Raw genomic sequence first — 57,671 nt, forward strand, 5'->3', positions numbered from 1 at the left:
TCTTGTATTTGGAAGTTGCTTCTTAGATTTTCCCTTTGAGTTAGTAACTTTTACAGATTCTTGAGATATTTTATCATCTTTAATTTCTTCATTCTCAACCATTTCTTTTTTTGTTTTCTTCGCATCTACAATGTTTATGACTTTACCAATAGCATCAGTAACTTCTTTTTGTTCACCTCCTATGTTAAAAGAAATACCATATCAATATTTTTCAGTAAATTATTTTTTATCTTATTTAATACTTAAAGCTCTCTACTGCTTTTGATCTCTCAATTAGTTTTCTATACACCCTAGAATGTTCTAACAAGTAATTATGTGTTCCTTGGCACTCAACTATTCCATTATCTAAGACTATTATTTTATCTACATTCTCTATTGATTTAAGTCTATGAGAAATAACAATTACTGTTTTATTTTTTATAAGATTATTTAAACTATCTTGAATTTTTTTCTCATTTTCCACATCTAAAGCCGCAGATATTTCATCTAAAATAACAATTGGAGAATCTTTTAAAAATGCTCTAGCTATCGATAATCTTTGTCTTTCTCCTCCAGATAAGGTTGCACCATTTTCACCAACTATTGTATTGTAGCCATTTTCTAAATCATCTATAAAATCGCAACAAGCCATCTTAGCAGCTGCTATAACTTCTTCATCAGTAGCACTACTACGTCCTATTCTTATATTTTCCATAATAGACGTATTGAATAATACGACATCTTGGAAGACGATTGAAACATATTTATATAGCGTATCTGTAGAAATTTCTTTTATATCATGTCCATCAATAATTATCTGTCCATCATCATAATCATATAATCTAGATATTAATTTTAAAATACTAGTTTTACCACATCCTGAAACACCTACTAGTGCTGTAACTTCATTTTGTTTAGCTGTAAAACTGACATCTTTTAATACGGGACTTTCTTTATCATAACCAAATTTCACATTTTTTAATTCAATACCAAAATTATTCAATTTAATTTCTTTACCTTTTTGAATTTGAGTCTCTTTTATCTCTTTGATTCGTTTAATACGAGAATCTAGGTAAAATAGCTCTGTAGTATTAGCAGCCAATCCATCAACTATATCTTTCATTTTCATCGCAACGAATATATAACCAATTAAGTATAATATATTAATACTTCCACTCGCATAAAGTGCTGTACCAACTATTATTACGACTACTAAAGTTCCTTGAGCAACAACCCATGATAAAAATAAAGGTATAAATAGTACCATTTCCACTTTAAGTTTTAATTTTTCACTTATATCCATATCTTTATTTAATTTTTCTCTTATCTTATTACCTAAACCAAAACTTTTTATATCTTGTTGAAGTTCAATCGCTTCTTGGAAACTTTCAGAATTATAACGAAGTTGTTCAAAATTCTCATATTGTTTTTTTAATTGAATTTTTTTAGAAACTAGTATTAGAGAATAACTTAGAACTACAGGTATCATTATTGATAAACCTAAATATATATTTCCAACTAACATAAGTATAGACATAATTGGGAAAAATAGAATAAATCCTATAATTTTTGCCATTGCATGACTCATTGCATGCTCTATTGCTTCAACATCTTTCATAACAGTTTGACTTATATCTGATAAGTTGTGTTTTGAAAAATAAGCAAGTGGAAGTTTGCTTAACGTTGTAGCTATATCTATTCTTAAATTAGCACTTTCTTTATAGGTTGCACTATATAATGCATCGTACTCTTTAGCCAAAAGTACATATATAACAATCAGTACCACTATTGATATTACTATATATAGATATTTACTTTTAACATTTCCTAACAAAAGTTCATCTACTAATATCATAAGTAACATAGCAGGAAACATATTTGAAAAATATACTAGAAATGATAAAATACTAGCTCTTATTAAATCAGTCGCTCCTTGATTTGTTAAAGCAAACCAATTTTTAATTTTATTTTTCATAATTAACCCTCCACTCATTTGCTTTATTATATAAACTTTGGAGTTTTTTATACTCACCATCTAAAGCCATCAATTCTCTATCAGTTCCACGTTCAATAATATTCCCATTATCCATTACTAATATTTCATCAACATTTCTAATACTAGGTAATCTATGAGCAATCATAATAACTGTTTTATTTTTTATTAGATTTGAAAATGCGCGCTGTAATTCATATTCATTTTCTGGGTCTACTGCTGCACTAGCTTCATCCATAATAATAATTTTTGCATCTTTTAAAATAGCACGAGCTATAGCAATTCGTTGTTTTTCACCACCTGATAGATATACTCCTTTAGTACCTATTTGAGTTTGTTCTCTTTCTCTGAATTTATCAAGAATACTATCACATCCCGCTAAACTCATGGCATTCATAACTTCTTCATACGATGCATCAGCTTTACCAATTTTAACATTCTCATATATTGATGTTTTAAATAATTTAACATTTTGAAAAACAAAAGCAATATTATTAATTAAAGTCTCTTCAGTATATGAACTTATACTTTTATCTCCAATTTTGATAACTCCACCATCTACCTTATAAAAACCAGAAATTAGTTTTGCAATAGTAGATTTACCACTACCAGAAGACCCCACTAAAGCATAGCTCTTGTTTTCTTCTAGACTGAAACTCAAATCATTTATAATTTTTTTATCAGTATAACCAAAGCTAACATTTTCAAAGGTAATATTATAATTTTCAAACTCATTATTAGAACCAAATGTTAATTTATTACTATTCATTTCTTCAAAAATACTCTCTAGTTTTTCAATGACAGACTGTCCCATAAATGCATACATCGATACATACATTATTGCCATTAATGAAACAAACAGTGCACCGCTTAAAAACAGTACCATAATCAATTCAACAGCTAACATTTTTGGATCTTCAATATTGTAAAACAGTAAAAGAATTGGGATTACCATAGCTATAAAGCTAAAAAAGAACCATTGAAATCCAACAAAACCTCTTTTACATGACATAGCATATTCTAAAGAATATTTAGAATAATTTTTTATGGCTGTATTTAAGGCTTTAAATGATTCAACACTAATACCAAAAATTTTAATAACTTGAATTCCTCTAACATACTCTACTGTTTCACTACTTAAAGTTTCTAAAGATTCTTGATAAATCTTCATAAATTCTTTTTCACCAGTCATCATAGATAGAGATATTCCTCCAACAATACTCAGTATTATCAGAATAATCCCTACTTTTATACTAACTAAAAATCCAAGGATTAATAATAGAATTGGCATTAATATAGCTCCAGCATTATCAGGTATTAAATGTGCTACAATCATATGTGTATCCGTTGCATTATCATCTATTATTTTTCTAGTTTTTCCTGAAGGATGAGTATCAAAAAAACTAAAGCTCGCTTTTGATAATCCTTCAATTCCATATTTTCTAAGATTTGTTTCCAATCTAAATCCTAATACATGTGTTACTAATCCAGAAATTCCATATAATGTAATACCAATAATTAGTAAACCAACTATACAAAATCCATAATACTTAGCATTTTCTATATTATTATTAACAATTATTTCAATTAAAAACTTACTTAAATAATAATATCCCCATACTTTGAATACTACTGACAACATAGATAATAAAATCCCTATATATGCCAAGTATCGTTCTTTAGGAACATAAGATAAAATTTTTTTATATACTGTTAACATAATTTCCTCCTTATTTTTTTTATAAACTCCCATTTAAATTAATACTTTAACAATAATTTAAAACTCTTACATTAATTTTATCACTCTTATTTGTAATTGTAAATAATAACTATTATCAATTATATATAAAAAAGTAAAGAATTGTTAAAATTCAATTCTTTACTTTTTTATACTTATTTAGTTTTGTGAATATATCTAAGTCTATATATTCACCATTCAATACTTCGTGTTCTACTAGTGTAGCTTCTTTAAAATAACCTAAACGTTGAGGAACACTTGCACTCTTATAATTTTCAGGATGTACCCTAATTTGTAATTTATGTAGTTTTAATTCGTTAAAAGAATACTTTTCTATCATATCAACAGCTTGTGTCATTATGCCATAACCTTCGAATTTTTCACTTAGCCAATAGCCGACTTCAGCCCTTTTTGAACTTCTATTTATATTATGAAGGTCAATCATTCCTGCCACATTTTCATCTACTAGAATAATAAACATCATCATTTCTTCTTTATGAATTTTTTCTATACTATACTCAAGGAATTGTTCCTCATCCTGAACTGATTTCATATCCATTACCCAAGGTAAGTACTTTGCTAGTCTTAATCTTTCATCTACTATTACTTTATAAATATCTTCAGCATATTTTTTATCAGGTAATACTAGTTTACATTCACTACCATTGTTTAAAATAAACTTCTTTGTTTTATAAATAAACATTGTACACTCCCTATTCGTTTTCTAATTCATCTACAACTTCTTTTAATAATTCATATGAATGATGTTGAGCTTCTTCATCATAAATATATGAATTAATCATAAGCTCATCAAATCCTACTCTACGTTTTAAATCAGCAATTTGTTTTTTTACTGTTTCTTTACTGCCAATAAACGAAATTTTAGTCATTTGTTTAACTATAGATTTCTCATGATCTACTATTTCATCGTGTTCAAAAGCTATTGGTCCGAAATGTGGAACCTTCGTAGTCGCGATATAATTTTTCCAAACCGCTTCTTCTGATTGTACTGGAGGAACCATTCCTTGAGGATTACTTGTAATAATATTTAAAAATGATTGAATCTGAGTTGTTGATAATCTTTTTGCTTCTTCATCAGAATCTGCAACAACTGCATTAGCACCTATAATTACATACGGCTCGCTTAAAACTTCTGACGGTTTAAAGTAATGTCTATAAATAGCTACTGCATTTTCCATCATAGCTGGAGCAAAATGCGATGCAAATACATAAGGTAGTCCTAGTTCAGCAGCTACATATGCACTATCAGTACTAGATCCCAGAATATATAATGGAACATCAAGCCCGGCTGCTGGATATGCATGAACAGGTCGCTTATCTTTAAAATACTCTGACAGTTCTACAACTTCTTTTTTAAAATCCATCTCTCTATTAGTATTTCTTCTAATGGCACGCGCAGTATTATAATCTGTACCAGGTGCTCGACCTAAACCTAAATCAACTCTATCTGGATATAAAGTTTCCAAAGTTCCATATTGTTCTGCAACTATATATGGACTATGATTAGGTAACATCACACCACCCGAACCTACTCTAATATTACTAGTGTTGTCTAGTGTACGTTGGATTAATAACTGCGTTGCGCTACTAGCTACACTTTTCATATTATGATGTTCTGCAATCCAATATCTTTCATATCCTAATTCATCAGCCTTTTTAGCTAATCTAATCATTGCATCTATTGCATCTTTAAAATTTTCTCCTTGTCTTAATGGAGCTAAATTTAAAATTGAAATTTTCATAGTTTTTCACCTCTATTTATTTACCATTTTTAACAACTCATCTACAGCTACAATTCCTAGTTGATTTGCTGCAAGAGGACTGTCTCCAGTTATTAAGTTTCTATCTATATGAACCTGACCACTTATTGCTTCATTTACTATTTTCGCACCTAAACTTTCTAACTTTTCAGCTAATAACCATTTTAATTTTCCTGGCATATATCCAATTTCTTGGTTTGCTCCCTCATCTATACTATCAGGGAAAACAGTCATTTCATAATTTTTAAATAAGAACTCTGATTCATCAATATTTCCTGAAATTAGTGCAGCTGGGCCATGACATAGTGTTATGATTTTTTTATTCTCTTTAATTGCCCATTTAAGAACTTCTTTTACTTCACTACTTTCAGGTAAGTTAATCATTACTCCATGACCACCTGGTATGAAAACACCTGAATAAGGTGAATCTTCTGAAGTAATATTCTCCAAAATTCTATCTAATTTAACAGGATTCTCAAATTTTTCTATATATTTATTATAAAGCTTCATAACATTCTCATCTTTTTCTGGCATTGCCCACATCTCTAATTTTACAGAGTTTCCTGATAAAGTAACAATATCTATCTCAAATCCAGCAGCATCCATATGTAACATTGGTAACAATGTTTCTACAGGGTGATTACCTGTTGAAAAATACTTTCCATTAGACATTTGTAAGTATCTTTCATCTGACGCTATCATTAAAATTTTATTCTTTTCCCCTCTATACGTGTTTTCAAATTTAAAACCATCAAAATTTGTCACAGGACTCGTATATATACTCAAAGAATAGTCCGATGGGAAATACGCGTTATGTTCTGCTCTATCTTTTACTGGTTGATTTGTTAATTTTGTCATTTTAATTCTCCTAAACTTTTATAAAAATATATTTGCTTGCACAAACAAGTACATTAGTAAAATATAAAAATCAAAATAATAAATTCTGATTTTATATTTTATCACTATTTCTATTTAATACATCTGTAACTATACTCGTAGTGTTTTCTAGGTACTTTTTTCCTTTAGGTGTTAATTTTATACATACACCTCTCTTGTCCTCAGCAGAAGAAAATCTTTCTATTACACCACACGTATTCTCAAATTTAGCTAACATTCTTGATGTTGCACTTAAACTTAATGAAATCTTAGTACTTAAATCTGTCATTCTTAATATATTTCCTTCGGTTTCATTCAAGTAATGTAAGCTATAGTATTCATTTAAAGTTATTGGGTGCTCTCCTTTTGATAAGGCATCTTCTAATTCAGTACTTATTTGTTTCATATTACTATGAAATGCTATCCATTTATTTACTACTTCTTCATTATTCATTTGTCACCTCTTAATTTACTTGCGTTTGCAAGTAAATTAATATTACTACTTTTATTATTAATTGTCAATAAAACTATCTTTTCTTATTACTACTAGATAAAAATATCCTTTTGTGCTAAATTCTCAATACACTCATCATAGTATGCTGCATCATGTTCTTTATAAACCGGCTTATTTATTTTATACTCTTTTAGATCGTTATGAGGAGCACAAATTTTTCCTCTGTAATTTTTATCTAGCCATTCTTTACTAACATTATAGCCTCTATTCTTCATTTCCTGCATGATTAATTCATGATACTTGAAAAGGAAAAATGGCTTATGTTCAAATACATAATCTACCGTTGAATGTTTCTTACCCCAACCATTTCCTCTTAATGCGCAGCATTCTCTATGTTGACCTAAAAGTTGTTGCCTTGGTAATTTTGATATTAGTTCTTCATGCCAAAGTCTCATCTTGTCCTCCATTAATAAGAGTAGATTCTTCCAAATATTTATTTGGATATTTCTTTAGAAGTTGTTTTACTTCTTTTATCAAATCTTCTTTTTTGTATTTATTATTATGATATTCTTCAATCATTTCAAAAAAATTTTCTTTTTCTTCTTTTGTTGCATATTTTTTAAAATATCCCCAAACGTGATGCAATGCATTCGTTACTTGTCCTTTATCTTCAGGTAAACTTACAGCTTGTTTTATAAGCTCACTGACTTTATTTCGAGATACTTCTTCTTGCTTTAAATATGTTCTAATTTCTAAGTATATTTTACTTGAATGACTTAAAACAAGATATTTATTTTTTGCCCATAACTTTTGACATTGAACTCTTTCTTCTTTATTATTCATTTTATCCTTTCGAAAACAGTTTATTTTTAATATCCATATTATATTATATCTTATGTTTTTTTACTACATATTGATATCAAACTGTATAAAAAGTTCCTTATTAAATAATATCTTAATAAGGAACCTCTGTATTATATTTTTGTTGTATTAAATTTAACCATGTTCTTTTGGTTTGCTAAGTCCATTTTTATACGCAATAAATTTAATAGATTGTCATTGTCAATCGATACTTTTCCTGAGTCATCTACTTGAATTTCAAGGTATTGTTTTTCTTTTGCCAAATAATCCATACCTTGTAAATCCACGTATCCATCACCTTTGAAATCAACTGATGCTAAGTAAAAAATAAATTTAGAAAATCCTTTTTCTGCAATATTTTTACTTGTTGCATTCATTTGAGCTAACGGCTCAAAAAATGTTTTGTAGTTTGGTTTATAAGTAGCTTTAACCGTGTATTGATATGTATCGATAGTTGGGGCGATTAAAGATAAGTAAACAGTATTACCCTCAACTTTATAATCTAAAAAATCATAAGCTCCAGCCTTACCATAAGCATTACCATTAACTTTTAGAATCATAGGACCATATTCATCCATATCATAATTAATATTTTGATATTTAAAATTAACATTTTCTTCCGATGGAATCATAGATTGTTTTAAATCATTCCAAACCTTTTTATACATTTCTTTTTGATTATTAAAACCTGCTGCTTTCACAATAACATCGATATTTTCTTGGTTTACATAGAATGCATCAACAACTTTAAGTGCTTCTTGTACTTTTTTATCAGTTATGATTTTACGTTTTTCGGATAATTTACTCTGAGCTCGCTTTAATCCAGTTAACTCGTGATCAAAACTTTTCCCAGTATTTTGCTCAGTATAAGTACGTTTAGTACCAACAGGTGAAACTTTAGCATTCCAATCAAAATCTTTACCTGGACCCTCAATAGTTTTTTGTTTTTGCTCACTCTGCTTATTTTCAGTTGATTGTTTAACACCACACCCAACTGTACCAATAGATAACAGTGTTGCTACTGAAATTAATAAAATATTTTTCTTCATATACTTTCCTCCTAAATAACTATAATATTATAGTCACTATGATTATACCATAACAAAAAAAGAAGTGCTAATTTTAATATACACTTCTTTTTAATAATTTTTACTTTTAGAGTACCAATGAAATATTTCCATATAATATTATTCTAAATATACCTATAATAGCTAAATGTATTGGATAATAGTAGTAGAAGAACCACTTAGAACCAATATGTTTTCCTCTGGTACCATCATATCTCATTAATAATGGTAGAGAGAATAAAGTTGCAAACTGTAATACTCCATAGAATACATCTATAAAGATAATATAAATAGCAGCATAAACACTTATCCATATAACATAATCGAGTATTTGTTGTTTTTTACTATCTCTATGATTATATAGAAAGAATGGCATCATTAGGGCTATTGAAGACCAATCCGCTACAAAAGTTAATAAACAGAACACTATAATTGTTAAAATCTTTAATGTATTATTTATCTTCTCATTTTTAAAGATTGCGATCAATGCAACCGACATCGCCAATGGGAATAAGACACTTGTTTTATTAAATATACTTCCTGTAGTTATATCAAATGGTACACCTAGACCGAAGCAAAATGCAAAGTGACTGATAACAGCAAAGCTAATAATTCTAAAGAAATATTTTTTAATATCTTTTGTATAATAACATCCTTCTGCGATAAAATACCACATAATTGGCGCTGTTAAACGTCCTACTATGTGCATAAATACTGGTATCGGTTCTTTAACTAAACCTGGATATAATAGCCACGCTAAATGATCAATTGTCATAGCAATAATAGCTATATATTTTAACTGAGTTCCATCAAACTTTAAATTTTTCATTTTCTTCCTTTCTATACTATTTTGACTTTATTTAAAAATATTAGTTTATATATTACTCATAAATTTAGGGTAATGAGAATACTCTACACTAAGATATATTATCATATTAAAATACATTATACAATTATTTATCTAAACAATATATATAATTCAAAAATAAAAAAGACTTTCAAGAATAAAAGTCCTTCTTATCTAAACATGGCTATTTCTAGACTATCCATATATTGAGCTAATGACTTATTAAATTTTTCATAATCAGCTACTTGAAATTCCTCTGTAGCACAGGCTACTGAACATCTAGCAACTTGTAGTTGATTAAAAAATGTTATCATTAATGGTACACCTATTATTTTAGAAATACCACGTATTGTCATCCTTCCAGCTTCTTCTAATTCCATAACTTGTTCTTTTGAATTTATATTTACTATTTTATCATCAACTAAGACTTCAACATTATCATAGTAATCATAAGCTAATTCAACAGCTCTACAAATATGCTCCCAACCTACTCTATAAGTCAAGCTATATTCTGCAAATAACCATCCATTTTCTTTTTCTACACCTAGTAAAAGCATATTATTTATCTCCTATATATTTATGTATTAGTTTAATTATATTCTAACTTAAACTTATAAGCAATAAAAAATGCCTAAGTTATTTCACTTAGACACTTTATATATTATCTTTCTTTTGTTAAAATTCCATCTTTCATTCGATAAACATGATCACATTTTTCAATCATTCTATTATCATGAGTTACCATAATAATTGATTTATTTTTTTCTCTACATTCTTTTGAAAGTAAATCTACAACTTCAAACGCTCTATCTGAGTCAAGACTTGCTGTAGGTTCATCAGCTAAGATGATTGCCGGATTATTGTAAAGAGCTCTAGCAATAGCTAATCGTTGCCTTTCTCCACCTGATAAGTCTTTTGGTAATTTATTTTCTAAATGATCTATTCCTAATTCTTTAAATAGGGAGTTTTGATCTTGAAGTGTTTGTTTTTTTTTCTTATTTATTCTATCAACTAATTCTAACTGTTGTTTTGCAGTTAAAAATGGAACAAGATTAGATGCCTGCAGAACAAATCCTATATCATTAAATCGTAACTTTGACCTTTCTTTCTCAGATAGATTAGTATAATCTTTTCCATTAATAATTATTTGACCTTTTGATGGAGTTTGTAAACCACCAGCTAACGTTAAGAAAGTTGATTTTCCTGAACCTGATGGACCTATAATCGCAATAAATTGACCTTCTTCTATTTTAAAATTTGTTTCTTTCAAAGCTTCTATCTCTTTATTTCCATCTTGATATGATTTAGTAACATTTTTAAATTCTAATACATTCATATGACACCTACCCTATTGCTTTTAATGGATCAATTTTTCTAATAGCTAAAACAGAGAATAATGTTCCAACTAAAGAAAAAATAATCAAACTAACAAAGATAATACTGTAATAAAGTCCATTTCCTAAAAATGGTACTGCTGATGGTAATACAAGTGATGTTCCCCATGTTCCAACCAAACCTAGTATACTTCCAACTAATGAAAGTAAGAATGTTTGCGATAAGACAGAAATTCCAATCATTCCATTCGAGATTCCTTGTGCTTTCATTATACCAAAAATAGGTGTTTTCTGAATAGTAAGTACATACATGAAGATCCCTATAATAATAGCAGAAATCACTATTAGGAATCCTATCATTAGTCCAAATGTTAAAATTTGAGCACTATAACCAGGTAATTCATTAATAAAATCAGCTATACTAACTTTTTGGAAGATAGAACTGTCGTAATCCTTTAATTCTCCTTTTACTACGAAAGCATTAATCATAAGATTATCAGTTGATTTATTATTACCATATTTCAACACTTGAAAATCATTAATATTCATATATACTACAGGTGCAACATTAAACCTTGATTTTTCCGTGTAACCTACTATTTTTAATTCAATATCTGAGTTAGCTGTTTTAAAAGTATCCCCTATAGAATATCCTTCTTTTTCAGACAAACTTTTTTCAATAACAACTTCATTTTTAGATTCAAAAGTTCTACCTTGAATTATTGGAGGAATTAAAAAACTTCCATTATTTACTCCAAAAATACTGATTTTTTGTTTTACATCCTCATTTGAACTCTTCTCAGTTTTAGAAACTGTAACCATTTGACTAAAAGGTTCAACATTATCTGCAGATAAAGATTCTTTATCTGATAATTTCAGATTAGATAAACCAATAGTTTTATTTGCTTCTGAAGAAAGCAATACCGTATCCGCCTTCCAATGATCAATTGAAGATCTATTCTGATCTATCAATCCAAAAGCTAATCCGGATAAGAAAAACATCAAATATGAAACTAGTGTAAGTAATCCTACAATTAGACTATACCTTAACTTAGCATCCTTTATTTCATTAATAGCTAAAAACATTTTTTCTCCTTAAAATATAAAATTTTTATTCATAAATAATAAATTGCATTATACTAAGCATATAGAATAAAACTTGTAAAGTCAAGTTATTAAACTAAACCGAATATCTATTGTCGTTATTTATGATTAAATTATATTTTTCGATATAAAACTAAAAAGGCATTTAGAACCTTCCAAATACCTCTTTTGTTAATAGCAAATTATTAAAATTATTATTTATTAATCCAACTGTTTACTGTATGAGCAATTTCTAGAGGATGCTCCATATACATCTCATGACCACAATTTTTTAGTAACTCAACATCAAAATATTGTGGAAGTTTATCTAGTGATATCTTTCTCCATTCAGGTTCTTTATCATATGCTGGAGCTATAAATAATACGTTTTTTGATTTTAAATTTCTTTGATATGATCTAATAACTCGACGTAATTCAAGTAAATAAGAGACTTTTTCGAAATCTAAATCTAGCTCAAATTTTTCTAATGCACTATTATAACGATATGAATTTTTTAATGCTTCTTCCAGATTTTCTGACCAATAATAAGATTGAGATTTTTCATTGGCTATAACTTCTTCTAAATTTGTAAAAGTATGCTGGTCAAAATAAGCTTTTGCTGCTTCTAACTCATTTTCAAGAGGCATTATTTCATCTAAATTCAAATAGCCTCCATCTAATAAAATGAGTTTAGTTACTTTCGGACTACGTGATGATAAAAATCTAGCTAAATCACCACCTAATGAATGACCAATCAGATAAACCTCTTCATCATCTTTTATTGCATTATTAAACCAATTTTGTAATATTTTTTTATCTTGTATCATTTCTTTATAAGGATTTAGAAAAACAGTATCTACTTCAAGCTCTTGAAAGAAATCCTTTGCGAAATAATAATTACTGCCTAAACCACCTATAAAATATACTTTAATTTTTTGATTCATCAATTCTTCCTTCTCCTAAAATAAATTAATTTTCTAGAAAAATACTATAAACGATTATATACTAAAACTTGTTAATTATAATTTTTAAAAATAATAATTAGTAATATACTAATTATAAGTAAGATAAACTGAACTACGAAAATAACTAACGCAATCTTATAAATAGATATATACTTACGAACTTGAATAGTAGTATTAAAAATAAACTCTCGAAATCTCTCATCACTTTCAAATGAAATAATATACTCCCCTTCATCAGCTTGAAAACAATATATCTCTACTCTTCTCCAAATAACCCCTAAACCTTTAGATCTATAAAATACTTCTTCTAGAGATTTTTTTTCACCAGTATTTTTATTAGCAACAGTTATCCTTAAATCTCTAATGTTAGTAAAAGAATACCTCTTATCTTTTATCCAAATAGAGTATTTCCCACCTTTTCTGATAATAAATTCCTCTTTTTTAATCCCGGTAGATAATTCACAAATTGCTTTATTTCTAAAAAATTTTATAACAATTAAACTACAAATAAATAATAAGACTATTAATATCAAGGCTAATATATAAATTATAGTATTCACAATCTTCTCCTTTTCTTTACTAACTTATAACGATAAATTATATACTTATAATAATATTATAAGCTATTAATTTTATGAGAACAATAGTAAATTAATATGCTATGATATATAATAGAAATTTAATAAATAAATATTCAAAAAACTATTATTCTTATACCTATATATGATTATAAAAACTCTATTTAGAATAATTAATTAAAAAATCGAAGCTAATTTCTTAACTTCGACTTTTTACTATTACTCAATATCCCTAGAGTAATTAGATTTTATTTTAATAATATATAAATTATTTGAATTTATTATATTATTTCCCCTATACTACCTTTAAACATATTATACACCTCTTATAGTTTTTCTGCAAGGATTTACCAAAATTTGTACGTATTTTATAATAAAATTATAAAAAATAATTATTTTACACTGAAAATACTATATTAACACATATAATGTTCTAAAACTATCAAATACCTCTAATTAAATATGAACATTATGTAAATCTATATTAAGTATATAAAAAAAGCAAGGTGAAATTCACCTTGCTTTATGTATTTCAATACGAAATTATTTAACGATTGAAGTTACAACACCTGAACCTACAGTACGTCCACCTTCACGAATTGAGAAACGAGTTCCTTCTTCGATCGCGATTGGAGAAATAAGTTCTACGTTGATTGATACGTTATCCCCAGGCATTACCATTTCAGTACCTTCTGGTAAAGTAACTACACCAGTTACGTCAGTAGTACGGAAGTAGAATTGAGGACGGTAGTTTGTGAAGAATGGAGTGTGACGTCCACCTTCTTCTTTAGATAATACGTACACGTCAGCTACGAATTGAGTGTGTGGAGTGATTGTTTTAGGAGCTGCTAAAACTTGTCCACGTTCGATATCTTCACGAGCAACACCACGTAATAATGCACCGATGTTATCTCCTGCTTCAGCGTAATCTAATAATTTACGGAACATTTCAACACCTGTTACAGTAGTTGAAGCTGGTTCTTCAGTTAATCCAACGATTTCTACTACGTCTCCAACTTTAACTTGTCCACGTTCAACACGTCCAGTAGCAACTGTACCACGACCTGTGATTGAGAATACGTCCTCAACTGGCATCATGAATGGTTTAGCGTTATCACGTTCTGGAGTTGGGATGTACTCATCAACTGTTTCCATTAATTCGATGATAGCTTTTTCTGCATCAGCGTCTCCTTCAAGAGCTTTAAGAGCAGAACCTTTGATTACTGGTAGTTCATCTCCATCGAATCCGTATTCAGATAATAGTTCACGAACTTCCATTTCAACTAATTCTAATAACTCTTCGTCATCAACCATATCACATTTGTTTAAGAATACAACGATTTTTGGTACTCCAACGTTACGAGATAATAGGATGTGCTCACGAGTTTGAGCCATTGGTCCATCTGTAGCAGCGATTACTAAGATAGCTCCGTCCATTTGAGCAGCACCAGTGATCATGTTTTTAACATAGTCAGCGTGTCCTGGGCAGTCTACGTGTGCGTAGTGACGGTTTGGAGTTTCATACTCGATGTGAGAAGTGTTGATTGTGATACCACGTTCTCTTTCTTCTGGTGCGTTATCGATTGAAGCGTAGTCTTTAGCTTCTCCACCATAAGTTTTTGCTAATACAGTAGCGATAGCTGCTGTTAAAGTAGTTTTACCGTGGTCAACGTGACCAATTGTTCCAATGTTAGCATGTGTTTTACTACGGTCAAATTTTTCTTTTGCCATTTTAAAAATGTCTCCTTCAAGTTAATAAAATTTTAATTTTTTAAATTAGTCACATAGCATTCTATGATAACTATATTTTATAATGTTACAACGAAAATTGCAACTATAAAGAATATTTTTTATTATCCTTTATTTTTTTTGATAATTTCTTCAGAAATTGATTTAGGTACTTCTTCGTAGTGGTCGAATACCATTGAGTAAGTACCACGTCCTTGAGTTGCAGAACGTAGAGAAGTTGCATATCCGAACATTTCAGATAATGGTACTGAAGCACTTACTACTTGTGCGTTACCACGAGCTTCCATACCTTCAACTCGTCCACGACGTGAAGTGATATCACCCATGATATCTCCTAAGTATTCTTCAGGCATTACAACTTCAACTTTCATGATTGGTTCTAAGATTACTGGGTTACATTTTTTAGCAGCTTCTTTAAGAGCTAATGATGCAGCAACTTTGAACGCCATTTCAGATGAATCGACATCGTGGTATGATCCATCGAATAATTTAGCTTTAACGTCGATTAATTCGTATCCAGCTAATACCCCGTTTGCCATAGAGTCTTTTAATCCTGCTTCTACTGCTGGGATGTATTCACGTGGAACTACCCCACCAACGATAGCATTTTCGAATTCAAATCCTGCACCTGGCTCATTTGGAGTGAACTCAATCCATACGTCCCCGTATTGTCCACGTCCACCAGATTGACGAGTGAATTTACCTTGTACTTGTGCAGCTTGTTTGAATGTTTCACGGTAAGATACCATTGGAGCACCTACTGTACATTCAACTTTGAATTCACGACGCATACGGTCAACGATGATGTCTAAGTGAAGCTCACCCATACCTGCGATGATAACTTGCCCAGTTTCTTCGTCAGTTCCAGCACGGAATGTTGGGTCTTCTTCTTGTAATTTTTGTAAAGCTGTTGACATTTTATCTTGGTCAGCTTTTGATTTTGGTTCAACTGAAAGTTGGATAACTGGTTCTGGGAATTCCATTGATTCAAGAATAACTTCGTTTTTCTCGTCACAAAGTGTGTCCCCAGTAGTAGTATCTTTAAGACCAACAGCTGCAGCGATATCACCAGCGTAAACTTCAGCGATTTCGTTACGAGTGTTAGCGTGCATTTGCAGGATACGTCCTACACGTTCACGTTTACCTTTAGTTGAGTTTTTAACGTATGAACCAGATGATAAAATACCTGAGTACACACGGAAGAAAGTAAGTTTCCCTACGAATGGGTCAGTCATAACTTTGAAAGCTAATGCTGAGAATGGTTCTTCATCTGAAGAATGTCTTTCTACTTCTTCATCAGTATCTGGGTTAATCCCTTTAATAGCAGGTACGTCTAATGGAGATGGTAAGTATTCTACTACTGCATCTAGCATTGGTTGTACACCTTTATATTTGAAGGCTGATCCACATACTACAGGGAAGAATTCTACTGATAAAGTAGCTTTACGGATTGCAGCTTTAAGCTCATCAATTGTAATTTCTTCTCCACCTAAGTATTTTTCCATGAAGTCTTCATCGAATTCTGCAACAGCTTCGATAAGTTTTTCACGGTATTCTTCAGCTTGATCTTGGTATTCAGCTGGGATTTCTTTTTCAACAAGATTTTCCCCAACGCTACCTTCGTTGTAGATAGCTTTCATCTCAACAAGGTCGATTACACCTTCGAATAGATCTTCAGCTCCGATTGGAAGTTGAATTGGGTGTGCGTTAGCTTGTAATCTGTCGTGGATTGTTCCTACAGAGTATAGGAAGTCAGCTCCTGTTTTATCCATTTTGTTTACGAATACGATACGAGGAACTCCATAAGTTGTAGCTTGACGCCAAACTGTTTCTGTTTGTGGTTCAACACCTGATTGCGCATCTAATACTGCTACTGATCCATCAAGTACACGAAGTGAACGTTCAACCTCAACTGTGAAGTCTACGTGTCCCGGTGTATCGATGATGTTGATACGGTGGTTTTTCCATTGAGCAGTTGTTGCAGCAGATGTAATAGTGATACCACGTTCTTGTTCTTGTTCCATCCAGTCCATTTGTGAGTTACCATCGTGAGTATCTCCGATTTTGTGGATTTTCCCAGTATAGAACAGAATACGCTCTGTAGCAGTTGTTTTACCTGCGTCAATATGAGCCATGATACCGATATTACGAGTATCTTTTAAAGAAAATGCTCTAGTCATGAGTCAATTTTCTCCTTTCATAAATTTTTAAATGTTTTGAGTAATTTGTCTTTTATAGTGAAAAACTCAAGCTATAAAATAGCTTGATATTCACCCTATAATTACCAACGATAGTGAGCAAATGCTTTGTTTGCTTCAGCCATTTTGTGAGTATCTTCACGTTTCTTAACAGCTGAACCAGTGTTATTTGCTGCGTCTAAAATTTCATTAGCTAAACGTTGTTCCATAGTTTTTTCTCCTCTTAAACGAGAATAGTTAACTAACCAACGTAGACCTAATGTAGTTCTTCTTTCAGCACGTACTTCTACTGGTACTTGGTAGTTAGAACCACCAACACGACGAGCACGAACTTCAAGAACTGGCATAATGTTGTTTAATGCTTCTTCGAAAACTTCCATAGCATCACGTCCTGATTTTTCTTTAATTAAATCAAACGCAGAATATAAAATTCTTTGAGCTGTACCGCGTTTCCCATCTAGCATTAATTTGTTAATCAATTTTGTAACTAATTTTGAGTTATAAATTGGATCTGGCAAAACGTCACGTTTTGCAACTGGACCTTTACGTGGCATAGTGTCTGCCTCCTTTCACGAATTCTTTATCAAATTTTTATCTTATATTATTTTTTCTCTTTTGGTTTTTTAGCACCGTATAGTGAACGTCCTTGTTTACGGTCGTTAACTCCTGCAGTATCTAAAGCTCCACGGATGATGTGGTAACGTACCCCTGGTAAGTCTTTTACACGTCCTCCACGAATAAGTACAACACTGTGTTCTTGTAGGTTGTGTCCGATACCTGGGATATATGCTGTTACTTCGATTTGGTTTGATAAACGAACACGTGCATATTTACGTAAAGCTGAGTTAGGTTTTTTAGGTGTCATAGTCCCAACACGAGTACAAACTCCACGTTTTTGAGGTGAAGAAATGTTAGTTTCTTTCTTTCTTTGAGAGTTGTAACCTTTGTTAAGTGCTGGTGAATCTGATTTTGATACTTTTGATTTACGAGGTTTACGAACTAATTGGTTAATAGTTGGCATTTTCCTGATTTCCTCCTTCCCTGTTTATTTGTGAATCACCTAGCCAGGTGTATCACGTTTTTAAATTTTTTATAAGCCATAGTGGCTTTACACAGAGTGCCGTAACACTCACGTACTAAATAATACCACTTTTATTTTTTCTTGTCAACACTTTTTTAAAATTTTTTTATATCTTTTTTAACTTGCTATTATCACATTCTATTTTTACACTTAACCAGGTGTATCATAATCGAAATATAAATAAACACTTCCAGGTGTATCATAATAGTATTTTTAATAAACTATTCCAGGTGTTTCGCATATGTTATTTTGTGTCGCTTTTTCAAGTATTCCATATCACTACTTTTAAATTTTCAATTTATTATATTCTTATCAACCATTATTATAGAAATAATTTAACAATTCCCCTTGTTGATTAAAACGATTACAAGTATAATATAATTATATAAGGATATATGGAGGGATACTTATGATAAACATTAAAAATCTTATCGTAAAATTTGATACAAAGTGCGCTGTTGATGATTTAAGTTTTACAATCAATGACGGAGAGATATTCGGACTTATCGGGCATAACGGAGCTGGTAAGTCTACTACAATCAAATCTCTAGTTAGTATATTAGAACCTACTTCAGGAGAGATTTACTTTAATGACCTACTTTTAAAAAATAATAGATTAGCATGCAAAAAGCAAATTGGCTATGTACCTGATTCACCTGATATGTTTCTTACATTATCAGCATTCGAATATTGGTCATTAGTCGCTAGCATATATGAAATTGATAATAAAACAAGAGATGATATTCTCAATAGGTACTGCAAATTATTTAATATGATAGGTGTTGAACACCAAGAAATTAGCTCCTTCTCTCATGGTATGAGACAAAAAGTATTTGTTATTGGAGCATTATTATCAGAACCTAAGTTTTGGATTATGGATGAACCGATGACAGGATTAGATCCACAAGCTGCATTTGACTTGAAAAACTTAATGAAAGAACATGCCACTAAAGGAAATAGTGTTCTATTCTCTACCCATGTCTTAGAGGTCGCTGAACATCTATGCGATAGAATAGGCATCCTCAGCAAGGGAAAACTGATTTTTATCGGTACACTTAACGAGCTTAAAGAACAATTTCAGGGAGATAATTTAGAAGAAATTTATCTTAATATAGTAAAAAATTCAAATTCAAATATTTTAGGTGGTGATTAAACATGAGATTCAATGTAATAAAAGAATTATTCTTAACGAATCTTCTTTATAGTTTTTCACCTCAAAGAATAAAATACAGAAAAAAATTTAGTGAAAAGAACGATATAAGACATAATCTTTTAAAAAATGTATTAATGATGAATTTTTTCAATTTCTTAAATATTTTATTTGTATTTTCAATGTTTTCTCGTGGTTTTAACTTTTCTGGACCGGGATATCGAAATATACTTTTCTTTATTTTATTATTAGTGTTTATTCAGATTTTAAATAATTTTATCAATATGTTTTACGAAAGTGATGATACATTAGCAATTATTCACTTACCTGTTACAGGATCTGAAATATTTTTTAGTAAATTGTTCACTCTACTTTCACAAGTTATTAGTAATTTTACTCCTCTAATAGTTATAAACTTGGTTATTGGATTAAATACAGAGTTTTCAATTCAAAAATTTTTCTTCGTATTAGTATATAGTTTTGCATTTATGATTACTTTAATATGTTCTATTATGACACTACTTTCATTTATTACTTATATCCCAAATTTTAAGAAGAATAAAGGGAAAGTTAATGCAGTTACAATCTTTATTGGATTAATAGCTTTAATAGGATACATATTTAATTTTGCTCATACTTTTAAAAGTAGTGGTTCTGAATATAAAGGGGATTTATTTTTAAATATACTCGTGTTAGATATTTCTATGACCTATACTTATTTAATAATAACTATAATCCTAGCAATTATCTCTTTCTTTACTACTTATATATTCGTAGTAAAAAAATATATGAAAGACTTATATAGAATATCAGGTAATACATACACATCTAGTTCTAAAACTGTAAAAATTAAAGAAAATACTAATAGTACATCAACTACACTATTTTCTAAACTAATTAAGAGAAATGTAAAACTATTGTTAAACAGTACAATTTCGACAACTGTATTTACTAATCTTCTTATCACGCTTGGTATATTTGTAATTCCAATTATAGAAATTAGAAAGCACGGGGGTATTACACTACCACCTATATTCTATCCAGTAGCTATGACTATAGGATTTACGTTAGCATTGTACATCAATTCTAATCCTATGAATTTTACAAGTATAGCAATATCACTAGAAAAACAAGATTACTATTTTTTAAAATCTCTTCCATTAGATTTCAAAAAATACCTAAAAATCAAATTAGCAATCGCCACTTGTTTACAACTTAGCTTTGGATTATTTGCTCTGATTATGATGTTAATTATAACTAAAACACCAATCTTATTAGCAATTGTAACAATAATATCTTATATTATTTCAAGTATTATCTTTTCATTCTATAGTTATACAAACGACTATAAAAAATTATATCTAAACTGGAACACTATCACAGATTTAGCTAATCGTAGTTCGATAAATCAGGTACTATTAACTATTTTAGCTTTCGGAGCTATTTTATTATTAGTACTACTTAATGTCGTGACATTCTTCTTAATTGCTATGTTGCCATCATCAGCACATATATTAGGTATACTATATTCTCTAATATTAATAATACTATTAGTTTTTGCAACAAGAAAATTGAGAAAAAATGTATTTGACAAAATATATTCATAAAACAGAGTGAGTGACTCGAAAATCGATTTTGAGTCACTCACGTTTTTATATTTTATTCTATTCCCCTATAATAATCACTATCTATTTCTCTATAAGGAGCTATATCCTGAATATATTCTAATACTCCTTGAAATTCACCATTTTCGTCATAAACCCCAGCATAAGTGACATGAACAAATTTTCCTCTTGATTCTGATTTAAACCACATTTCGTACTTATCTTTTTTTCTATCTCGTAAGTTTTTCATTATAGTTTTAACTTTCTCTAGGTACTTAGGTGGATGACATAGTTCTACATTTCTACCTATTTGCCCTGATGTGCGTTTAAAAATCATCTCTTCCTCTGAACAATGATTATTATAATATTGAAAAACTTCGTCTTTATTAACAAAAGTAATTTCCATCGGTAAATGATTTAATATTAAATCAATTTGATTTAATGACAGATAACCATTTCCGACTTTCTGAGGTGTATCCCTATTGAAAGTTTCTTCTTTAACTTCTTTTGGTTTATAGGTAATAGTAAACTCTCCTTCAGGAGTTTGAATAATTTTTGTTAATTCCCCTTCGCTTACTTCTATGACCTCACTATTATCAATAGTCTGAGTTTCAAAATCTTCTCTGTGAGGTATCCACTCTTCTTGAGGTCGAATTATTGCATAACCATAAGCATCACTGTCTTTAGCTATACTCAACCAATCGTCTTGAGTAAATGTTTCTAATAATATCATCAGAAGAATCGACTCTTCTTTAAAGATCATTTCCTCAAATTCTTTAACAAAAACTTCAAATTTTTCTTTAACGACAACTATCTCTGCATTAGGTAGTTTTCCCGCTTCTTCTTTAGCAAGTTTGAACAAATCTCTTATTTCATCATCAACACCCCACATAACCTTAGGTGGTGCATCGTGACCATATTTTTCCATTATAGGAAACATTAATTCTTCTTTACGTTTGTAATGAATATCAAATTGTCCTAATAATTGCAACTGACGAAGCAATCCTTTTAGTACTGCTTCTTTTGTTTCTCCTTCATCGAGCTTAGCATAGTTATCTAGAATTCGACGAACTCTTATTATTGCAGCTCTTAAAGCTAAATTTTCTTGTTTAAAAACTTGAACTGGGTGTCCTGGATGCTCACTATCTTCGACTTCTACATTTTTTATCGCACCTTTAAATAAATTGGCATGTACATTACATAGCTTCATTACATCTTCAAAAGTTACACCAGAATCTGAATTCATAAGCTCATGCTCCATTAAAGATATCTCAATAGCAGATACTCCAGAAAAATGTTCATTGAATTCATCTTGAACAGATTCGGCAGACTCACCTTTATGAAGTCGTAATAATATATCGCGTAAAACTTCAATTCTCTTTGTAGCCATTAATCTAACCCTACTACTTCATATCCATTAGCTTCTAATGTAGCAACAATTGTTTCAAGTTTAATTCCTGCCAACTTCGAACCCATTTTTAGCGAAGTCTTTCTCCCTATAGTATTTCTCATAATTGGATTAGCTAGTGGTTTAAATCCAAGATCAACCAAAATATCCAACACTTCTGGATGTTTATCAACAACTTGCGCAACTGGTATACTCACATCAATAATATTATCCATTTCTCATTACCTCACTACCTTATATTATTAATATAATTATATCATAAGCCATTGATAATCGCTATCAAATTAAAATGATAATATAAAAAGATGTAACTTAAAAATTTTCTCTAAGTTACATCTTTAATATTACTTTATTTCATTGAAGCTAATCTCGATCTGATAAAGAGCTTTTACTATAAATTATTTCTCCACTCAAGAAGTTTTTCTACATCTTCTTGTTTGATATAATCACTCGCTACAGCTTCTTCGATTAAGTAATTATAGTTAGTTAAAGTGTGGTACTCTACTTTATCAGCTGCAAAGGCATCTTGTGCTTTCTTAAGTTCATAACTAAATATTGCTACAACACCAAGAACTATTGCACCAGCTTCTTCTAATGCTTTAGCTACTTTTAATGAAGATAATCCAGTTGAGATTAAGTCTTCAATAATAACAACTTTTTGACCTTCTAGTAATCTACCTTCGATCTGATTTGTTTTACCGTGTTTTTTTGCTGAATCTCTCACGTAAATCATAGGTAAGTCCAGTACTTCACTTACCCATGCAGCATGAGGAATACCTGCTGTCGCTGTCCCGGCAACCACTTCTACTTCTGGGAATTTATCTTTAATTACTTCACTCATACCAGCTGCTATTTCACGACGAATCGCAGGGTATGACATTGTAATCCTGTTATCACAGTAAATTGGTGATTTAATTCCAGATGTCCAAGTGAAAAAATCGTTTGGTCTTAATGCCACTGCTTCAATATCTAATAAGTGTTTTGCTATTTTTCTTTCTAATACCATATTCTTCTCCTGTATGTTATCTGTATTTTTTTATTTTACGAATTGACTTTTTATTACTTTATAAACTTCAAGTGGATTTTCTGATTTAGTTATAGAACGCCCAACTACGATGTGTGTACTTCCTTCTTCATTAGCAACAGTTGGAGTCGCTACACGTTTTTGATCTCCTACTTCATCTGTTTCTAATCTTATTCCTGGAGTTACTTTTAAGAAGTTATCTCCACAGTTTTCTCTAATTAATCTTGCTTCCCAAACTGATGAAACTACTCCATCAAGTCCTGCTCTTTTAGCTAGTTTAGCATAATTAATTACACTCTCTTCTAGAGATACAGCAATTAGTTGTTCTTCTTTCATCGCTTCTTCAGATGTTGAAGTTAATTGTGTTATTGCTATTACATTAGTATCTCCACTGCCACCTTCAACCATTCCTCTTTTTGCTGCTTTTAGCATTTCATAGCCACCTGCCGCATGAACAGTAAGAATATCAACTTTGAATTTTGCTAATCCTTTTGTCGCACCATAAACTGTATTAGGAATATCATGTAATTTAAGATCTAAGAATATCTTGTGCCCTAATTCTTTAATTTTTTCAATAACAACAGGTCCATTTTGTAGGTATAATTCCATCCCTACTTTTACAAATAATTTTTCTTCACCAAATTTTTCTAAAAAATTTAAAGTATCTTCCAAAGTTGGAAAGTCTAACGCTATTATTACATCTTTATTCATAATATGTCTCCTTTTTATTTATATGCACGACCACGAAGTTCCAGTATATGTTCTACTCCTAATTCATCAAGTGTCGCTTCTAATTTATCAATAATTTTTGGACAAGCATATGGATCTGCAAAATTCGCTGTGCCTACTGCTACTGCACTCGCTCCAGCAGAGATAAAGTCAATTACATCCCACTCATCCATAATTCCTCCCATACCTATAATAGGAATGTTTACAGCCTGGCTTACTTGATAAACCATTCTTATAGCTACAGGTTTTACCGCAGGTCCAGAAAGTCCTCCAGTTACATTCGCTATAATTGGTTTTCCAGTCTTTTTATCTAGCCTTACACCTACTAGAGTATTTATCATTGTAATACCATCAGCTCCACCTTCTTCTACAGCTTTTGCCATAGCTACAATATCTGTAACATTAGGTGAAAGTTTCACATAAACAGGTACACTCGATACTTCTTTGACTTTTCTAGTTAAGTTTTTAGCTGTTTCTGGATCTGTTCCGAACTGAATCCCTCCATGTTTTACATTAGGACAAGATATATTTAACTCTAATGCATGAACATTCGGTGCTTTGCTAATATGCTCTGCTACATAAACATAATCATCTATCTCACTTCCTGCCACATTAGCAATAATAGGAACATCATATTTTTCTAATTCTTTTAATTTAGTTTCCAATATCTCATGAACCCCAGGATTTTGTAGACCTATTGCATTCAACATTCCACTGGAAGTTTCAGCGACACGTGGTGTAGGATTTCCAAAACGTGGTTCTTTAGTGGCTGCCTTAATCATGATTGCCCCTAGTCTACTTAAATCATAAAAGTTAGCATATTCTAAACCAAATGCAAAGCAGCCTGATGCTGGCATTACAGGATTTTTCAAATCTAATCCTGGTAATTTTACTCGTAATCTTTCGCTCATAAATTCCTCCTATAATGCTATTTCTTTCGAATCATATACAGGTCCATCGTAACACACTCGTGAGATAGAACCATCAATTTTTTCACAAACACATGCGTAACATGCACCTACTCCACAAGCCATTCTCTCTTCTAGAGAAATATACCCCATTTTTTCTTCATCCATTTTAGTCAATGCTTTTAACATAGCAAATGGACCACAACTATAATACTTATCATAGTCAACTTCATAATTTTTTATAACATCAGTAACAAAACCTTTTTCTCCATAACTTCCATCAGCCGTAGCAACATAAGTTGTACCAAGCTCTGCAAATTTTTCTTCATAAAACACATCTTTCACATTATTAAAACCTAAAATATGTACTGTGTTTACCCCTTGTTTTCTAAATTGCTTTGCTAACTCATATAATGGTGGAACTCCAATTCCTCCACCTACTAGCAATGCAGTTTGCCCTTTTTCTAGTGTATAAACATCATATCCTTTTCCTAATGGTCCTAATACGTCTACTAAATTACCTGCTTCTAATTCTGAGATCTTTTTAGTACCTGCTCCATCTGCTCTGTAGACCATCACAAATGTATTTTTTTCTTTATTAATTTCACAAATTGAAATTGGTCTTCTTAATAAAAACTCATAACTGTTACTTACTTTAATATTTACGAATTGTCCTGGTGTATTCATTTCTTTAACTACATCTCCTTGCAGTTCAATTCTAAATATTTTATCTGCTACTTGTTCATTACTGATAACTGTTGCTAAATAAGTATCCATCCAAATGCTCCTTCTGTAAGAAGAAGGGAAAAAATTTCCCCTTCTTCATCTTTGTTTATTTTATAGTGGTAATATATCAAATGAGATTGATTCTAAAACTTTTAGTAGCGCATCTGCTGTATCTAATGATGTTAAACATACAACCTCTTGCTCACTCGCTACACGGCGAATCTTGAATCCGTCTTTTGTTACATCTTTATCTTTTGAAGTAGTATTTACTACTACATCAACATCTCCATTATATATAGCGTCAAGTACACTGTACTCACTTTGATTAATTTTTCCTACTGGAGTCACTCTTAATCCGTGCTCATCTAAGTACTTGGCTGTTCCTTCTGTAGCTAATAGGTTGTATCCTAAACCGAAGAATCGTTTTGCTATATTTAATGCTTCTTCTTTATCATCGTCACTAATTGTGAATAAGATATTTCCTTGATCACTTACTTTGATTCCTGCTGCAAGAAGTCCTTTGTATAGTGATTTTTCTAGAGTTCTATCACTTCCCATTACTTCTCCAGTTGATTTCATCTCAGGTCCAAGAGTAGTATCTACGTCTTTTAGTTTTTGGAAACTAAACACCGGTACTTTAGTGTACACATTCTCTGATTCTGGTAATAATCCTGTTTCATATCCTTTAGATTTAAGTGTTTCTCCAATTATAGCTCCAGCAGCAAGTTTTGCCATTGGTACTCCTGTAATCTTACTTAAGAACGGTACAGTTCTTGAGCTTCGTGGGTTAACTTCTAATACGAATACTTCCCCTTTACTTATTACATATTGGATATTTAATAATCCAACGATGTTTAATCCTTTTGCTAATTTAATTGTATATTCTATTAACTTAGCTTTTTCACCTTCTGTTAATGTTTGAGGTGGATATACTGCTATTGAGTCTCCTGAGTGAACTCCTGCTCTTTCGATGTGCTCCATAATACCTGGAATAATTACCGTTTCACCGTCACTAATGGCATCCACTTCTATCTCACGCCCAACTAAATATCTGTCAGTTAGTACTGGGTGTTCTGGTGTAAGTTTTACCGCTGTTTTCATGTAACGACGTAGTTCAGCTTCTTCATAAACTATTTCCATAGCTCGTCCACCAAGTACGTATGATGGTCTTACTAATACAGGATATCCGATTTCTTCAGCATTCTTAACTGCTGTTTCTACATCAAAAGCAGTTTTTCCTAGCGGTTGTGGTATATCTAGTTTATGTAATAGTTCTTCAAATTTATCTCTATCTTCTGCATTATCAATTTCTTCTAAGGCAGTACCTAGAATTTTCACACCGTGTTTTTCTAATTTAGCCGCTAGGTTGATCGCTGTTTGCCCACCGAATTGAACTACAACTCCAAGTGGATTTTCGTGATTTATTATCGCCATTACATCTTCTTCAGTTAGTGGCTCGAAGTACAGTTTATCAGAGATTGTAAAGTCTGTAGAAACTGTTTCTGGGTTGTTGTTAACAATAATTGCTTCATAACCAGCATCTTTAATTGCCATTACTGCGTGTACTGTTGCGTAGTCGAACTCTACCCCTTGTCCAATTCGGATAGGACCAGATCCTAGTACAACAATTTTTTTCTTATCGCTAACGATTGATTCTTGTTCTTGTTCATAACTTGAGTAGAAGTATGGAGTTTCTGAAACAAACTCAGCTGCACAAGTATCAACCATTTTGAATACTGGCGTAATTTTATTTTCTTGACGAAGGTTGTAGATATCGTCTTCTGTCATTCCCCATCTATGCGCAATTACCTTATCAGAGAATCCGTATTTTTTAGCATATTCTAGTAAATCAATATTTCCAACATTGTCTTTTAATTCATGTTCGATATCGATGATATTTTGCATTTTTTCTAAGAAGAACATGTCAATTTTTGTAATATCGTGAATATCTTTTGTGCTTTGTCCACGTCTTAACGCTTCTCCGATGAAGAATAATCTTTCATCTCCGGCTTGTTTAATCTTATCAATAATTTCTTCTAATGTGAAATCATCTCCATTAGGTAATCCAAGATGGTGCACTCCATATTCTAATGAACGGATAGCTTTTAGTAAACTTTCTTCATAAGTTCTACCCATCGCCATTACTTCACCAGTGGCTTTCATTTGTGTTCCTAGTTTTCTATCTGCATTTTCAAATTTATCAAATGGGAAACGTGGAATTTTACTTACTACATAGTCAAGCGTTGGTTCGAAACAAGCATATGAGTTTTGTGTAACTGGGTTTATTATTTCATCAAGAGTTAATCCTACTGCAATTTTCGCTGCGATTTTCGCGATTGGATATCCTGTTGCTTTTGAAGCTAGAGCTGATGAACGTGATACCCTTGGGTTAACCTCGATAATATAGTATTTGAATGAATTTGGATCAAGTGCAAGTTGTACATTACATCCACCTTCAATTTTTAAAGCTCTAATAATTTTTAATGATACATTACGTAGCATGTGGTACTCTCTGTCTGTTAATGTTTGAGAAGGTGCTACTACTACTGAGTCCCCTGTGTGAATCCCTACAGGGTCAATGTTTTCCATGTTACATACAACAATCGCTGTATCGTTAGAGTCACGCATTACTTCATATTCAATCTCTTTAAATCCTGCGATAGATTTTTCTAATAAACATTGAGTAACTGGTGAATAATGTAATCCACTACTTACAATTTCTTCTAAATCTTTTTTATCGTAACAGATACCTCCACCTGTTCCTCCCATAGTGAAGGCAGGACGAACGATTACTGGGTAACCTATTTCAGCAACAAATTCTCTCGCTTCTTCTAAAGTTGTTATAATTGCTGATTCCGGAACTGGTTCATTTAGTTCGTTCATAAGGTCACGGAATAATTCTCTATCTTCTGCTTGTTCGATTGAACTTAATTTCGTTCCTAATAATTCCACTCCATATTTATCTAAGATTCCACTTTTATGAAGTTCAACCGCAAGGTTAAGACCTACTTGTCCTCCTAATGTTGGAAGTAATGCATCGGGTCTTTCTTTTCTGATAATTTTACTTACAAACTCAAGAGTTAAAGGTTCCATATAAACTTTATCTGCGATTTCTTTATCAGTCATAATTGTTGCTGGGTTAGAGTTAACTAAGATTACTTCATATCCTTCTTCTCTTAAAGATAGACATGCTTGAGTTCCAGCGTAGTCAAACTCTGCTGCTTGACCTATTGTAATTGGTCCAGATCCTATTACTAGTATTGTTTTTATATCATTACGTTTTGGCATTTTTATTCTCCTTAATTTTGCATTGATACTCTATAGTGTCAGATTATTCCCTATTTGTTTTCTTTAAATTCTCTCATATAATCTATAAACTGATCGAATAAGTAGTTAGGATCATGTGGTCCTGGTGATGCTTCTGGGTGGTATTGTACTGAAAATACTGGGTATTTTTTATGACGTACCCCTTCACATGTTTTATCATTTACTGATAGGTGTGTAAGCTCTAAATCTGTATCTTTTAATGATTCAATATCTACACTGAAACCATGGTTTTGTGAAGTAATATCAACTTTTCCTGTTATTAAGTTTTTAACTGGATGATTAGCTCCACGGTGCCCGAATTTAAGTTTATATGTTTTCGCTCCGCATGCTAATGAAATAAGTTGGTGTCCCATACAAATTCCAAAAATTGGAATTTTTGGCATAACTTCTTTAAGCATCTCAATTGTTTCTGGTACATCTTCTGGATCCCCAGGTCCATTACTTAACATAATTCCATCTGGGTTGAGTCTGAAAATTTCCGCAGCAGTTACGTTATGAGGTACAACAACGATATCACAATTACGTTCATTAAGTTCTCTTAGTATCCCTGATTTCATACCAAAGTCTACTAGTACTACTCTATATCCATTTCCTGAAGATAAGAAAGCTTTTTGAGTTGAAACTTGTTCAATTTGGTTCGTTGGTAAGTCAGTTTTTCTAAGATTTTCTAATTGTTCTTCTGGATCCATGCAAAGGTCAGTGATTATCCCTTTGATTGTACCGTGTTCTCTTATTTTTCTTGTTAAACTACGTGTATCAATTCCTGATATACCTGGGATATTAAGTTCTTTTAACACCTCATCTAAACTATACTCTGTTCTAAAGTTAGAAGGTTTTTTACAAACTTCCCTAACGATAAGTCCTTTAATACTCGGATTAATTGTTTCAAAGTCATCTCTGTTGATACCGTAATTCCCGATTAATGGATAAGTAAATGTTACTATTTGTCCATTGTATGATGGGTCTGAAAGAGTTTCTTGATAACCCGTCATACCTGTATTAAATACTACTTCTCCCGCAAGTGCTCTATTTGCACCGAATCCATATCCTTTATATACTGTTCCATCTTCTAAAATTAGTTGTCTATCGTAACTGTACATCTTTGTTCTCTCTTTCTAAGTTTTTTATTTTTTAAACTTCAAATACTTCGCTATCTTTGTATGCAACTTGACCTTCGCATAATGTTAGTACTGGTATTCCATAAATTTCTTCTCCTACATACGGTGTATTTCTACCTTTAGATAAGAATTTTTCTGGATCAATTTTCAGTGATTTTTCTAAGTCGATTACTACTAAATCTGCAAATCCACCTTCTTCTAAACGCCCATATGGTAAGTCGAAAGTATCTGCAACTTTTTCTGTCATTAATTTAACTAATAAGTCTAGTGAGAATACTCCTGTTTTTACAAACTTCGTATAAAGTTGGCTGAATGCTGTTTCACTTCCAACAATTCCAAATGCAGCTTTTCTCATCGATAAGTCTTTCTCATGAGTAGCGTGTGGTGCGTGGTCTGTTGCTATTACGTCGATTGTTCCATCTAATAAACCTGCGATTAGAGCATTTCTATCTTCACGTGCTCTTAGCGGTGGATTCATCTTCCACATTCCGTTATCTTCTGGAATATCCATTTCATCACTTATTAGGTGGTGAGGACACACTTCACAAGTTACTTTAATTCCTGCTGCCTTCGCTTCTCTTACTACCCTAACTGATTCTTTAGTAGATACGTGACAAACGTGATAGTGACATCCTGCTGCTTCAGCTAAAAGAACATCACGTGCAATCTGAACACTTTCACATACCGAAGGAATTCCTGGTAAGTCTAATTCACGACTTCTACGTCCACAGTGCATACACCCTCCGCGGATTAATGAGTTATCTTCACAGTGAGCTACGATTGCTTTATTTAATTTAGCAGCAACCATCATAGATTCATACATCATGTTAGCATCTTGTACTCCTCTACCGTCATCACTAAAGGCAAACACATGCTCAGCTAATTCTTCGAAATCAGCATATTCTTTTCCTTCTTCACCTTTTGTTATAGCTCCAAATGGTATTGCTCTAATTACTGAATCACGTTCGATAATATCTAATTGTAATTTTAGGTTCTCATAGTTATCTGGTACTGGATTTAAGTTTGGCATAGGCATTGCTGTTGTAAATCCACCACGAGCTGCTGCTCTTGAAGCATGATAAATGTTTTCTTTGTATTCAAACCCTGGCTCTCTCCAGTGTACGTGAACATCTATAAATCCTGGTGAAACGAATTTCCCTTCTAAGTCTAATACCTTTGCTCCATTTTCTTCAATGTTCTCAGAGATTTTTACTATTTTTTTATCATCAACTAAAATATCTCTTTCTACTAATACACCATTTTCTAAAATTTTACCGTTTTTTAAAAGTAACATATGCTTCTCCTCTTTATAAATTATTATCTTTAATTATTTTTTCTATCATTGCCTGTCTCATGAACATTCCATTTTTCATCTGTTCAAAGATTACCGATTTAGGTGCTTCAACTAGTTCCGAAGCTATTTCCATATCTCTATTAACAGGGGCTGGATGCATCACTATTGCAGATTCTTTTAATCTTTCATAGCGCTCTTTAGTTAATCCAAAGTTATTATGGTATTCATCTTTACTTAGTCCCATCTTAGAGTCATGTCTTTCATGTTGAACTCTTAATAACATACAAACATCAACTTCTCCAACTACTTTATCAAAGTCTACTACTTCTCCAAGTGTCTCGTCTTTAAAAATATCAGGACAAACAAATCTTACCCTTGCTCCTAATCTAGTAAGCATGTTGTAATTACTTCTTGCTACACGAGAATTTTTAATATCCCCTGCAATGATTACATTAAGATTTTCAAACGTTCCGAACTTCTCATACATTGTCATAAGATCAAGTAAACATTGACTTGGATGTTCTCCACTACCATCTCCTCCGCTTAAAATCGGAATATTTAAGTTTGTCAGCTCATTGTAGTAAGCGTCTTGACCATGCCTAATAACCAACATGTTACAACCTAACATCTCTAATGTTTTACAAGTATCATATAAAGTTTCACCTTTATTTACTGATGAAGTTGAAACCTCGAAGTTTATAACATTTAATCTGTGTTTGTGCTCAGCTACCTCAAAACTATGTTTCGTTCTAGTTGAGTTTTCAAAGAATAAGTTTGCTACATATAAGTCTTCTCTTGGCTCTACTTGTTTACCATTTTTCAACTCTAAAGCTCTTTCTATCAGTTGATAAACTTCTTCATTTGTTAAGTCTGACATTTTTACTATATTTCTCATAGTAGTTCCTCCATTTTGTATAAAAAAATACCTTGTATCCGTTCGGCTACAAGGTATGACTGTTCATCAACTATTAAATTCAAGTTATTATCTGGGTATAGTTATACTTAAACATAGCTATACTCAAATAAAGTATAAACTTTAAATTCAATCCCTTGTTAGCCTCTCTGGACTACCTTAAAAAGATTTTATATTTAAATTAATAATATTTCTTCAACATCATCTACTTCATTTAAATGAACTTTTACATTTTCTTTTCTTGAAGTAGGAATATTTTTTCCAATATGATCTGCTCTAATTGGCAGTTCTCTATGTCCTCTGTCTACAAGAATCGCAAGACGAATTGCTTTTGGACGACTCGCATCCATTATGGCATCTATCGCTGCTCTAACCGTTCTTCCTGTATACAGAACATCATCTACAATAATTACAACTTTGTTTGTCAAATCAAGTTTAAAACGTGGAACTTTTATTTCAGGTTCGTCACTTATTTTTTCTAAATCATCACGATAAAATTTTATATCAAGTGTTTCTACTGGAATATTAGTATTTTCAATTTCTTTGATTTTTTGTTTCAATCTTTTGGCGATATGAATCCCTCTTGTTTGAATACCTACTAAAACAATATCATCTAATTTATTTTGTTCGATAATTTCATTCGCAATTCTAGTAATCATTCTAGAAATCATTGTTTCGTCGAAAAGAATTCGTTTTTTCATACTTCACCTCAAAAAAATAGCCTACTCTATTGAGCAGGACAGCATAAATAAACTTGGTTTTCCAATAAATAAATCTTTGCTGACCTCTCTGGATCACATTAAAGATGTGTTATTCAAATTATCAATATTATATACCATAATAAGAGATTTGTCAAATATATAATGGATTATTGGAGTAATTAAATGTCTCCAATAATCCACTTTTCTTTTTATTCATCCTCATCTTTTTCTTTCCATTTCGCACTAGAAACCGCAGCCGAGACAAAACCTAATATCAAGAATGCTGCGGGAGTGACTCAAAAATCGTGATTTCTTAAGAAACAAGATTTTGTCGAGTTACCCCCACACAGTTTATTAGATATCTAAAAAGCTTTCATAAAGCGAATTTAGATATCAATAAACCACTGTGTCTATGAGTTTTCATGTAAACTATTTTAAAATCTAGTACTTTTTGGGCATCCTCATTTTCCTCCTGAATTTATTTTTTCGAACCTAATTTACTCAAATTTTAAAACTTCTTTGTTCGAGATGTTTATAACCTTCGTTGCAACATTATCAATAAATTCCATATCGTGACTAACCATAATCAGAATACCAGGATATTTCTTTAATATCTTCTCTACCGCTTCTATCGCAACAACATCTAAAAAATTAGTTATCTCATCTAATAACAGTACATCTGTATTTCTAAAAAGTAAGCTTACGAAATAAAGTTTAACTTTCTCCCCTTTGCTTAAGACTTCTATCTTTTTATTTATATCATCTCCTCTAAAATTTAGTAAGGCTAGTATATTTCTAAGTTCTATATCATTTAGTGAAGTTGATTCTTTAACAAATTCAAACAATGTTTTTTCTTCCTTAAAAGTATCAAATCCATTTTGTTCAAAATATGCTACTTGCAAGGAATTCGGAATGGACTCCTTCACATAATTTAGAAAAGTAGTTTTCCCCGAACCGTTTATTCCTTTAATTAAAATCTTATCACCACTAGCAAAAGTAAAACCAGGTGAGTTCCAAAGAAACTTTCCATCTATTTCACAATTTTTCTCATCAATACAAAAATTCTTCTTATGAGTTTCCTTAAATATTTCTAAAAACTCAATATCATATTTATCTTTTAACGGTTTAGGTTTAATATTAGATTCTAGTTTATCTTCTTGCCTTGATATTTTCTTCTGTAATCTCTTTTGGTTTTTTGAAATTTTATTTTTTACACTTATAATTCTATAATCTGATCCACTCATGTTCTTTGGCTTTCCAGATTTTTTCCCCTGTTCCTCTCTCATCTCTTGAATGCTTTTCTTTATCTTCTTAGTTTCTTTATTATACTTTTGCAGTTCGGCTTCATACTCAGTAGTCTCAATTTCTTCTTGAAGCTTGTACTCCTGATAATTTCCATTAAACTCCCTTACAGTTTTATTTTCAATTATCCATAACTTTGTACAAACATTATTTAAGAAATTTCTATCGTGACTTGCAATACAAAAAGTTGCTGGAGTTCTTTTTATAAGATTAGCTATTTTGTTAGCATTATTATAATCTAAGTATGTTGAAGGCTCGTCAAGTAAATATAGATCAACATTCGATAATAAACCACTTCTAATCTTGTTTACAACAACTTCTCCACCACTTTTTTTAAGAAGAGAATTTTCTCCAAATTCTAAAAGCTCCAAAGAAATGTTATTTTCATCTTTAAGCAAGTCATCTATATGTTTTAACAGAGTTGTCTTCCCTGAACCATTTTTCCCTATTAAACCAATAATGTCACCAGTATTTATACTCAATTTTTCGATTTTAAATAATATCTTCCCTTGTTTTTCAAACTCTATGTTTTTAATATTTAATATTTGCATACATTAACTCCTTTGTTAATAAAATTTCTCTATTAATCTAATGTATCCATGCTCCCACCCCCAAATTGAGTTTTACTAGTGTCTATTTACTCATATTATATCAAAAATAAAAATAATTGAAAGCAATTTCCTTATCAATTTTCTCTTTATTAGAATATTTGTGTTATAATTGTATTTATAATTTAAAATAGTAATCTGGAGGTTTTTATGATTGAAAAAATTATACAAGATGAACTTGAAAAATTTTATCCAGAAATGATTGAACTTCGTCGCTATATGCATATGCATCCTGAAGTTTCATTTAACGAAAAAAATACAGCGAGATTCATTAAAGAATATTTAGAAAAAATTGGAATTACTAATATTAAAACAAACGTTGGCTTAAATGGTGTAGTCGCAAGAATCAAAGGACAAGATTCTTCAAAAACAATCGCTTTTCGAGCAGACTTCGATGCCCTACCTATAAATGATGCAAAAGATACCCCATACAAGTCTACAATTCCTAATGCAATGCACGCTTGTGGTCATGATGGACACACTACAGCATTACTTGCAACGTGTAAAGTTCTAATGGATCATCAAGAAAATCTTCCACATGATGTTGTCGCAATTTTCCAATATGGAGAAGAACAAGCTCCAGGTGGAGCAAAACCTATGATAGATGCTGGTTGCTTACAAGGAGTCGATGCAATATTCGGCGCTCATCTTTGGACACCACTTCCACTTGGAACTTTAGGATATAGTTACAAAGAACTATGTGCAGCTGCTGATAGATTCGAAGTAATAATCAATACCAAGGAAAATGCAAACATTATTGCTGCAGAATTTGTTAGTATGACTCAACAAATAGTTTCACGATTTTCTAAACCGAGGGAAACACTTGTCATCACCTTAGGAAAACTTGAAAGTTCTGTTAAAGAAGCATGTATTACTGGAACAATAAGACATTTCAATAAAGAACTTCATAAAATGGTGCTGACTAAACTTCAAAACTTATGCAAAGCTCTAGAAAATGAATATTCTGAAACTAATATAGAGTTTATATATTATGGTGGCTATCCACCTCTTATAAATCACAAAAAAGGAACAATAGAAATACAAAAAGCAACTTCTAAGATTCTTCCTGAAATTAAACAAGTGGAAATTGAACCGTTAATGATCGGTGAAGATTTTGCGTATTATGTTGAAGAAGTTCCTGGAGCATTCTTCTTAATCGGTGCAGGTAATTCTACCTTCGCTAAATATCCACACCATCACCCAAATTTTGATTTTGAAGAAGAAGTCATGAAACAAACAGCTTCAATATTCTTAACACTAGCATTTGATTCCGCTAATGTAATAAAAAATCTTAAGGAGGAACAATAGATATGAATACATATTTAGTTACTATCTACGGTAAAGGCGGACATGGTGCTGAACCTCATGAAGCTATCGATACAACTGTTATTGCTGGTGAATTTGTTAGAAAAACAACAAAATACAAAAATATAGAGATAATCTCTGTAAAAAGTGGTGATGCTTTTAATGTAATCTCAGGTATGGCGGAAATTATTTTAAAAACCGATAATTTAGAACAATTGAAATCAATACTATCTTCACTACTTATATATTATAGTGAGCAGACTAGGTTTGAAATAATAAAAAATTAAAAAGACTTAGGTAACTTGAAATCATAATTTTATAGAAATCTTCAAGTTATCTCAGTCTTTATTTTTTAATGATTTATTTCCCTAGTATTTCCTTCACCCTTTTTTGTAATTCAGGAACTACTTCTTCAATAAACCATGGATTTTTGTTATGCCATCGGAAATTTAATGGAGATGGATGAACAATTGGAAAATAACGTGGCAAGTACTGTTTATAATTAAATACAGTTTCCGTTAAATTTTGTTTTTTATCATTTCCCAAGTAATACTCTTGTGCATATTTTCCTACAAGAATAATAAGTTCAAGATTAGGCATAAGTTCTAACACTTTAGAATGCCATTTAATTGCAAAGTTTTTTCTTGGTGGTAAATCACCACTTTTACCTTTACCAGGATAATAGAAGTCCATCGGTACTACACCTATTAAACCAGATTTATAAAATATCTCATCATCTATTCCCATCCACTCACGAAGTTTAACTCCACTTTTATCATTGAAGAAGATTTTACTTTCTTGAGCTTTGATACCAGGTGCTTGACCTACGATTAATATTTTTGCTGTGCTAGGGGTAGAAAATAAAGGTTCTATTCCTTTATCCGTGTATTTTTTATTATCACTATCTGCCATTATTTCTTTTTTCAATTGTTCAAAACTATCCATATTTTTCCTCTAGAATTTATTTTCTAATTAATTCAACTACCGCTTCAACTGCTGCTGTTCCCGGGAACATGTCTACTGGTTGAATACGTCTAATTCTATATTTTCTTGTTAAAACTTTTAAGTCACGTGCTAATGTAGATGGATTACAACTCACGTAAACAATTTTCTTAGCATCAACTGCTAATAAGTTTTTTGCTAATGGTCCAAGCCCTACACGAGGTGGATCTACTATTGCTACATCAAAGTTGATTCCTTTTTTCTTCCAACGTGGAACTATTTTATTAGCATCTCCTGCAACATAAGTACAGTTTGTTAAATTATTTAATTTAACATTATCATTCGCGTCTTTAATTGCGGCAGGAATAATATCAACACCATAAACCTCTTTACAATTACGGCTGACATATTGTCCAATTGTTCCAACCCCACAGAAAGCATCTAATACAACATCTGTTTCTTTTAGTGCAGCAAACTCAACTACTTTATCATAAAGTTTTTTAGTTGCCGGTGGATTTAATTGGAAGAACGATTTAGCTGAAAGTTCATACTTAATTTCGCCGATTTTCTCAACGATATAATCTGAACCATATAAAGTTAGACTTTCTGTTCCCATCACTAAATGATCTTTATCATTAGTAATATTTAATATAATACTTTTAACGATTCTTTCACGCTTAAGTTCATTAACGACCTTATCCATGTTCTTAATCTTATTAGTATTCGCTACGAATGTTACTTGAACATCTCCATTATAGAATGAAGTTCTTGTCGCAATATATTTCACACCGTAATTCTTTTTATTTGTTGAAATTTCTACTTTATATTTTCCTAATAATTTCTTAGCTAGGTTTGTTATTTTATTACCATTCTCATGTAATGCTAAATCTTCATTGATTTCAACTAAATCATTAGAACCTTCTTTATATAGCCCTGCAATAACACGTCCATTTCTAACAGCTAATGGAAATTGATTCTTATTACGATATCCTTCTACCTTTGGACTAGCTAATGTTTTTAATACTAATTTATCAGGTTTAGGTAGTCTATAGTATTTATCAAAAGCATCTAATAAAATTGTACGTTTATACTCAAGTTGTTTCTCATAACTAACATGAGCTAAACCATAAGCTCCACTTTCAGCGTATTCTCTTTTGATTTCCACTCTATGCGGACTTGGCTCTTTTACTTTAACAAGTTTACCGATAATATATTTTGGTGTCTCTTCTACTATTTCACAAACAATAACTTCGTCAGGTAGAGCGCCTTTTACAAAAGTAATTTTCTTTTTATAATATCCTATCCCCTCACCATTAATTCCTATTTTTTTAATCGTAAGTAAGACATTTAATTTTTTTTTGTTTTTATTTTTCATCGTATCCTCATTCATAAAGATAAGCTGAGTAAAAGCAAAACACTCCCACTTCAGCTTATCCAATTCTACTATTATTTTATAGTTTTAATTTCGTTATCTAATTCTTCTACTAATGCAATTAATCTATCAATTTGAGTTAAATCAACTTTTTCAGGTTCAATATTTTCTAACTCACTTGCAAAATCTTCAAATTTCGTTTTTAATTCTTCTAAAATATTATTAGGCATAACATTCTCCTTTTTTGTTCTCTATTCCATTATAATATAAATTCACAAAAATTCAACTCATATCACAAAAATAATCAATAATTTTAACTATTACTAATCCGCATACATTCAGAAATAAATAATCCATCTTATATTAGGGGCTGACCCAAAAGGCCTAAATTTTAACAAAGTGTATATGGGAACTCATAGACGCAGTGGTTTATTGATATCTAAAATCGCTTTAGAAAAGCTTTTTAGATATCTAATAAACTGTGCGGGGGTGACTCGACAAAATCGATTTCTTCGAAATCACGATTTTTGAGTCACTCCCAAAGAAAAATTACTATATTACGTAAATATTATTAATAGACTTTTAATATATTTTAAGGTACTATTAAATTAGGAGTGTTATATTATGAATTATATTAATTTACAATTATTAAACATTGATATTTCAAGTGTTTTTTACTATATAACTTCTATTTTTAATGATATAAACTTTGATATAGTGTTAACTATATTTTTAATAATAAATACTTTATTAGCATTTTCTATTGTTTTTATAGAGTATCAGACCACTACGTCTTCTTGGGCATGGATATTAGTTCTATTCTTATTTCCATACCTAGGATTTGTTCTTTATTTAATATTTGGAAGACCAATATATAGGGAAAAGATTTTTCCTTTTTCAGATGATGAAAAGATAAAATATCAACAAAATCTATTGAAAAGAGAAACCCCTTATGAAATCTCAAAGAATGAACAAGTAATACACAAACATAGAAATCTAATAGAATTAAATTTTGAAACTGATAAATCATTCTTGTCAAAAAATAATAAAATACAAATTATTACAGATGGAAAAGAAAAATTTAGATTATTATTTGAAGATATAAAAAATGCTAAATGCTATATTCACATTCAATACTATATATTAAAAAAAGATGGTATCGGTAAACAACTCTTCCAACTTTTAGAACAAAAACTTCTAGAAGGTGTAGATGTATATATTCTATATGATGATATTGGTTCGAGAAAGTTAAGTATTTCTTCTTTAAGAAAACTTACTAAAAACAATGCAAAAATAAAACAATTCTTTAAATCAAAACTTCCACTGATTAATTTTCGTATGAATTATAGAAATCATAGAAAAATAGTTACAATAGACGGTAATATTGGTTATACTGGTGGTTTTAACGTTGGGGATGAATATCTAGGATTAGATCCGAAATTCGGTTATTGGCGAGATACACATCTTCGTATCGAAGGAGAAGCTGTAGGTTCTCTAGAATATCGATTCATTGATGACTGGAATTCACAATCAACTAAGAAAACCGAACAACTAGAATTAACTTCTGATCATATTTCAACCCCTGTTGATAATTATTTACCAATTCAATTGGTTTCTAGTGGACCAGATAATAAACTTCAAAAAATCAAATATAGCTACCTATATATGATTTCAAGAGCCAAAAAATACATCTATATTCAATCACCCTACTTCATTCCTGATGAAAGTGTTATGGATGCATTAAAAATGGCAATATTATCCGGAATTGATGTTAGAATTATGGTACCTAATAAACCCGATCATATATTTGTTTATTGGGCAACATACTCATTTATTGGAGAATTAGCTAAGTTAGGGGCAAAGACATATATTTACGAAAATGGATTTATTCATACAAAAATGATTATCATCGATGATGAAGTTTCAAGTTTAGGAAGTGCAAACTTTGATTATAGAAGTTTCAAACTAAACTTCGAACTTAATGCATTTATGTATGATTATAAAACCACAAAGGAATTTAGACATATTTTCTTGAAAGATATAGAAAAGTCTACCCTAATTACTTTTGCTAAGTATCAACAAAGAAGTTTACTAATAAAAATTAAAGAAGCCTTTGCAAGGTTGATTTCACCGATTCTTTAGTTGTTTTATATTAAAAAATATGATATATTAATACATATGTACACATAGGAGGACAAAATTTAATGAAGAAGTTTAAAAAAGCTATTTTACCTATAGCCCTTAGTATATCAGTTATAGGTTTAGCAGGATGCTCTACTGGAGGAACAAAATATATTTCTAGTAAAGCAGGAGATGTAACAGAAAAAGATATCGTAGAAAGTATTGGAGCTAGCCAACTTTCAAAAACAGCTACTAGTATGATGATTCAAAAAGTACTACTAGACAAATATAAAAATAAAATCGATCAAAAAACTATCGATGAGCAACTTCAAAAAGCTCAAGAACAATACGGTGGTAAAGATAAATTTGAACAACTTTTAAAACAACAAGGATTTACTCTTGATAAATATAAAGACGGTCTAAAAGTTAAAGCTGCTCAAACATTATTAATTAATGACTACGCTGGAACTAACGATGACAAACTTAAAGAAAGCTATGAAAAAAATAAACACCAATATCACCTAGCTCACATTCTTGTAAGTGTTAAAAGTGAATCAAATCCAAATGGATTAAGTGATGAAGAAGCTAAGAAAAAAGCAGAAGAAGTACTTAAAAAACTTAAAGATGGTGGAGATTTTGCTACATTAGCAAAAGAAAATTCTAACGATACAGCTAACGCTTCTAACGGAGGAGATTTAGGATGGTCTTCTAAAGAAGATAACTCATTCGTTAAAGAATTCAAAGATGCTGCATACGCATTAAGTAAAGATAAAACATCAGATGTTGTAAAAACTTCATTCGGATATCACATTATTAAAGTATTAGATGAAAAAGACTCATCATTTGATGAATTAAAACCAGCATTAGCTGAAAAAGCAGCTGAAGAAGCTGTTAAGAAAGATAGCACTATCGTAAGTAAAGCTCTTAAAAAATTATTTGAAGAGTACAATGTTAAATCAAGTAACAGTGATGTTGAAGCATACATTAAATCAATGTTAGAAGGAAATACTTCAGCTCAATAATAAAATTCGTAAAGACGACTAATAGCAACTTAGCTTTTAGTCGTCTTTATATAAATATATAAGAGGTTGGGAAAAAATAATTTTCCAACCTCTTATCTTAATTAACTAACATCATCACGTGCACCTAGAATCTCGATAGCATTTTTTATTCGATCTTTCGTAGGTGGATTAATATCATTTAATTCGTAATCTATTCCTAATTCTTTATATTTGAATTTTGCCATATCGTGGTAAGGTAATACTTCTACACGCTCAACTCCATGTAATGTATCAATATATTCACGTAATTTTTTTAAGTAATAATCATCATCTGTCCATTTTGGGACAAGTACGTGTCTTATCCACATTTTAGCACCATGTTCACTTAAAAAATTAGTAAATTGAATAATATTTTTATTTGTACGTTTAGTTAAACGCATATGGTGTTCATCATCAATATGTTTAATATCAACTAAGAATAAATCAGTTAAAGATATTAATTCTAATACTTTTTCATTCATACTTGGAGCATTTACATAGAAACCACCACAAGTATCAACACAAGTGTTTATACCAATTTTTTTCAATTCTCTAAAAAGCTCTAAAATGAAATCAATTTGCAGTAAAGATTCTCCACCACTTACTGTTACTCCTCCACCTTCACTAGCTTCAAAGAAATCACGATATTTTACAATCTCTTTTGTAAGTTGATCTACTGTCATAACTTTAGCATCAGGATTGTGCATTTTCCAAGTATCTGGATTATGGCAGTATTTACATCTTAACATACATCCTTGGAAGAATACTACATATCTTATTCCAGGACCATCTACATTACCGAAAGATTCAACTGAGTGAACATTTGCTGTTAATTCTTTTTTCTCTTCTGCAGAATTCACTTTTACTTTTTCCATTTCCATATGCGATCTCCTCCTTCTGCTATTTATAGTTCAATTATAACGTATTCATTACTATTTTGTAAACACTTTTATAGTTTTATTTATTAATCTAAAAAAGTGGAGGCCGTAGCCTCCACCTTCTTACTTTTTATTCACTTAATTACATGAATTGGTGCATTGTACGGCTTAATACGTCACGTTGTTGTTCTGGAGTTAAACTGATTAGACGTACAGCGTATCCTGATACACGAATTGTGAAGTTTGGATAATCTTCTGGAGATTCAATAACTTTAAGTAATGTTTCTTTATTGAATACGTTAGTATTTAAGTGGTAACCACCTTTTTTGAAGTATCCATCCATCATTGCTGTTAAGTTTTTGATTTGATCTTGTTTAGTTTTACCTAATGAGCTTGGTGTAAATGCAGCAGTTAAGCTGATTCCATCACGGCTGTATTCATATGGTAATTTAGCTACTGAGCTTAAGCAAGCTAGAGCTCCACTTTGGTCACGTCCGTTCATTGGGTTAGCACCTGGAGAGAATGGTTCTCCTGCACGACGTCCATCTGGAGTGTTACCAGTTTTTTTACCGTATACTACGTTAGAAGTAATAGTTAAGATAGATGTTGTAGTTTCATCTGCACGGTAAGTTGGGTGTTTTTTAAGTTTAGTCATGAATGTTTTTAGTAATTCAACAGCGATTTCGTCTGCACGATCATCGTTGTTACCGAATGTTGGGAATTCACCTTCAACTTTGTAGTCTACAGCTAATCCAGTTTCATCTTCGATTGGAGTTACTTTAGCATATTTAATAGCTGATAAACTATCTACTGCTACTGAGAATCCAGCGATACCAGTTGCCATGAATCTTCTAACTTTAGTATCGTGTAATGCCATTTCTAAGCTTTCGTAAGAATATTTATCGTGCATGTAGTGGATTACATTTAATGTATTGATGTAAAGTTTACATAACCAATCCATGAATACATCGAATTTAGCCCAAACTTCATCGTAGTTTAATACACCACGTAGAGGTTCTGTTTTAGGTCCAACTTGGATTCCTAATTTTTCATCGCGTCCACCGTTGATTGTGTATAGTAAAGCTTTAGCTAAGTTAGCACGAGCTCCGAAGAATTGCATATCTTTACCAGTAGTCATACCACTTACACAACATGCGATAGATTTGTCACAAGTTCCTAAGAAGTCTGCTAATAATTCATCACTTTCATATTGGATAGCACTGTGGTTGATTGAAGATTCAGAGCAGAATTCTTTGAATCCAGTTGGTAATTTAGAAGACCAAAGGATAGTTAAGTTTGGTTCTGGAGAGTTACCCATGTTATCTAATGTGTGGATGAAACGGAAGTCAGTTTTAGTTACTAATGATTTTTCAGCGTCTAACATTTCACCTACGATTAATGTAGCCCAGATTGGGTCACCAGAGAATAATTGGTTATATTCTGGAGTACGAGCGAATTTAACGCAACGTAATTTTAATACTAAGTGGTCAATTAATTCTTGAGCTTGAGATTCGTTAATTGTTCCATCTTGTAAATCTCTTTCAATATAAATATCTAAGAATGTAGCGATGTTACCGATTGACATTGCAGCACCATTTTGTTGTTTGATAGCTGCTAAGTAACCGAAGTACAACCATTGAACTGCTTCTTTAGCATTTGTAGCTGGTTCAGAAATGTCAAATCCGTAGATTTTAGCTAATTCTTTTAATTCACCTAAAGCACGAATTTGTTCGTTAACTTCTTCACGGTCACGAATAACGTGTTCAGTCATAACACCGTCAGCTCCGATTTGAGCTAAGTCTTCTTTTTTCCAAGCGATAAGTTGGTCAACACCATATAAAGCTACACGACGGTAGTCCCCGATAATACGACCACGTCCGTATGCATCTGGAAGACCAGTGATTACACCAGATTTTCTTACTAAACGCATTTCTGGAGTATATGCATCGAATACACCTTGGTTGTGAGTTTTACGGTAGTCAGTGAAGATTTTAATAACTTCTTCGTCTACTTCGTATCCGTATGCTTTACAGCTGTTAACAGCCATGTTAATACCACCGAATGTCATTAACGCACGTTTAAGTGGTTTATCAGTTTGTAACCCAACAACTTGTTCTAAATCTTTTTCAATGTATCCAGGTCCGTGAGAAAGGATAGTTGAAGGAATGCTAGTATCCATATCTAATGTTCCACCAGCTAAACGTTCTTGACGCATTAAATCATTGAATTTTTCTACTAATTTAGTAGTTGCTTCTGTTGGTCCTGCAAGGAAAGATGCATCTCCTCTATATTCAGTATAGTTAGATTTAATGAAATCTACTAAATCTACCTCTGTTTGCCATTTACCACCAACGAATGCTTTTTTTTCTGCAACTGTTGTCATATTAATGTCACTCCTTAAAATTTTTTATTATATATGTGATAAATAAATTTATTAATTAAACTATTTGTTACACCCTTAGTGTACCGCATACATATTACTAAGACAATATTTTTTTTATTCAAATTGTGTACAATCTGTGAACTCCAGTATTAATACAGCAATTATAAATTCTGAATTATCTACCAAATTAATAGTAAAATATTGATGTGATTCTTTGTAAATCTAATTGTAAAAACAATGAAAACGTTAACTTTAAGCATTTATTTTTTTATGGATATTTTATATCTATAAGAAATCTGTTATTATACTGTAACTATTTATATCAAATTAATTCGGTAGACATATATTAAAAATATCTTATTTTTTTACAAAAAACAAGAAGTAAACGATATCATTTATCATTCACTTCTTTAATTTGCTATTTTTCAAATAATTTTAATAGATTTTTATAACCTTCTTTTTCTAAATCTTCCTTCTTAATAAACCTTATAGAAGCACTGTTTATACAATATCTAAGCCCTCCTAATTCACTTGGACCATCTGGAAATACGTGTCCTAAATGAGCATCTCCCACTCTACTTCTAACTTCAATTCTTTCGACAAGATGTGAGTTATCTTTATAATATCTAGTAACTTCTTTTTCAATTGGTTTTGAGAAACTTGGCCAACCGCAGTGCGACTTAAATTTATCTTTTGAAGAAAATAATGGTTCACCCGTTGTTATATCTACATATACACCTTCTTCAAAACTATCCCAATATTGCCCAGTATACGGACTCTCAGTTGCACTTTCCATAGTAACTGCATATTCTAAATCAGATAATTCTTTTTTTAATTCATCTTTAGATTTTCTTTCAAATTCTTCTGGATTAATTTTAATTTCTCCACTCATTTTATTTCTCTCCTTCATTACTAATGTATTGTTTTAAATCTTCTATTATATTCTTACCATCTTTTAACCCTAAGTTATAGACACGTTTTAATTTTTGTGTATCTTTCTCTAATCTTTTTACAGTAATATCCTCACTTGGTCGTATAACAAATACTTTCCCTTGTTTTTCTAATTCTAATATTCGTTCAACCGTTTCATTATAGTCTTTATATCGATTCTCCAACTTTTCAATTAGATGCGGATATTTCTTATAAAATAACTTAAATTGTAGACTTGTTGATTTTTTCTTTCTATATGTAATTGGTCTTGTTAGTATTACAATTATTTTATCAAAGTTTTGTTTTTCAAAGAAGTCTATCGGTATACTATTAGCTATTCCACCATCTAAATACTTTTTATCATCTATCTCAATTATTTCCGAAATAAACGGAAGAGCAGAAGTTGCTCTTAACGTCTCCATTTGTTTGTAAGGATCTGTTATTTTTATAAATTCCGCTTCTCCATTTTCTATATTAGTTACCGTAGCATAGAAATTTGTCTTAGAATTTTTAAATGTTTTGTTATCAAAAACATCAAGTTGAAATGGAACTTTATAGTACGTAAAGTCTTTATTTATTAAATTACCTGTTCTTATCCAACTTTTTAAACTCATATATCTTTTATCATTAATATAATTAACATTGTATCGTAGTGCCCTTTTAGGTTGTTTAGAAACATAATTTACTCCGAACAGTGTTCCTGCAGAAACTCCAACAATATCAGTAACTTCTATATCATTTTCTAAGAACACATCAAGGACACCTGCTGTAAATAATCCTCTCATAGCTCCACCTTCTAATACTAAACCTACTTTCATTCAATCACACTCCTTTTTAAATTGATACTATTATATCATCTTTTTTTCATTAGTTTAAATAAATTTACTCGGGTACTAAGTTATGTTACTATTTTAAATGAGAAAAATAATTCAATTCGAGGTACATATGAACATACTACTAATCGGTGGCAATGGCTTTGTTGGAAATGCATTAATTAAAGAATTTAAAAAATACAATGTAAAAGTTAGCTATTTATCTAGATCTCAAAACTACTCTATCTCTAAAGATGAAGCAACTTGGATACATGGAGATATTTTTGATATCGAAAATATAATAACCAACGAAAAATACGATATCGCCATTCATTTAATTGGAACAATTAAAAATAAAAAGCTATATTCAAAACTAAATACAGAGAGTGTAGCACAGACAATTAAACTATGCCAAAAACAAAATATCAATAAACTTGTATATTTTTCTGCAAATGGTGGCTTTAAACAATATATAGAAAGTAAACGCAACGGAGAAAAATTAGTAGTAGATTCAAAACTAGATTATCTAATAGTACGCCCAGGTCTTATGTATGGTAAAGAAAGACTTACCTCTTATTTCAATATATTACCTATTAAATTTTTTTCAAAATTAGGGATACCATTTTTCAAAAATGTTTATCCTCTTCCAGTTGAAAAAATAGCAAGAGAAGTAGTAAAAGGAATTTTCGACAATACTGATTCACCTATTATTGAAATAAATGATATGAAATAACTATATACGTCGACTTAAAGGGAGTGACTCAAAAATCGTGATTTCGAAGAAATGATGTGTACCCAAAATTCTGGACACATATATATTTAGTTTAGACAAGTGGATGTTATCCTGTATTGTACAGGAGGCATCCATTTTGTTTTTGATTGAATTCTCTTGTTGTTGTAATAATTTATATATTCAGATACAGCTTTACTAAACTCTTCAAATGACATATAAACCTTTTCATAACCATAATATATCTCCGTCTTCATTCTTCCAAAAAGTGATTCCATGATACTATTATCATAACAATTTCCCTTTCTAGACATCGATTGAATGATTCCATGTTTTTTTAACTCACTTCTATAGTGTGAATGTTGATACTGCCACCCTTGATCAGAATGCATAATTAATCCTTCTGTATTTGGAAATTTATTAAATGCTTGTTCTAACATCCTTTTTATCTGATCTAAATTTGGATGTAAAGATAAATCATATGATATTATTTCATTTGTATGCATATCTAGAATCGCTGAAAAATAGCACTTTCCCCATAAAAAATTGAATTGTGATACATCTGTAGTCCATTTCTGTAAAGGAGCAGTCGTACTAAAATCTCGATTTATTATATTATTAGCGACTTTTCCTACTGTTCCCTTATATGAATGGTATCTTTCTTTAGGAGTTTTCCCTTTCAATCCTTCTTTATGCATAAGACTTTGTACTCATTTATGATTTACTTTAAAACCTCTATTAATTAGTTCATTGTGAACTCTACGGACACCATATAGTCCTTTATTTTCGGTAAAAATAATTTTAATTTCTTTTAACACTGGTTCATTACGAATAGCCTCAACACCTACTTCTTCCTTATTTACTAAATAATAATACGTTGATTTTGCCATTCCTATTTCTTGTAAAAGGCATTTTAATTGATATCCTTTTTTTCTAAGTTCTTTGATGATTGCTGCTTTTTCGCCTTGAGTTGCGCAGCCCATTTTTCTCGCCTCAAGGCTATTAATTTTTTTATTATTTCTTTTTCCGCTTTAATATTTTCGATTTCCGTTTTTATAAATTTATTTTCTGCACGTAATCTAATTAATTCTTCTCTTTCTGATTCTTTTAATGGTTTAGGACTACTGTTTTCTTTCATGATAGGTACCTTTCTTGGTCTTTCTTTCTTCTCATCTACAAGTCCATTATAACCTTTTTCCTTATATTTTTGAACCCATTTATACAGTGTCCTATAGTTAATTCCATTGTCTAGTGCAACGGAATTATATGAATAACCAGCTAAAATTTTAGAAACTAATACTAGTTTTTCTTCTGAATTCCACTTCTTATTTTTTGTTTTATGTCGCAAGACACCTACTCCTAACGAATCAACCATTCTTTTCCATTTTCTAATAGTATCTTTAAATTTTCTAGTAGTTATTCCATTCGGTGTTTCTGGATATTCCCCTCTTTCATACATCTCAACACATTTTACTTTAAATTCAAAACTATAACGCATAAAAATACCCCTTTCACTGGTTTGTCCAGTAAAAGGGGTACATATCAAAATCGATTTTGTCGAGTCACCCCCGCACAGTTTATTAGATATCTAAAAAGCTTTTATAAAGCGAATTTAGATATCAATGAACCACTGCGTCTATGAGTTTTCATATACACTTTTTAAAATTTAGGGCTTTTAGGTTCGTCCCTTAAGTCTTTTTTATGACATTTGTCATATTACTTCATGACATTACCTACTAAAAGGTAACTTCCTACTTTGATATAATTTAATTATCAAAAATGAGGTGAACAAAATGTCATTAAATAATATTATAGAAGTAAAAAACATAACAAAAACAATTAAAGGAAAAAATATCTTGGATGATATTTCTTTTAATGTAAACTCTGGTGAATGCATTGCTTTAATTGGGCCTAACGGAGCTGGTAAAACTACTCTAATGAATTGTCTATTAGGAAATAAATTTATCAATTCAGGCTCAATAAAAATTAATTCTCTAAATCCAGGAAACCAGAAACTAAAAGAATTTCTTAACATACTTCCTCAGGAAAATGTCGTTCCTGAAAAACTAAAAGTGAAAGAATTACTTAGTTTTATTCAAAAACTATATAAAAATCCATTAACAAATGAAGAAATCGATGTACTACTAAGATTTGATGATTCTCAAAAAGAGAACTTTGCTTCTAAATTATCAGGAGGACAAAAAAGATTATTATCTTTTATTATTACATTAATAGGACGACCTAAATTAATTTTCTTAGATGAACCAACAGCTGGAATGGATACATCAACACGTATTAGATTTTGGGAAATTGTAAATAACTTAAAAAATAAAGGTCTAACTATTATTTATTCTTCTCATTACATCGAAGAAGTAGAACATACCGCAGATAGAATCTTAGTTCTAAATAAGGGAAAACTTATTCGCGATACTACTCCACATGCTATGCGTGCTGAAGAAATTGAAAAATACTTCACACTACCTATAAAATATCTAGATTTATTGAAAGATAGTGATATTATAAATAATTTAGAAATTAAAACAGATAATATTAATTTCTTAACAAAGAAACCAGATGAAATATGGAACATATTACACCAAGCTGGTTGTACATTTAAAGAAATTGAAATTCAAAATAGAACTTTATTAGATAGTATTTTTGTAACAACTAAAGACAATGGAGGAGAGAAATAATGAAAAATCTTGCTAACTTATTAAACATAGAATTTATATTCATAAAAAGAAACTTAACTAATTTTATTATGGGATTAGGTTTTCCAGTTATCTTCTTTATACTATTTTCTGGAATGCAGCAATTCGATGATCCTGAAACAAAGATACGCGTTGTAAAAGATATGCTTATTTCAATGACCGCATTCAGCAGTATAAGCTTCGCTTTATTTTCTCTCCCTATTTCAATAAAAGAAGACGAGAAAAACAACTATCTACATATATTAAATAATTCTCCTATAAAAATATCTGAATACTACCTTGCTCGTTTTATTCGTCTAATAATTACGTTTATTATATCAATAGTTGTTGTATTTGCTGTTGGGCATATCTTTAGAGGCGTTAATATGACAGCTCGTGAATGGTTTATGTCAGCTGTTCTAATGCTTATTGGAAGTATTACATTTTTAGGTATGGGATTACTTCTAAGTCTTATTAAATCAGAAGAAAAACTTTCGTTACTTGCTAATATATTATACCTAGGACTTGCTATGCTAGGAGGCCTTTGGTGGCCTACTTACCTTTTCCCAGAATGGTTACAAAATATATCTAAACTGACACCAACCTACTATCTTTTAGATTTCGTTAATAAATATATTAAAGAAGATATTTTCTCTTATAGAGCTCTAGCTATACTTCTAGCATATTCGGTTGTATGTATAATTGCTACATTGGTAATAAAAAACAGAAGAGAATCAAAATAATAATAATATAAGAGTGCGGATAAATTATTCACACTCTTATATTATTGTGGTATTATTAAAGAATAAGGAGATTGAAATGTATAAAAAATTACTAAATTTATTAAAGGGGAATTATGGTTTTTATTTATCATTGGTATTTTTCATATTCCCACTTGCATATGTTATCGATGGAACTTATCCTAAATATATATTGCTTTTAACTTTTCTCGCACTTTCTTCATATATAGGAATACTATATACAAAAAATAAAATTCTTATTTTTACAGAATGGTTTTATTTAATTGCTTATATCAGTTACATGACCATTATTTTATATCCGATGAATATTCTATTTAGTTTTTATCTAAGTAATCTACTCGTTTGGCATTTTCATGATAAGTATTTTACATACAGAACGATTAGCTTTTTTATAACTATAAATTGTCTAACACTATATATAATCTCTAATCCCAAAATGAATATTGGAGATAGAATTATCCTATTTATTTTTTCTTCTATGTGTATAATAACTTATTTTTTCCAAAAATATGGTTATGAAAGAAATAAATTAAAAAATGAACGTATAAAACACAATGAACATATTAATCTACTTCTTGCTGAAAATGAGCGTAATAGAATTGGTCAAGATCTTCATGATAGTATCGGACATACTTTTGTAATGTTAAAGTTAAAAGCAGAGCTGGCTGAAAAATATTTAGATAAAAATAATATTGAAGCTGCAAAAAAAGAACTTCAAGAAATTAGTGAAATCAGCAGTACTTCAATGACAGAAACACGTTCTATTATTAATAAATTAAAGCATAGAAGTATTACTGAAGAATTAAAAGTTATTACAGATATTATGACCATGGCTGATATTTCATTAGATATTAAGAATAATATGACTACACTTCCATCTGAATTAGTTGAATGGACTATTACAATGGTACTAAAAGAATTAACGAATAATGTTATTAAACATAGTAAGGCTAATAAATGTAATATTAATATCAATGAATCTAGTAATAACTATACTATTATTGTCTCTGATAATGGTCGTGGTTTTGAAAATATTGACGGAAAGGAACTATCTTCTATAAGAGATAGAATTAAACTAGTTAATGGAGTAATAGATATAACATCAAAAAAATTCCCTACAACTATCAAAGTAACAATCAATAAATAAAAACAGGAGGACAATATGAAATTACTTATTGCTGAAGATCAAAGTATGTTACGAGATGCAATGGCAACATTATTATCAATGGAAGATAGTGTTGAAAGTGTACTTCAAGCTAAAGATGGAAAAGAAGCTATAAATTTAATTTCTACTAATGATATAGATGTAGCTATACTTGATGTAGAAATGCCTGAAGCAACAGGACTAGACGTACTAGAGTACATTCGTAGTAATAATATACATTGTAAAGTTGTTATTGTGACAACTTTTAAACGTATGGGATATTTTGAACGCGCCATAAAAAATAACGTAGATGCCTATGTACTAAAAGATCGCTCAATAGATGAACTTATGAAAACAATTAACAACGTCTTAGGAGGTAACAAAGAATATTCACCAGAACTTATGGAAAACATTTTTACTAATCATAATCCCCTATCAAATCAAGAAAAAATTATTCTTTTAAAAATTAAAGAAGGATTATCGAACAAAGAAATTGCTAATGAACTGTTTTTATCCGAAGGAACTATTAGAAACTATATCTCTAACATCCTAACAAAATTAAACTGCAAAAACAGAACAGAAGCTGTAAAAAAATCTACTGAGGAAGGATGGCTTTAGATGACAAGAAAACTCGCTATAAGATTATCATTACTTTCGTCAATTATATACATAGCACTAACAATACTATACTTTACAAGTGTAATATCAAAATTTAATCATTCTGATAGCCCTAGCGCAGGCGCTGGTTTAGGAATGCTACTTGCGTTCCTAATACCACACTACTTTATGCTTTTAATAGCTGTTATTTTTAATATTGTTATTTCATTAATAAAATTCACAAAAAATTATTTAATAATTATAAATATTATATTGTATATCATCGCTGGCGCATTAGGGTTTATTTTAGGATTTATTTTAATTATTTCTATCATTTTCCAAATAATATTCTTGATAATTGCATATAATAAATAAAACAGGAACAACTTTAAATCAAAATTTTTACAAAGTGATTTTTAGTTGTTCCTTTTATTTTATTTTACTAAAGAATAGCTTATGTCTATTAATTCTTTTATTGTTTCTAATTTGATATTTTTATCTAAAACTATGCTAATCCAATGCTTCTTATTCATATGATATGCTGGAAAAATATTTTTATTGTCTATAATATCTAAGATCTTATCCGTAGAATATTTTAGATTTAAAACTTTCACCTTAGTTGTAATATCAGTATTTTTATTTAATTTATTATATTTAACCTCTAGAATCAAGGCATACCATTTATTTTTTTCATTTACAAATGCCAATATGTCTGGATGTTTTTTAAAAGGATTAACATGATTTCCACCATATTTATAACAATAATCGATAACTTCTGAACCTATTTTCCCAGATTCATCAGCTAACCCTAATATAAACCTTAGTAGATTCTCTACATGTTCTCTAATATTTTGAACAGTTTCTCCTACAGCACTATCTACGCTATACAATGAGTAAACCTCATCGAATTCTAAATCATAAACTCCTACTAAAAGTTGACTGTCAACAAATACTATTTCTATTAAAAAGCTCATATCTAAAATTTCTTGTCGATATATTAGTTTTTCCGCTTCTTCCTTAAATCCAAAACCTTTTAGCTGTTCCTTAGAAAAGTTATATTTTTCTACATCTATAATCTTCATATTTATTATTCGAATCTAGCTCTATCGTGACTTTGATTCCACTTATCTACCTCTGGTCCTTTTGGCACAATAGTTTCCCCTGCTGATAAATAATATCCGATCTTTATTGCTTCAAAATCTGTTGTAGATCCGAATCCTGGTGTTTGATATAAATCTTTTAAGTAGTTGAATATGTTAGAATATTCCTCAATTCTCTTTTTATTCGCAGAATATAATCCATAATAAACAACATCAAAACGAATCATAGTAGTATAGAAACGAATATCTGTTTCTGTTATTGTATTTCCATTGAAGTATCTTTGTTTAGATAGATGCTCCTCTACTACATCCATCATATCGAAGAATCTATCGAATGCCTCATCATATTTTTCTTGGTTTTCAGCAAATCCCATTCCATATACACCATCATTAATAGCTACGGCTAATTTTTCATTCCACTCATCGATTTGACCTGCAAGATGTTCAGGATATAAATCTATTCCATCTTTTTTATGTAGTTTTCTAAATACTGTTGCAAATTCGTGAAGTAACTCGGCCGATTCTTTTCTAACTACTTTTCCTGTAGTAACATCAACAAGCACCGGTACTGAGTATGGTCCTTCATAATCTGAATCACTATTTAAGTACACATCTTTAATTTTATATTGTTTTAAAACTGGATCTAGCCCATCTTTATCTAAGCTAAATTGCCATCCTTCTTCTCCACGGCGATAATCCAATGTTCCTAAACTAATAGCATCATCTAAACCTAGTATCTCTCTTGTTATAACCGCTCTATGTGCATACGGGCATAAAGGAGACCAGAATAATCTGTATCTTCCTTCCTCTATAGGTTGTTCCTCTGTTCCAAATGGTTTACTAAAAAATTTTTTCATGTGATTTTCTCCTTTTTAATTTTCTATAAATTTTTTTGCTTCTTCATAAATATACATAACATTCAAAGTATGTTCTTTTTGATCATTCATGAAATTAAAATCTTTATTATTAATGACTTCAACGAATTTTTTAAATTCAGCAAACATTCTGTGTGAATGAATATTTTTATTTTCATTTATGAAGTTATCTTTTGTCTGAATACTATAATTAGGAACTTCATTTGTAGGTCCAATAACTTTAATTATACCTTGATCACCTTGAATATTTACATAACTATTATTAAAAGTATCTTTCGCTGCTATGCATACTACTTTAAAGTTAGCATATTCTAATAGAAGAATACCCGAAGTATCAACATCATTAACAATATTTGGTGAATAATGTATTTTATTAGGTTTACCAAATAATCCAACTACAAAATGAATGTTATAAATATTTAAATCACCGAGTACTCCCCCACCTTTACTTTTATCAAACACTGGTGCTATAACTCCATTTTTAAATGCTTCATATCTTGAAGAAAGTTGAGAAAAATTACATTCAACAAGTCTTATTTCTCCAATATTATCAATATTTTCTTTTATATCAAGATAATTTTTCTGGTATTGATTTGTTATTGCTTCTATTAAAATCAATCCTCTAGCTTCAGCAATTTCAAACAATTCTACAGCTTCATCATACTTTAACGTAAAAGGTTTTTCACAAATAACATTTTTACCAGCTTCTAGAGCCTTCTTAGCAACTGTATAATGTAAATTATTTGGAACTGCAACATAAATCGTATCAATCGCTTTATTTTCCAGACAAAAATCAATATCAGTATATATTTCTTTAATATTATATTTGTTTTGTAATTCTTTTAAATTTTCAATATTTCTAGCTGCTATAGCTTCTAATTTAATTTCTGGAATTTCATGAGCAAAAGATAAGAAATCTTTCACTATCATTCCAGAACCAATAATTCCTAATTTCATGTTTTCCTCCAAATTACTGTGTATCCTTTAATTATATCTTTATAAACTTACACTAGCAACTTTTCTGCATAAAAAAAGGAATCATGAGCTTTAAGCTCATGACCCTTCTCATCAGTCCTAAATTTTGGAGACACTAAAAAACCTAAGGAATGGAGTCCTTAGGTCTTTACTCTATGCAACATACTAACTAATTGCTTTATATACATATATTACACTGTTTTCTTTGATTTTACAAATTATTTTTTTAATATAGAATCAAATAAATAAAATCCTATAGAATTATTAGTAAATCTACTAATTTTAGTCATAAAAATACAACCATTACTAGAAATACTTCCTTGTCGTGCTAAATAAGATAAAGCAGGTACTAATTGAAATAAAACTGCTTCATAATATTCATTTTCTTTTTCAATTAACAAAATAGCTTTCTTATACAATTCTCTCTCTTTTATTCCAACCTCTTTATCTAATATCAAATTATATAAATCAGTTAAAATTTCTTCTTCTTTAGGAAAATAATTAAACATATAAAATTCCTAATAATTACCAATTAATAGTTGGTTTCATTGGGGAACCACCACCAACACTATCCCAGCCATCATTCGTAATAGTAGTATACTGATGAAAAGTAGTAACTTCTGTTCTTTCTTTTGCATCAGCTATATTAAAATTCAAAAACATACTACCTGATAATAATAAAACAAAAAATAATTTCTTTTTCATAATAATAGAACCTTCTTTCTGCTATTTTTCAGAAAATCTAACTTTTTTTTCGATATTAGAAATGAATTGTTAGTTTTATTATATAGTAAAAAATAAAAAATACAAGTCTTCTATTTAGTTTTTTAAAATATTTGTTAAAACATTACTCTTTACACTCTGTCAAAATACTTTCTATTTCTTTTAATTCTTTTATAAACTTACTATCTTTATGCCCTATATATACAATCTTTCTTCTACTCTTGTCATTGCTACATAAAGCAATCGTCTTTCTTCTTCTACATTTGTTTCTAACAATACATTTTTATCTAACTTTTTCATAGTTTGCTTTATACAAATAAGAATAATTCTCATCTATATTCATTATAAATACATTTTTAAATTCAAGTCCCTTATATAATTAATTTAACTTTGAATTTATCTCTCTATCAAATTTGATAGATTGTTTTATTTTTTATATTTAGTTATCTTCATACTGGCAAGGGAGTGACTCAAAAATCGTGATTTCGGAGAAATCGATTTTGTCGAGTCACCCCCGCACAGTTTATTAGATATCTAAAAAGCTTTTATGAAGCGAATTTAGATATCAATAAACTACTTACGTATAACGTATGCAAGGACACACCAAGAAGTGAGTCATAAGACGAAACTGATTGGATTGTGTCTACTGCTGAGGCTATGAGTTCTCATGTAAACTATTTTTAAAATCTAGTACTTTTGGGTCAGCCCCTTACTTTTTTGTATAACAAAATGTACAAATATTTCTTTTGTAACTACTTTCTTAATTAATAAAAAATAATTAGTATGGATTTTTCTCATCCACACTAATTATTATACACCCTATTATTTTATGCTTTTTTTCTAGATTTAATTGCTCCAATAACTAATGGAATTAAGCTGATTAAAATAATAGCAATT

The 57,671-nt window shown here is 30.4% G+C and carries 61 protein-coding genes (2 of these 61 only partly in view); 12 read left to right on the forward strand and 49 right to left on the reverse strand.

Translation table 11 applies throughout. From position 1 onward, the window contains the following. The 20 genes from FOC48_RS05130 to rpsL all read right to left on the reverse strand — a co-directional run. Positions 1 to 102, reverse strand: the 5' portion of a protein-coding gene (locus FOC48_RS05130) for a hypothetical protein (RefSeq protein WP_003146909.1). Its footprint begins 87 nt before the window's first position; only the first 102 of its 189 coding nucleotides appear in the window; its start codon is at positions 100 to 102; its stop codon lies off the left edge, out of view. Between the two features lie 133 nt (positions 103 to 235). Beyond that, positions 236 to 1,954, reverse strand: coding sequence for an ABC transporter ATP-binding protein (locus FOC48_RS05135; protein WP_003146910.1), 1,719 nt, complete (start codon positions 1,952 to 1,954; stop codon positions 236 to 238). Further along, positions 1,944 to 3,692, reverse strand: coding sequence for an ABC transporter ATP-binding protein (locus FOC48_RS05140; protein WP_003146911.1), 1,749 nt, complete (start codon positions 3,690 to 3,692; stop codon positions 1,944 to 1,946). Before FOC48_RS05140 ends, FOC48_RS05135 begins: the two co-directional genes overlap by 11 nt. A 151-nt stretch (positions 3,693 to 3,843) precedes the next feature. Continuing rightward, on the reverse strand, positions 3,844 to 4,413 hold the full coding sequence (locus FOC48_RS05145; RefSeq protein WP_003146912.1) for a GNAT family N-acetyltransferase: 570 nt from the start codon (positions 4,411 to 4,413) through the stop codon (positions 3,844 to 3,846). A 10-nt stretch (positions 4,414 to 4,423) separates the two neighbouring features. Further along, positions 4,424 to 5,473: an LLM class flavin-dependent oxidoreductase gene (locus FOC48_RS05150; RefSeq protein ID WP_003146913.1), complete on the reverse strand. Its 1,050-nt coding sequence runs from the start codon at positions 5,471 to 5,473 to the stop codon at positions 4,424 to 4,426. A 12-nt stretch (positions 5,474 to 5,485) separates the two neighbouring features. Continuing rightward, positions 5,486 to 6,349, reverse strand: coding sequence for a glyoxalase III HchA (gene hchA, locus FOC48_RS05155; RefSeq protein ID WP_003146914.1), 864 nt, complete (start codon positions 6,347 to 6,349; stop codon positions 5,486 to 5,488). Between the two features lie 91 nt (positions 6,350 to 6,440). Further along, positions 6,441 to 6,821 (reverse strand): MarR family winged helix-turn-helix transcriptional regulator, encoded by a 381-nt coding sequence (locus FOC48_RS05160; RefSeq protein WP_003146915.1) that lies wholly within the window; start codon positions 6,819 to 6,821, stop codon positions 6,441 to 6,443. A gap of 92 nt (positions 6,822 to 6,913) precedes the next feature. Continuing rightward, entirely contained in the window at positions 6,914 to 7,276 is a 363-nt protein-coding gene (locus FOC48_RS05165) for a TIGR02328 family protein (protein ID WP_003146916.1), read from the reverse strand. Then, a complete protein-coding gene (locus FOC48_RS05170) occupies positions 7,260 to 7,664 on the reverse strand; it encodes a YbgA family protein (protein ID WP_003146917.1) in 405 nt (134 codons plus the stop codon). Before FOC48_RS05170 ends, FOC48_RS05165 begins: the two co-directional genes overlap by 17 nt. 131 nt (positions 7,665 to 7,795) lie before the next feature. Then, entirely contained in the window at positions 7,796 to 8,731 is a 936-nt protein-coding gene (locus FOC48_RS05175; protein WP_003146918.1) for a hypothetical protein, read from the reverse strand. Positions 8,732 to 8,837: 106 nt separating this feature from the next. Continuing rightward, entirely contained in the window at positions 8,838 to 9,578 is a 741-nt protein-coding gene (locus FOC48_RS05180; RefSeq protein ID WP_003146920.1) for a TraX family protein, read from the reverse strand. A gap of 188 nt (positions 9,579 to 9,766) precedes the next feature. Beyond that, the gene (locus tag FOC48_RS05185; protein ID WP_003146921.1) at positions 9,767 to 10,153 is read right to left on the reverse strand and encodes a hypothetical protein; all 387 of its coding nucleotides are present in this window, start codon (positions 10,151 to 10,153) and stop codon (positions 9,767 to 9,769) included. Positions 10,154 to 10,257: 104 nt separating this feature from the next. Continuing rightward, positions 10,258 to 10,932 carry an ABC transporter ATP-binding protein gene (locus FOC48_RS05190; RefSeq protein ID WP_003146922.1) on the reverse strand — a complete coding sequence of 225 codons (675 nt, stop codon included), beginning with the start codon at positions 10,930 to 10,932 and terminating at the stop codon, positions 10,258 to 10,260. Between the two features lie 7 nt (positions 10,933 to 10,939). After that, positions 10,940 to 12,016, reverse strand: a complete 1,077-nt coding sequence (locus FOC48_RS05195; protein ID WP_003146923.1) for an ABC transporter permease — start codon at positions 12,014 to 12,016, stop codon at positions 10,940 to 10,942. A 212-nt stretch (positions 12,017 to 12,228) separates the two neighbouring features. Next, on the reverse strand, positions 12,229 to 12,957 hold the full coding sequence (locus FOC48_RS05200; RefSeq protein ID WP_003146924.1) for an alpha/beta fold hydrolase: 729 nt from the start codon (positions 12,955 to 12,957) through the stop codon (positions 12,229 to 12,231). 71 nt (positions 12,958 to 13,028) lie between these two features. Next, positions 13,029 to 13,538 (reverse strand): hypothetical protein, encoded by a 510-nt coding sequence (locus tag FOC48_RS05205; RefSeq protein WP_003146925.1) that lies wholly within the window; start codon positions 13,536 to 13,538, stop codon positions 13,029 to 13,031. A 561-nt stretch (positions 13,539 to 14,099) separates the two neighbouring features. After that, a complete protein-coding gene (gene tuf / locus FOC48_RS05210; RefSeq protein ID WP_003144664.1) occupies positions 14,100 to 15,287 on the reverse strand; it encodes an elongation factor Tu in 1,188 nt (395 codons plus the stop codon). Between the two features lie 122 nt (positions 15,288 to 15,409). Beyond that, complete coding sequence (gene fusA / locus FOC48_RS05215; protein WP_003146926.1) at positions 15,410 to 17,485, reverse strand: elongation factor G; 2,076 nt, start codon at positions 17,483 to 17,485, stop codon at positions 15,410 to 15,412. A 101-nt stretch (positions 17,486 to 17,586) separates the two neighbouring features. Then, positions 17,587 to 18,057 (reverse strand): 30S ribosomal protein S7, encoded by a 471-nt coding sequence (gene rpsG, locus FOC48_RS05220; protein WP_003144697.1) that lies wholly within the window; start codon positions 18,055 to 18,057, stop codon positions 17,587 to 17,589. A gap of 47 nt (positions 18,058 to 18,104) precedes the next feature. Further along, on the reverse strand, positions 18,105 to 18,524 hold the full coding sequence (gene rpsL, locus FOC48_RS05225) for a 30S ribosomal protein S12 (protein ID WP_003146927.1): 420 nt from the start codon (positions 18,522 to 18,524) through the stop codon (positions 18,105 to 18,107). 469 nt (positions 18,525 to 18,993) lie between these two features. Between rpsL and FOC48_RS05230 the strand changes: the two genes are divergently transcribed. Next, complete coding sequence (locus FOC48_RS05230) at positions 18,994 to 19,737, forward strand: ABC transporter ATP-binding protein (RefSeq protein ID WP_003146928.1); 744 nt, start codon at positions 18,994 to 18,996, stop codon at positions 19,735 to 19,737. Positions 19,738 to 20,018: 281 nt separating this feature from the next. Next, positions 20,019 to 21,341: a hypothetical protein gene (locus FOC48_RS05235; protein WP_254263167.1), complete on the forward strand. Its 1,323-nt coding sequence runs from the start codon at positions 20,019 to 20,021 to the stop codon at positions 21,339 to 21,341. 52 nt (positions 21,342 to 21,393) lie between these two features. On the opposite strand, the gene FOC48_RS05240 is transcribed toward FOC48_RS05235, so the two are convergent. The 12 genes from FOC48_RS05240 to FOC48_RS05295 all read right to left on the reverse strand — a co-directional run bounded on the left by FOC48_RS05240 (position 21,394) and on the right by FOC48_RS05295 (position 35,339). Continuing rightward, complete coding sequence (locus FOC48_RS05240; protein ID WP_003146931.1) at positions 21,394 to 22,728, reverse strand: DUF438 domain-containing protein; 1,335 nt, start codon at positions 22,726 to 22,728, stop codon at positions 21,394 to 21,396. Beyond that, on the reverse strand, positions 22,728 to 22,961 hold the full coding sequence (locus FOC48_RS05245; RefSeq protein ID WP_003146933.1) for a DUF1858 domain-containing protein: 234 nt from the start codon (positions 22,959 to 22,961) through the stop codon (positions 22,728 to 22,730). Before FOC48_RS05245 ends, FOC48_RS05240 begins: the two co-directional genes overlap by 1 nt. 176 nt (positions 22,962 to 23,137) lie before the next feature. Further along, the gene (pyrE, locus tag FOC48_RS05250) at positions 23,138 to 23,752 is read right to left on the reverse strand and encodes an orotate phosphoribosyltransferase (RefSeq protein WP_003146934.1); all 615 of its coding nucleotides are present in this window, start codon (positions 23,750 to 23,752) and stop codon (positions 23,138 to 23,140) included. Positions 23,753 to 23,782: 30 nt separating this feature from the next. Beyond that, positions 23,783 to 24,481, reverse strand: coding sequence for an orotidine-5'-phosphate decarboxylase (pyrF, locus tag FOC48_RS05255; protein WP_003146935.1), 699 nt, complete (start codon positions 24,479 to 24,481; stop codon positions 23,783 to 23,785). 14 nt (positions 24,482 to 24,495) lie between these two features. Then, positions 24,496 to 25,410 carry a dihydroorotate dehydrogenase gene (locus FOC48_RS05260; RefSeq protein ID WP_003146936.1) on the reverse strand — a complete coding sequence of 305 codons (915 nt, stop codon included), beginning with the start codon at positions 25,408 to 25,410 and terminating at the stop codon, positions 24,496 to 24,498. Between the two features lie 9 nt (positions 25,411 to 25,419). Further along, positions 25,420 to 26,184, reverse strand: a complete 765-nt coding sequence (locus FOC48_RS05265) for a dihydroorotate dehydrogenase electron transfer subunit (protein WP_003146937.1) — start codon at positions 26,182 to 26,184, stop codon at positions 25,420 to 25,422. A gap of 60 nt (positions 26,185 to 26,244) precedes the next feature. After that, a complete protein-coding gene (gene carB, locus FOC48_RS05270) occupies positions 26,245 to 29,421 on the reverse strand; it encodes a carbamoyl-phosphate synthase large subunit (RefSeq protein WP_003146938.1) in 3,177 nt (1,058 codons plus the stop codon). Between the two features lie 50 nt (positions 29,422 to 29,471). Next, positions 29,472 to 30,560, reverse strand: coding sequence for a glutamine-hydrolyzing carbamoyl-phosphate synthase small subunit (gene carA / locus FOC48_RS05275; RefSeq protein WP_003146939.1), 1,089 nt, complete (start codon positions 30,558 to 30,560; stop codon positions 29,472 to 29,474). A 31-nt stretch (positions 30,561 to 30,591) separates the two neighbouring features. Beyond that, a complete protein-coding gene (locus FOC48_RS05280; protein WP_003146941.1) occupies positions 30,592 to 31,872 on the reverse strand; it encodes a dihydroorotase in 1,281 nt (426 codons plus the stop codon). Positions 31,873 to 31,885: 13 nt separating this feature from the next. Next, complete coding sequence (locus tag FOC48_RS05285) at positions 31,886 to 32,767, reverse strand: aspartate carbamoyltransferase catalytic subunit (RefSeq protein WP_003146942.1); 882 nt, start codon at positions 32,765 to 32,767, stop codon at positions 31,886 to 31,888. Between the two features lie 194 nt (positions 32,768 to 32,961). Continuing rightward, positions 32,962 to 33,486 (reverse strand): bifunctional pyr operon transcriptional regulator/uracil phosphoribosyltransferase PyrR, encoded by a 525-nt coding sequence (gene pyrR / locus FOC48_RS05290; protein ID WP_003146943.1) that lies wholly within the window; start codon positions 33,484 to 33,486, stop codon positions 32,962 to 32,964. Between the two features lie 497 nt (positions 33,487 to 33,983). Continuing rightward, complete coding sequence (locus FOC48_RS05295) at positions 33,984 to 35,339, reverse strand: ATP-binding cassette domain-containing protein (protein ID WP_003146944.1); 1,356 nt, start codon at positions 35,337 to 35,339, stop codon at positions 33,984 to 33,986. Positions 35,340 to 35,546: 207 nt separating this feature from the next. Here FOC48_RS05295 and FOC48_RS05300 point away from each other — a divergent pair, with 207 nt between their 5' ends. Next, positions 35,547 to 36,704, forward strand: a complete 1,158-nt coding sequence (locus tag FOC48_RS05300; protein WP_003146945.1) for a M20 metallopeptidase family protein — start codon at positions 35,547 to 35,549, stop codon at positions 36,702 to 36,704. Between the two features lie 2 nt (positions 36,705 to 36,706). Next, on the forward strand, positions 36,707 to 36,988 hold the full coding sequence (locus FOC48_RS05305) for a peptidase dimerization domain-containing protein (RefSeq protein ID WP_003146946.1): 282 nt from the start codon (positions 36,707 to 36,709) through the stop codon (positions 36,986 to 36,988). A gap of 73 nt (positions 36,989 to 37,061) precedes the next feature. On the opposite strand, the gene FOC48_RS05310 is transcribed toward FOC48_RS05305, so the two are convergent. From FOC48_RS05310 to FOC48_RS05320, 3 genes are all read right to left on the reverse strand, one after another. Then, positions 37,062 to 37,646, reverse strand: a complete 585-nt coding sequence (locus tag FOC48_RS05310; RefSeq protein WP_003146947.1) for a uracil-DNA glycosylase family protein — start codon at positions 37,644 to 37,646, stop codon at positions 37,062 to 37,064. Between the two features lie 16 nt (positions 37,647 to 37,662). Continuing rightward, entirely contained in the window at positions 37,663 to 39,018 is a 1,356-nt protein-coding gene (gene rlmD / locus FOC48_RS05315; RefSeq protein ID WP_003146948.1) for a 23S rRNA (uracil(1939)-C(5))-methyltransferase RlmD, read from the reverse strand. Between the two features lie 71 nt (positions 39,019 to 39,089). Next, a complete protein-coding gene (locus tag FOC48_RS05320; protein WP_003144715.1) occupies positions 39,090 to 39,245 on the reverse strand; it encodes an SE1561 family protein in 156 nt (51 codons plus the stop codon). A gap of 394 nt (positions 39,246 to 39,639) precedes the next feature. On the opposite strand from FOC48_RS05320, the gene cls reads away from it, so the two are divergent. Beyond that, positions 39,640 to 41,157, forward strand: coding sequence for a cardiolipin synthase (cls, locus tag FOC48_RS05325; protein WP_003146949.1), 1,518 nt, complete (start codon positions 39,640 to 39,642; stop codon positions 41,155 to 41,157). 62 nt (positions 41,158 to 41,219) lie between these two features. Then, a complete protein-coding gene (locus tag FOC48_RS05330) occupies positions 41,220 to 42,158 on the forward strand; it encodes a foldase protein PrsA (protein ID WP_003146951.1) in 939 nt (312 codons plus the stop codon). A gap of 101 nt (positions 42,159 to 42,259) precedes the next feature. Here FOC48_RS05330 and pflA read toward each other — a convergent pair whose 3' ends face one another. From pflA to FOC48_RS05350, 4 genes are all read right to left on the reverse strand, one after another. Then, positions 42,260 to 43,057, reverse strand: a complete 798-nt coding sequence (gene pflA, locus FOC48_RS05335) for a pyruvate formate-lyase-activating protein (RefSeq protein ID WP_003146952.1) — start codon at positions 43,055 to 43,057, stop codon at positions 42,260 to 42,262. A gap of 139 nt (positions 43,058 to 43,196) precedes the next feature. Continuing rightward, positions 43,197 to 45,437 (reverse strand): formate C-acetyltransferase, encoded by a 2,241-nt coding sequence (pflB, locus tag FOC48_RS05340; RefSeq protein WP_003146953.1) that lies wholly within the window; start codon positions 45,435 to 45,437, stop codon positions 43,197 to 43,199. 418 nt (positions 45,438 to 45,855) lie between these two features. Further along, positions 45,856 to 46,329 carry a peptide-methionine (R)-S-oxide reductase MsrB gene (msrB, locus tag FOC48_RS05345; RefSeq protein ID WP_003146954.1) on the reverse strand — a complete coding sequence of 158 codons (474 nt, stop codon included), beginning with the start codon at positions 46,327 to 46,329 and terminating at the stop codon, positions 45,856 to 45,858. A gap of 1 nt (position 46,330) precedes the next feature. Next, the gene (locus FOC48_RS05350) at positions 46,331 to 47,185 is read right to left on the reverse strand and encodes a patatin-like phospholipase family protein (protein WP_003146955.1); all 855 of its coding nucleotides are present in this window, start codon (positions 47,183 to 47,185) and stop codon (positions 46,331 to 46,333) included. Between the two features lie 127 nt (positions 47,186 to 47,312). Here FOC48_RS05350 and FOC48_RS05355 point away from each other — a divergent pair, with 127 nt between their 5' ends. Continuing rightward, complete coding sequence (locus FOC48_RS05355; RefSeq protein WP_003146956.1) at positions 47,313 to 47,912, forward strand: NAD-dependent epimerase/dehydratase family protein; 600 nt, start codon at positions 47,313 to 47,315, stop codon at positions 47,910 to 47,912. A gap of 86 nt (positions 47,913 to 47,998) precedes the next feature. Here FOC48_RS05355 and FOC48_RS05360 read toward each other — a convergent pair whose 3' ends face one another. From FOC48_RS05360 to FOC48_RS05370, 3 genes are read right to left on the reverse strand one after another with little or no spacing between them, the layout of a single operon-like run. Then, positions 47,999 to 48,607: an IS3 family transposase gene (locus tag FOC48_RS05360; RefSeq protein WP_172497880.1), complete on the reverse strand. Its 609-nt coding sequence runs from the start codon at positions 48,605 to 48,607 to the stop codon at positions 47,999 to 48,001. Positions 48,608 to 48,619: 12 nt separating this feature from the next. Beyond that, positions 48,620 to 48,892 carry an IS3 family transposase gene (locus tag FOC48_RS05365; protein ID WP_172497882.1) on the reverse strand — a complete coding sequence of 91 codons (273 nt, stop codon included), beginning with the start codon at positions 48,890 to 48,892 and terminating at the stop codon, positions 48,620 to 48,622. Next, positions 48,823 to 49,407 carry a transposase gene (locus FOC48_RS05370; RefSeq protein ID WP_003148109.1) on the reverse strand — a complete coding sequence of 195 codons (585 nt, stop codon included), beginning with the start codon at positions 49,405 to 49,407 and terminating at the stop codon, positions 48,823 to 48,825. Before FOC48_RS05370 ends, FOC48_RS05365 begins: the two co-directional genes overlap by 70 nt. Positions 49,408 to 49,702: 295 nt before the next feature. On the opposite strand from FOC48_RS05370, the gene FOC48_RS05375 reads away from it, so the two are divergent. From FOC48_RS05375 to FOC48_RS05395, 5 genes are all read left to right on the forward strand, one after another. Beyond that, entirely contained in the window at positions 49,703 to 50,602 is a 900-nt protein-coding gene (locus FOC48_RS05375) for an ABC transporter ATP-binding protein (protein ID WP_003146959.1), read from the forward strand. Further along, positions 50,602 to 51,342, forward strand: coding sequence for an ABC transporter permease (locus tag FOC48_RS05380; protein WP_003146961.1), 741 nt, complete (start codon positions 50,602 to 50,604; stop codon positions 51,340 to 51,342). The genes FOC48_RS05375 and FOC48_RS05380 overlap by 1 nt, the downstream gene beginning before the upstream one ends. Positions 51,343 to 51,796: 454 nt before the next feature. Continuing rightward, positions 51,797 to 52,507 (forward strand): sensor histidine kinase, encoded by a 711-nt coding sequence (locus FOC48_RS05385; RefSeq protein WP_254263168.1) that lies wholly within the window; start codon positions 51,797 to 51,799, stop codon positions 52,505 to 52,507. Positions 52,508 to 52,522: 15 nt separating this feature from the next. Continuing rightward, complete coding sequence (locus FOC48_RS05390; protein ID WP_003146963.1) at positions 52,523 to 53,122, forward strand: response regulator transcription factor; 600 nt, start codon at positions 52,523 to 52,525, stop codon at positions 53,120 to 53,122. Continuing rightward, positions 53,123 to 53,476, forward strand: a complete 354-nt coding sequence (locus FOC48_RS05395; protein ID WP_003146964.1) for a hypothetical protein — start codon at positions 53,123 to 53,125, stop codon at positions 53,474 to 53,476. Between the two features lie 59 nt (positions 53,477 to 53,535). Here FOC48_RS05395 and FOC48_RS05400 read toward each other — a convergent pair whose 3' ends face one another. From FOC48_RS05400 to FOC48_RS05430, 7 genes are all read right to left on the reverse strand, one after another. Continuing rightward, positions 53,536 to 54,183 carry an MmcQ/YjbR family DNA-binding protein gene (locus FOC48_RS05400; RefSeq protein ID WP_003146965.1) on the reverse strand — a complete coding sequence of 216 codons (648 nt, stop codon included), beginning with the start codon at positions 54,181 to 54,183 and terminating at the stop codon, positions 53,536 to 53,538. A 5-nt stretch (positions 54,184 to 54,188) separates the two neighbouring features. Continuing rightward, positions 54,189 to 55,058 carry a glutathione S-transferase C-terminal domain-containing protein gene (locus FOC48_RS05405; RefSeq protein WP_003146966.1) on the reverse strand — a complete coding sequence of 290 codons (870 nt, stop codon included), beginning with the start codon at positions 55,056 to 55,058 and terminating at the stop codon, positions 54,189 to 54,191. 15 nt (positions 55,059 to 55,073) lie between these two features. Continuing rightward, positions 55,074 to 56,033 (reverse strand): Gfo/Idh/MocA family protein, encoded by a 960-nt coding sequence (locus FOC48_RS05410; RefSeq protein WP_003146967.1) that lies wholly within the window; start codon positions 56,031 to 56,033, stop codon positions 55,074 to 55,076. A 236-nt stretch (positions 56,034 to 56,269) separates the two neighbouring features. Further along, on the reverse strand, positions 56,270 to 56,560 hold the full coding sequence (locus FOC48_RS05415) for a bacteriocin immunity family protein (RefSeq protein ID WP_003146968.1): 291 nt from the start codon (positions 56,558 to 56,560) through the stop codon (positions 56,270 to 56,272). A 16-nt stretch (positions 56,561 to 56,576) separates the two neighbouring features. Beyond that, on the reverse strand, positions 56,577 to 56,708 hold the full coding sequence (locus tag FOC48_RS10110) for a hypothetical protein (RefSeq protein ID WP_301952013.1): 132 nt from the start codon (positions 56,706 to 56,708) through the stop codon (positions 56,577 to 56,579). A 261-nt stretch (positions 56,709 to 56,969) separates the two neighbouring features. Then, positions 56,970 to 57,074: a 3'-5' exonuclease gene (locus FOC48_RS05425; RefSeq protein WP_172497884.1), complete on the reverse strand. Its 105-nt coding sequence runs from the start codon at positions 57,072 to 57,074 to the stop codon at positions 56,970 to 56,972. A gap of 527 nt (positions 57,075 to 57,601) precedes the next feature. Further along, positions 57,602 to 57,671 carry the 3' portion of a VTT domain-containing protein gene (locus tag FOC48_RS05430; RefSeq protein ID WP_003146970.1) on the reverse strand. It continues 575 nt past the right edge of the window, so the window shows 70 of its 645 coding nt (coding positions 576–645); its start codon lies off the right edge, out of view; its stop codon occupies positions 57,602 to 57,604.

Source organism: Gemella haemolysans (genome assembly GCF_012273215.1).
In the GTDB taxonomy this organism is placed as follows: Bacteria; Bacillota; Bacilli; order Staphylococcales; family Gemellaceae; genus Gemella; species Gemella haemolysans_A.

Bases quoted from the DNA above. Each gene is read 5' to 3' on its own strand.
- FOC48_RS05135 (WP_003146910.1), bottom strand. From the start codon at position 1,954: ATGAAAAATAAAATTAAAAATTGGTTTGCTTTAACAAATCAAGGAGCG.
- FOC48_RS05140 (WP_003146911.1), bottom strand. From the start codon at position 3,692: ATGTTAACAGTATATAAAAAAATTTTATCTTATGTTCCTAAAGAACGA.
- FOC48_RS05145 (WP_003146912.1), bottom strand. From the start codon at position 4,413: ATGTTTATTTATAAAACAAAGAAGTTTATTTTAAACAATGGTAGTGAA.
- FOC48_RS05150 (WP_003146913.1), bottom strand. From the start codon at position 5,473: ATGAAAATTTCAATTTTAAATTTAGCTCCATTAAGACAAGGAGAAAAT.
- hchA (WP_003146914.1), bottom strand. From the start codon at position 6,349: ATGACAAAATTAACAAATCAACCAGTAAAAGATAGAGCAGAACATAAC.
- FOC48_RS05160 (WP_003146915.1), bottom strand. From the start codon at position 6,821: ATGAATAATGAAGAAGTAGTAAATAAATGGATAGCATTTCATAGTAAT.
- FOC48_RS05165 (WP_003146916.1), bottom strand. From the start codon at position 7,276: ATGAGACTTTGGCATGAAGAACTAATATCAAAATTACCAAGGCAACAA.
- FOC48_RS05170 (WP_003146917.1), bottom strand. From the start codon at position 7,664: ATGAATAATAAAGAAGAAAGAGTTCAATGTCAAAAGTTATGGGCAAAA.
- FOC48_RS05175 (WP_003146918.1), bottom strand. From the start codon at position 8,731: ATGAAGAAAAATATTTTATTAATTTCAGTAGCAACACTGTTATCTATT.
- FOC48_RS05180 (WP_003146920.1), bottom strand. From the start codon at position 9,578: ATGAAAAATTTAAAGTTTGATGGAACTCAGTTAAAATATATAGCTATT.
- FOC48_RS05185 (WP_003146921.1), bottom strand. From the start codon at position 10,153: ATGCTTTTACTAGGTGTAGAAAAAGAAAATGGATGGTTATTTGCAGAA.
- FOC48_RS05190 (WP_003146922.1), bottom strand. From the start codon at position 10,932: ATGAATGTATTAGAATTTAAAAATGTTACTAAATCATATCAAGATGGA.
- FOC48_RS05195 (WP_003146923.1), bottom strand. From the start codon at position 12,016: ATGTTTTTAGCTATTAATGAAATAAAGGATGCTAAGTTAAGGTATAGT.
- FOC48_RS05200 (WP_003146924.1), bottom strand. From the start codon at position 12,957: ATGAATCAAAAAATTAAAGTATATTTTATAGGTGGTTTAGGCAGTAAT.
- tuf (WP_003144664.1), bottom strand. From the start codon at position 15,287: ATGGCAAAAGAAAAATTTGACCGTAGTAAAACACATGCTAACATTGGA.
- fusA (WP_003146926.1), bottom strand. From the start codon at position 17,485: ATGACTAGAGCATTTTCTTTAAAAGATACTCGTAATATCGGTATCATG.
- rpsG (WP_003144697.1), bottom strand. From the start codon at position 18,057: ATGCCACGTAAAGGTCCAGTTGCAAAACGTGACGTTTTGCCAGATCCA.
- rpsL (WP_003146927.1), bottom strand. From the start codon at position 18,524: ATGCCAACTATTAACCAATTAGTTCGTAAACCTCGTAAATCAAAAGTA.
- FOC48_RS05230 (WP_003146928.1), top strand. From the start codon at position 18,994: ATGATAAACATTAAAAATCTTATCGTAAAATTTGATACAAAGTGCGCT.
- FOC48_RS05235 (WP_254263167.1), top strand. From the start codon at position 20,019: ATGTTTTACGAAAGTGATGATACATTAGCAATTATTCACTTACCTGTT.
- FOC48_RS05240 (WP_003146931.1), bottom strand. From the start codon at position 22,728: ATGGCTACAAAGAGAATTGAAGTTTTACGCGATATATTATTACGACTT.
- FOC48_RS05245 (WP_003146933.1), bottom strand. From the start codon at position 22,961: ATGGATAATATTATTGATGTGAGTATACCAGTTGCGCAAGTTGTTGAT.
- pyrE (WP_003146934.1), bottom strand. From the start codon at position 23,752: ATGGTATTAGAAAGAAAAATAGCAAAACACTTATTAGATATTGAAGCA.
- pyrF (WP_003146935.1), bottom strand. From the start codon at position 24,481: ATGAATAAAGATGTAATAATAGCGTTAGACTTTCCAACTTTGGAAGAT.
- FOC48_RS05260 (WP_003146936.1), bottom strand. From the start codon at position 25,410: ATGAGCGAAAGATTACGAGTAAAATTACCAGGATTAGATTTGAAAAAT.
- FOC48_RS05265 (WP_003146937.1), bottom strand. From the start codon at position 26,184: ATGGATACTTATTTAGCAACAGTTATCAGTAATGAACAAGTAGCAGAT.
- carB (WP_003146938.1), bottom strand. From the start codon at position 29,421: ATGCCAAAACGTAATGATATAAAAACAATACTAGTAATAGGATCTGGA.
- carA (WP_003146939.1), bottom strand. From the start codon at position 30,560: ATGTACAGTTACGATAGACAACTAATTTTAGAAGATGGAACAGTATAT.
- FOC48_RS05280 (WP_003146941.1), bottom strand. From the start codon at position 31,872: ATGTTACTTTTAAAAAACGGTAAAATTTTAGAAAATGGTGTATTAGTA.
- FOC48_RS05285 (WP_003146942.1), bottom strand. From the start codon at position 32,767: ATGAGAAATATAGTAAAAATGTCAGACTTAACAAATGAAGAAGTTTAT.
- pyrR (WP_003146943.1), bottom strand. From the start codon at position 33,486: ATGAAAAAACGAATTCTTTTCGACGAAACAATGATTTCTAGAATGATT.
- FOC48_RS05295 (WP_003146944.1), bottom strand. From the start codon at position 35,339: ATGCAAATATTAAATATTAAAAACATAGAGTTTGAAAAACAAGGGAAG.
- FOC48_RS05300 (WP_003146945.1), top strand. From the start codon at position 35,547: ATGATTGAAAAAATTATACAAGATGAACTTGAAAAATTTTATCCAGAA.
- FOC48_RS05305 (WP_003146946.1), top strand. From the start codon at position 36,707: ATGAATACATATTTAGTTACTATCTACGGTAAAGGCGGACATGGTGCT.
- FOC48_RS05310 (WP_003146947.1), bottom strand. From the start codon at position 37,646: ATGGATAGTTTTGAACAATTGAAAAAAGAAATAATGGCAGATAGTGAT.
- rlmD (WP_003146948.1), bottom strand. From the start codon at position 39,018: ATGAAAAATAAAAACAAAAAAAAATTAAATGTCTTACTTACGATTAAA.
- FOC48_RS05320 (WP_003144715.1), bottom strand. From the start codon at position 39,245: ATGCCTAATAATATTTTAGAAGAATTAAAAACGAAATTTGAAGATTTT.
- cls (WP_003146949.1), top strand. From the start codon at position 39,640: ATGAATTATATTAATTTACAATTATTAAACATTGATATTTCAAGTGTT.
- FOC48_RS05330 (WP_003146951.1), top strand. From the start codon at position 41,220: ATGAAGAAGTTTAAAAAAGCTATTTTACCTATAGCCCTTAGTATATCA.
- pflA (WP_003146952.1), bottom strand. From the start codon at position 43,057: ATGGAAATGGAAAAAGTAAAAGTGAATTCTGCAGAAGAGAAAAAAGAA.
- pflB (WP_003146953.1), bottom strand. From the start codon at position 45,437: ATGACAACAGTTGCAGAAAAAAAAGCATTCGTTGGTGGTAAATGGCAA.
- msrB (WP_003146954.1), bottom strand. From the start codon at position 46,329: ATGAGTGGAGAAATTAAAATTAATCCAGAAGAATTTGAAAGAAAATCT.
- FOC48_RS05350 (WP_003146955.1), bottom strand. From the start codon at position 47,185: ATGAAAGTAGGTTTAGTATTAGAAGGTGGAGCTATGAGAGGATTATTT.
- FOC48_RS05355 (WP_003146956.1), top strand. From the start codon at position 47,313: ATGAACATACTACTAATCGGTGGCAATGGCTTTGTTGGAAATGCATTA.
- FOC48_RS05360 (WP_172497880.1), bottom strand. From the start codon at position 48,607: ATGCATAAAGAAGGATTGAAAGGGAAAACTCCTAAAGAAAGATACCAT.
- FOC48_RS05365 (WP_172497882.1), bottom strand. From the start codon at position 48,892: ATGGGCTGCGCAACTCAAGGCGAAAAAGCAGCAATCATCAAAGAACTT.
- FOC48_RS05370 (WP_003148109.1), bottom strand. From the start codon at position 49,407: ATGCGTTATAGTTTTGAATTTAAAGTAAAATGTGTTGAGATGTATGAA.
- FOC48_RS05375 (WP_003146959.1), top strand. From the start codon at position 49,703: ATGTCATTAAATAATATTATAGAAGTAAAAAACATAACAAAAACAATT.
- FOC48_RS05380 (WP_003146961.1), top strand. From the start codon at position 50,602: ATGAAAAATCTTGCTAACTTATTAAACATAGAATTTATATTCATAAAA.
- FOC48_RS05385 (WP_254263168.1), top strand. From the start codon at position 51,797: ATGAATATTGGAGATAGAATTATCCTATTTATTTTTTCTTCTATGTGT.
- FOC48_RS05390 (WP_003146963.1), top strand. From the start codon at position 52,523: ATGAAATTACTTATTGCTGAAGATCAAAGTATGTTACGAGATGCAATG.
- FOC48_RS05395 (WP_003146964.1), top strand. From the start codon at position 53,123: ATGACAAGAAAACTCGCTATAAGATTATCATTACTTTCGTCAATTATA.
- FOC48_RS05400 (WP_003146965.1), bottom strand. From the start codon at position 54,183: ATGAAGATTATAGATGTAGAAAAATATAACTTTTCTAAGGAACAGCTA.
- FOC48_RS05405 (WP_003146966.1), bottom strand. From the start codon at position 55,058: ATGAAAAAATTTTTTAGTAAACCATTTGGAACAGAGGAACAACCTATA.
- FOC48_RS05410 (WP_003146967.1), bottom strand. From the start codon at position 56,033: ATGAAATTAGGAATTATTGGTTCTGGAATGATAGTGAAAGATTTCTTA.
- FOC48_RS05415 (WP_003146968.1), bottom strand. From the start codon at position 56,560: ATGTTTAATTATTTTCCTAAAGAAGAAGAAATTTTAACTGATTTATAT.
- FOC48_RS05425 (WP_172497884.1), bottom strand. From the start codon at position 57,074: ATGAAAAAGTTAGATAAAAATGTATTGTTAGAAACAAATGTAGAAGAA.